Origin of the sequence: Pseudoalteromonas porphyrae (assembly GCF_001298125.1) — a bacterium.
Lineage (GTDB): Bacteria > Pseudomonadota > Gammaproteobacteria > Enterobacterales > Alteromonadaceae > Pseudoalteromonas > Pseudoalteromonas neustonica.
Genome location: NZ_LHPH01000021.1, coordinates 1 through 57,671, shown reverse-complemented (window position 1 = coordinate 57,671; position 57,671 = coordinate 1). Strand labels below are relative to the sequence as shown.

47 protein-coding genes, 20 tRNA genes and 1 pseudogene (1 of these 68 running past the window's edge) are annotated in these 57,671 nt (G+C 39.6%); 36 read left to right on the top strand and 32 right to left on the bottom strand.

What is annotated here, in order from left to right; genetic code table 11:
- The 12 genes from ADS77_RS16175 to lolB form a co-directional block, all read right to left on the bottom strand.
- Positions 1 to 30, bottom strand: a tRNA-Gln gene (locus tag ADS77_RS16175); it reaches 45 nt to the left of the window's first position.
- A gap of 40 nt (positions 31 to 70) precedes the next feature.
- Positions 71 to 155 (bottom strand) — tRNA-Leu (locus ADS77_RS16170).
- Between the two features lie 87 nt (positions 156 to 242).
- Positions 243 to 319 (bottom strand) — tRNA-Met (locus ADS77_RS16165).
- A gap of 5 nt (positions 320 to 324) precedes the next feature.
- A tRNA-Gln gene (locus ADS77_RS16160) sits at positions 325 to 399 on the bottom strand.
- Positions 400 to 437: 38 nt separating this feature from the next.
- Positions 438 to 522: transfer RNA gene (locus tag ADS77_RS16155), tRNA-Leu, on the bottom strand.
- Positions 523 to 586: 64 nt separating this feature from the next.
- Positions 587 to 663: transfer RNA gene (locus ADS77_RS16150), tRNA-Met, on the bottom strand.
- Positions 664 to 1,062: 399 nt separating this feature from the next.
- Positions 1,063 to 2,154: a redox-regulated ATPase YchF gene (ychF, locus tag ADS77_RS16145; protein WP_054206467.1), complete on the bottom strand. Its 1,092-nt coding sequence runs from the start codon at positions 2,152 to 2,154 to the stop codon at positions 1,063 to 1,065.
- Between the two features lie 54 nt (positions 2,155 to 2,208).
- The gene (pth, locus tag ADS77_RS16140; RefSeq protein ID WP_054206466.1) at positions 2,209 to 2,793 is read right to left on the bottom strand and encodes an aminoacyl-tRNA hydrolase; all 585 of its coding nucleotides are present in this window, start codon (positions 2,791 to 2,793) and stop codon (positions 2,209 to 2,211) included.
- Positions 2,794 to 2,809: 16 nt separating this feature from the next.
- Positions 2,810 to 3,415 carry a 50S ribosomal protein L25/general stress protein Ctc gene (locus ADS77_RS16135; protein WP_054206465.1) on the bottom strand — a complete coding sequence of 202 codons (606 nt, stop codon included), beginning with the start codon at positions 3,413 to 3,415 and terminating at the stop codon, positions 2,810 to 2,812.
- A 160-nt stretch (positions 3,416 to 3,575) separates the two neighbouring features.
- Positions 3,576 to 4,523 carry a ribose-phosphate pyrophosphokinase gene (locus tag ADS77_RS16130; protein ID WP_054206464.1) on the bottom strand — a complete coding sequence of 316 codons (948 nt, stop codon included), beginning with the start codon at positions 4,521 to 4,523 and terminating at the stop codon, positions 3,576 to 3,578.
- A gap of 99 nt (positions 4,524 to 4,622) precedes the next feature.
- Complete coding sequence (ispE, locus tag ADS77_RS16125; protein ID WP_235575798.1) at positions 4,623 to 5,480, bottom strand: 4-(cytidine 5'-diphospho)-2-C-methyl-D-erythritol kinase; 858 nt, start codon at positions 5,478 to 5,480, stop codon at positions 4,623 to 4,625.
- 1 nt (position 5,481) lies between these two features.
- Entirely contained in the window at positions 5,482 to 6,069 is a 588-nt protein-coding gene (lolB, locus tag ADS77_RS16120) for a lipoprotein insertase outer membrane protein LolB (protein WP_054455333.1), read from the bottom strand.
- Between the two features lie 83 nt (positions 6,070 to 6,152).
- On the opposite strand from lolB, the gene hemA reads away from it, so the two are divergent.
- The 13 genes from hemA (at position 6,153) to ADS77_RS16055 (ending at position 18,334) form a co-directional block, all read left to right on the top strand.
- Positions 6,153 to 7,409: a glutamyl-tRNA reductase gene (hemA, locus tag ADS77_RS16115; protein ID WP_054206462.1), complete on the top strand. Its 1,257-nt coding sequence runs from the start codon at positions 6,153 to 6,155 to the stop codon at positions 7,407 to 7,409.
- A gap of 7 nt (positions 7,410 to 7,416) precedes the next feature.
- Positions 7,417 to 8,502, top strand: a complete 1,086-nt coding sequence (gene prfA, locus ADS77_RS16110) for a peptide chain release factor 1 (protein WP_054206461.1) — start codon at positions 7,417 to 7,419, stop codon at positions 8,500 to 8,502.
- Between the two features lie 2 nt (positions 8,503 to 8,504).
- Positions 8,505 to 9,347: a peptide chain release factor N(5)-glutamine methyltransferase gene (gene prmC, locus ADS77_RS16105; RefSeq protein ID WP_054206460.1), complete on the top strand. Its 843-nt coding sequence runs from the start codon at positions 8,505 to 8,507 to the stop codon at positions 9,345 to 9,347.
- A 53-nt stretch (positions 9,348 to 9,400) separates the two neighbouring features.
- Entirely contained in the window at positions 9,401 to 10,939 is a 1,539-nt protein-coding gene (locus tag ADS77_RS16100) for a response regulator (protein ID WP_054206459.1), read from the top strand.
- Positions 10,940 to 10,981: 42 nt separating this feature from the next.
- Positions 10,982 to 11,356 (top strand): SirB2 family protein, encoded by a 375-nt coding sequence (locus tag ADS77_RS16095; RefSeq protein ID WP_054206458.1) that lies wholly within the window; start codon positions 10,982 to 10,984, stop codon positions 11,354 to 11,356.
- A gap of 176 nt (positions 11,357 to 11,532) precedes the next feature.
- Positions 11,533 to 12,360: a tetratricopeptide repeat protein gene (locus ADS77_RS16090; RefSeq protein ID WP_054206457.1), complete on the top strand. Its 828-nt coding sequence runs from the start codon at positions 11,533 to 11,535 to the stop codon at positions 12,358 to 12,360.
- 15 nt (positions 12,361 to 12,375) lie between these two features.
- Positions 12,376 to 13,629 carry a DUF819 domain-containing protein gene (locus tag ADS77_RS16085; RefSeq protein WP_054455329.1) on the top strand — a complete coding sequence of 418 codons (1,254 nt, stop codon included), beginning with the start codon at positions 12,376 to 12,378 and terminating at the stop codon, positions 13,627 to 13,629.
- A 9-nt stretch (positions 13,630 to 13,638) separates the two neighbouring features.
- Complete coding sequence (kdsA, locus tag ADS77_RS16080; protein WP_054206455.1) at positions 13,639 to 14,493, top strand: 3-deoxy-8-phosphooctulonate synthase; 855 nt, start codon at positions 13,639 to 13,641, stop codon at positions 14,491 to 14,493.
- A 121-nt stretch (positions 14,494 to 14,614) separates the two neighbouring features.
- On the top strand, positions 14,615 to 15,511 hold the full coding sequence (locus ADS77_RS16075; RefSeq protein WP_054206454.1) for a transcriptional regulator GcvA: 897 nt from the start codon (positions 14,615 to 14,617) through the stop codon (positions 15,509 to 15,511).
- 1 nt (position 15,512) lies between these two features.
- The gene (locus tag ADS77_RS16070) at positions 15,513 to 16,148 is read left to right on the top strand and encodes an alpha/beta family hydrolase (RefSeq protein WP_054206453.1); all 636 of its coding nucleotides are present in this window, start codon (positions 15,513 to 15,515) and stop codon (positions 16,146 to 16,148) included.
- A 33-nt stretch (positions 16,149 to 16,181) separates the two neighbouring features.
- A complete protein-coding gene (locus tag ADS77_RS16065; protein WP_054206452.1) occupies positions 16,182 to 16,550 on the top strand; it encodes a DUF423 domain-containing protein in 369 nt (122 codons plus the stop codon).
- Between the two features lie 64 nt (positions 16,551 to 16,614).
- Positions 16,615 to 17,700, top strand: coding sequence for a 23S rRNA (cytidine(2498)-2'-O)-methyltransferase RlmM (rlmM, locus tag ADS77_RS16060; RefSeq protein WP_054206451.1), 1,086 nt, complete (start codon positions 16,615 to 16,617; stop codon positions 17,698 to 17,700).
- 280 nt (positions 17,701 to 17,980) lie between these two features.
- Positions 17,981 to 18,334 (top strand): YkgJ family cysteine cluster protein, encoded by a 354-nt coding sequence (locus ADS77_RS16055; protein WP_054206450.1) that lies wholly within the window; start codon positions 17,981 to 17,983, stop codon positions 18,332 to 18,334.
- A 44-nt stretch (positions 18,335 to 18,378) separates the two neighbouring features.
- On the opposite strand, the gene cysZ is transcribed toward ADS77_RS16055, so the two are convergent.
- Positions 18,379 to 19,086: a sulfate transporter CysZ gene (gene cysZ, locus ADS77_RS16050; RefSeq protein WP_211842031.1), complete on the bottom strand. Its 708-nt coding sequence runs from the start codon at positions 19,084 to 19,086 to the stop codon at positions 18,379 to 18,381.
- A 244-nt stretch (positions 19,087 to 19,330) separates the two neighbouring features.
- Between cysZ and ADS77_RS16045 the strand changes: the two genes are divergently transcribed.
- Together ADS77_RS16045 and ADS77_RS16040 are read left to right on the top strand one after the other, a co-directional pair.
- The gene (locus ADS77_RS16045; RefSeq protein ID WP_152960633.1) at positions 19,331 to 19,564 is read left to right on the top strand and encodes a hypothetical protein; all 234 of its coding nucleotides are present in this window, start codon (positions 19,331 to 19,333) and stop codon (positions 19,562 to 19,564) included.
- Between the two features lie 75 nt (positions 19,565 to 19,639).
- Positions 19,640 to 20,269 carry a sulfotransferase gene (locus ADS77_RS16040; RefSeq protein ID WP_082355706.1) on the top strand — a complete coding sequence of 210 codons (630 nt, stop codon included), beginning with the start codon at positions 19,640 to 19,642 and terminating at the stop codon, positions 20,267 to 20,269.
- Between the two features lie 6 nt (positions 20,270 to 20,275).
- On the opposite strand, the gene ADS77_RS16035 is transcribed toward ADS77_RS16040, so the two are convergent.
- On the bottom strand, positions 20,276 to 21,676 hold the full coding sequence (locus ADS77_RS16035) for a hypothetical protein (RefSeq protein ID WP_054455324.1): 1,401 nt from the start codon (positions 21,674 to 21,676) through the stop codon (positions 20,276 to 20,278).
- A 253-nt stretch (positions 21,677 to 21,929) separates the two neighbouring features.
- Here ADS77_RS16035 and ADS77_RS16030 point away from each other — a divergent pair, with 253 nt between their 5' ends.
- The 4 genes from ADS77_RS16030 (at position 21,930) to ADS77_RS16015 (ending at position 26,388) form a co-directional block, all read left to right on the top strand.
- Complete coding sequence (locus ADS77_RS16030; RefSeq protein WP_054206446.1) at positions 21,930 to 22,397, top strand: GNAT family N-acetyltransferase; 468 nt, start codon at positions 21,930 to 21,932, stop codon at positions 22,395 to 22,397.
- Between the two features lie 624 nt (positions 22,398 to 23,021).
- On the top strand, positions 23,022 to 24,938 hold the full coding sequence (speA, locus tag ADS77_RS16025; RefSeq protein WP_054206445.1) for a biosynthetic arginine decarboxylase: 1,917 nt from the start codon (positions 23,022 to 23,024) through the stop codon (positions 24,936 to 24,938).
- A gap of 1 nt (position 24,939) precedes the next feature.
- Positions 24,940 to 25,863: an agmatinase gene (speB, locus tag ADS77_RS16020; protein WP_054455323.1), complete on the top strand. Its 924-nt coding sequence runs from the start codon at positions 24,940 to 24,942 to the stop codon at positions 25,861 to 25,863.
- A 153-nt stretch (positions 25,864 to 26,016) separates the two neighbouring features.
- Complete coding sequence (locus ADS77_RS16015) at positions 26,017 to 26,388, top strand: hypothetical protein (protein ID WP_054206443.1); 372 nt, start codon at positions 26,017 to 26,019, stop codon at positions 26,386 to 26,388.
- Between the two features lie 104 nt (positions 26,389 to 26,492).
- On the opposite strand, the gene ADS77_RS16010 is transcribed toward ADS77_RS16015, so the two are convergent.
- The 3 genes from ADS77_RS16010 to ADS77_RS16000 are packed head-to-tail and all read right to left on the bottom strand — an operon-like array spanning position 26,493 to position 28,908.
- The gene (locus ADS77_RS16010; RefSeq protein ID WP_054206442.1) at positions 26,493 to 26,786 is read right to left on the bottom strand and encodes a hypothetical protein; all 294 of its coding nucleotides are present in this window, start codon (positions 26,784 to 26,786) and stop codon (positions 26,493 to 26,495) included.
- On the bottom strand, positions 26,783 to 27,820 hold the full coding sequence (locus ADS77_RS16005) for a M48 family metallopeptidase (RefSeq protein WP_054206441.1): 1,038 nt from the start codon (positions 27,818 to 27,820) through the stop codon (positions 26,783 to 26,785). Before ADS77_RS16005 ends, ADS77_RS16010 begins: the two co-directional genes overlap by 4 nt.
- Positions 27,820 to 28,908, bottom strand: a complete 1,089-nt coding sequence (locus tag ADS77_RS16000) for a YjgN family protein (RefSeq protein WP_054206440.1) — start codon at positions 28,906 to 28,908, stop codon at positions 27,820 to 27,822. Before ADS77_RS16000 ends, ADS77_RS16005 begins: the two co-directional genes overlap by 1 nt.
- 199 nt (positions 28,909 to 29,107) lie before the next feature.
- On the opposite strand from ADS77_RS16000, the gene ADS77_RS15995 reads away from it, so the two are divergent.
- The 8 genes from ADS77_RS15995 to msrB all read left to right on the top strand — a co-directional run bounded on the left by ADS77_RS15995 (position 29,108) and on the right by msrB (position 38,312).
- A complete protein-coding gene (locus ADS77_RS15995; RefSeq protein WP_054206439.1) occupies positions 29,108 to 29,839 on the top strand; it encodes a TrmH family RNA methyltransferase in 732 nt (243 codons plus the stop codon).
- A gap of 80 nt (positions 29,840 to 29,919) precedes the next feature.
- Positions 29,920 to 33,315, top strand: a complete 3,396-nt coding sequence (locus tag ADS77_RS15990; protein ID WP_054455321.1) for a chromosome segregation SMC family protein — start codon at positions 29,920 to 29,922, stop codon at positions 33,313 to 33,315.
- 39 nt (positions 33,316 to 33,354) lie between these two features.
- Positions 33,355 to 34,110, top strand: coding sequence for a cell division protein ZipA (gene zipA / locus ADS77_RS15985; protein ID WP_054206437.1), 756 nt, complete (start codon positions 33,355 to 33,357; stop codon positions 34,108 to 34,110).
- Positions 34,111 to 34,201: 91 nt separating this feature from the next.
- Positions 34,202 to 36,223 carry an NAD-dependent DNA ligase LigA gene (gene ligA, locus ADS77_RS15980; RefSeq protein WP_054455367.1) on the top strand — a complete coding sequence of 674 codons (2,022 nt, stop codon included), beginning with the start codon at positions 34,202 to 34,204 and terminating at the stop codon, positions 36,221 to 36,223.
- A 96-nt stretch (positions 36,224 to 36,319) separates the two neighbouring features.
- Positions 36,320 to 36,817: a DUF2919 domain-containing protein gene (locus tag ADS77_RS15975; protein WP_054455365.1), complete on the top strand. Its 498-nt coding sequence runs from the start codon at positions 36,320 to 36,322 to the stop codon at positions 36,815 to 36,817.
- A 28-nt stretch (positions 36,818 to 36,845) separates the two neighbouring features.
- Positions 36,846 to 37,286, top strand: a complete 441-nt coding sequence (locus ADS77_RS15970; RefSeq protein WP_054455319.1) for a hypothetical protein — start codon at positions 36,846 to 36,848, stop codon at positions 37,284 to 37,286.
- A gap of 66 nt (positions 37,287 to 37,352) precedes the next feature.
- On the top strand, positions 37,353 to 37,859 hold the full coding sequence (locus ADS77_RS15965) for a peptide-methionine (S)-S-oxide reductase (RefSeq protein ID WP_054455316.1): 507 nt from the start codon (positions 37,353 to 37,355) through the stop codon (positions 37,857 to 37,859).
- Between the two features lie 12 nt (positions 37,860 to 37,871).
- Positions 37,872 to 38,312: a peptide-methionine (R)-S-oxide reductase MsrB gene (gene msrB / locus ADS77_RS15960; RefSeq protein ID WP_054206433.1), complete on the top strand. Its 441-nt coding sequence runs from the start codon at positions 37,872 to 37,874 to the stop codon at positions 38,310 to 38,312.
- Between the two features lie 92 nt (positions 38,313 to 38,404).
- On the opposite strand, the gene ADS77_RS15955 is transcribed toward msrB, so the two are convergent.
- The 10 genes from ADS77_RS15955 to ADS77_RS15910 form a co-directional block, all read right to left on the bottom strand.
- Positions 38,405 to 40,360, bottom strand: a complete 1,956-nt coding sequence (locus ADS77_RS15955) for an ATP-binding protein (RefSeq protein ID WP_054206432.1) — start codon at positions 40,358 to 40,360, stop codon at positions 38,405 to 38,407.
- Positions 40,361 to 40,363: 3 nt separating this feature from the next.
- Positions 40,364 to 41,731 carry an extracellular solute-binding protein gene (locus ADS77_RS15950; protein WP_054206431.1) on the bottom strand — a complete coding sequence of 456 codons (1,368 nt, stop codon included), beginning with the start codon at positions 41,729 to 41,731 and terminating at the stop codon, positions 40,364 to 40,366.
- Between the two features lie 67 nt (positions 41,732 to 41,798).
- Positions 41,799 to 43,436 carry a response regulator gene (locus tag ADS77_RS15945; protein WP_054206430.1) on the bottom strand — a complete coding sequence of 546 codons (1,638 nt, stop codon included), beginning with the start codon at positions 43,434 to 43,436 and terminating at the stop codon, positions 41,799 to 41,801.
- Positions 43,437 to 43,732: 296 nt separating this feature from the next.
- Positions 43,733 to 43,808, bottom strand: a tRNA-Val gene (locus ADS77_RS15940).
- A 20-nt stretch (positions 43,809 to 43,828) separates the two neighbouring features.
- A tRNA-Val gene (locus ADS77_RS15935) sits at positions 43,829 to 43,904 on the bottom strand.
- 43 nt (positions 43,905 to 43,947) lie between these two features.
- A tRNA-Val gene (locus ADS77_RS15930) sits at positions 43,948 to 44,023 on the bottom strand.
- 19 nt (positions 44,024 to 44,042) lie between these two features.
- Positions 44,043 to 44,118 (bottom strand) — tRNA-Val (locus tag ADS77_RS15925).
- Between the two features lie 35 nt (positions 44,119 to 44,153).
- Positions 44,154 to 44,229, bottom strand: a tRNA-Val gene (locus ADS77_RS15920).
- 50 nt (positions 44,230 to 44,279) lie between these two features.
- Positions 44,280 to 44,355: transfer RNA gene (locus ADS77_RS15915), tRNA-Val, on the bottom strand.
- A 132-nt stretch (positions 44,356 to 44,487) separates the two neighbouring features.
- Positions 44,488 to 44,563 (bottom strand) — tRNA-Val (locus ADS77_RS15910).
- 1,103 nt (positions 44,564 to 45,666) lie between these two features.
- Here ADS77_RS15910 and ADS77_RS15905 point away from each other — a divergent pair.
- The 8 genes from ADS77_RS15905 to ADS77_RS15870 all read left to right on the top strand — a co-directional run bounded on the left by ADS77_RS15905 (position 45,667) and on the right by ADS77_RS15870 (position 50,542).
- Positions 45,667 to 45,742 (top strand) — tRNA-Ala (locus ADS77_RS15905).
- A 39-nt stretch (positions 45,743 to 45,781) separates the two neighbouring features.
- Positions 45,782 to 45,857 (top strand) — tRNA-Glu (locus ADS77_RS15900).
- A gap of 144 nt (positions 45,858 to 46,001) precedes the next feature.
- A tRNA-Glu gene (locus tag ADS77_RS15895) sits at positions 46,002 to 46,077 on the top strand.
- Between the two features lie 92 nt (positions 46,078 to 46,169).
- Positions 46,170 to 46,245 (top strand) — tRNA-Glu (locus tag ADS77_RS15890).
- A gap of 92 nt (positions 46,246 to 46,337) precedes the next feature.
- Positions 46,338 to 46,413 (top strand) — tRNA-Glu (locus ADS77_RS15885).
- A 92-nt stretch (positions 46,414 to 46,505) separates the two neighbouring features.
- Positions 46,506 to 46,581: transfer RNA gene (locus tag ADS77_RS15880), tRNA-Glu, on the top strand.
- A 182-nt stretch (positions 46,582 to 46,763) separates the two neighbouring features.
- Positions 46,764 to 46,839 (top strand) — tRNA-Glu (locus ADS77_RS15875).
- Positions 46,840 to 47,674: 835 nt separating this feature from the next.
- A complete protein-coding gene (locus ADS77_RS15870) occupies positions 47,675 to 50,542 on the top strand; it encodes a M16 family metallopeptidase (protein WP_054455314.1) in 2,868 nt (955 codons plus the stop codon).
- Between the two features lie 251 nt (positions 50,543 to 50,793).
- Here the strand turns inward: ADS77_RS15870 and ADS77_RS15865 are convergent, their stop codons facing one another.
- The 5 genes and pseudogenes from ADS77_RS15865 to ADS77_RS22965 all read right to left on the bottom strand — a co-directional run.
- On the bottom strand, positions 50,794 to 52,008 hold the full coding sequence (locus ADS77_RS15865) for a DUF642 domain-containing protein (RefSeq protein ID WP_054455312.1): 1,215 nt from the start codon (positions 52,006 to 52,008) through the stop codon (positions 50,794 to 50,796).
- 440 nt (positions 52,009 to 52,448) lie between these two features.
- Complete coding sequence (gloA, locus tag ADS77_RS15860) at positions 52,449 to 52,847, bottom strand: lactoylglutathione lyase (RefSeq protein WP_054206918.1); 399 nt, start codon at positions 52,845 to 52,847, stop codon at positions 52,449 to 52,451.
- Positions 52,848 to 52,900: 53 nt separating this feature from the next.
- A complete protein-coding gene (locus tag ADS77_RS15855) occupies positions 52,901 to 53,950 on the bottom strand; it encodes a serine hydrolase domain-containing protein (RefSeq protein WP_054455310.1) in 1,050 nt (349 codons plus the stop codon).
- 156 nt (positions 53,951 to 54,106) lie between these two features.
- Complete coding sequence (locus tag ADS77_RS15850; protein WP_054455308.1) at positions 54,107 to 56,017, bottom strand: aminotransferase class V-fold PLP-dependent enzyme; 1,911 nt, start codon at positions 56,015 to 56,017, stop codon at positions 54,107 to 54,109.
- Positions 56,018 to 56,187: 170 nt separating this feature from the next.
- A pseudogene (locus tag ADS77_RS22965) lies at positions 56,188 to 56,303 on the bottom strand (endonuclease III); the annotation flags it as partial.
- A gap of 347 nt (positions 56,304 to 56,650) precedes the next feature.
- On the opposite strand from ADS77_RS22965, the gene ADS77_RS15845 reads away from it, so the two are divergent.
- On the top strand, positions 56,651 to 57,043 hold the full coding sequence (locus ADS77_RS15845) for a hypothetical protein (RefSeq protein ID WP_054455306.1): 393 nt from the start codon (positions 56,651 to 56,653) through the stop codon (positions 57,041 to 57,043).
- Positions 57,044 to 57,671 lie beyond the last annotated feature (628 nt).

Genomic DNA, 57,671 nt, shown 5'->3' with positions numbered 1-57,671 from the left:
CCTGGTGCCTTACCGCTTGGCGATATCCCAACAAAGAATTATTTGATAATTTTAGTTCCTATCAAGAACATGGTGCGGAAGGAGAGACTTGAACTCTCACAACCTAAGTTACTGGAACCTAAATCCAGCGCGTCTACCAATTCCGCCACTCCCGCATACTTTGTGTTATAAAACACTTGGTAGTTATTTTAAACTCTTTATTGAGCCGCAATTTAACTCTTGCAGAGCCATTTCAAAAGAAATGGTGGCTAAGACGGGATTTGAACCTGTGACCCCATCATTATGAGTGATGTGCTCTAACCAGCTGAGCTACTTAGCCATTGTTGGCTGGGATACCAGGATTTGAACCTGGGAATGCCAGGATCAAAACCTGGTGCCTTACCGCTTGGCGATATCCCAACAATAAACAAGTGATAATTTTAGTTCTTATCAGAACATGGTGCGGAAGGAGAGACTTGAACTCTCACAACCTAAGTTACTGGAACCTAAATCCAGCGCGTCTACCAATTCCGCCACTCCCGCATACTTTGTGTAATTAAACACTTGGTAGTTATTTTAAACTCTTCATTGAGCAACAAAAAGTAAATGGTGGCTAAGACGGGATTTGAACCTGTGACCCCATCATTATGAGTGATGTGCTCTAACCAGCTGAGCTACTTAGCCATATTTTTTGTTTGCACTTCATCGTTGAGTGCGGGGCGTATTATGCTGATATGACCCAAATTCGTCAACACCTTTTTTGCAAAAAAACACGTATCTTTGTTTGTTTGCAGGAAAAATAAGCTAAGCGGCTAAAATTTAATAAAAATGATGGTTTTTTGACTGCTGTATTAAGTTCATTTTGCATTTTTTAGGAACTAGGTTGAGAAAAGAATATCTTTTAGTTGGATCTTATATAGAAGAGTTTGCTGTGTTGGTGAATAAAATAGACGTTTGGGCTTGTTTAATCGACCAAGAGTGTAATGATGTAATCGATATTGAAAGTATTAAATAGAATTTTGGGGCTAAAAATAAAAAAGGCTCGTAAATGAGCCTTTTAAATACTAATAAAAGAAGAGATTATTAAACGTTGAACAAGAAGTTCATTACGTCGCCATCTTTAACTATGTATTCTTTACCTTCTTGACGCATTTTACCTGCTTCTTTTGCACCACTTTCACCCTTGAAGGCAACAAAGTCATCAAAAGCGATAGTTTGTGCACGGATAAAGCCACGTTCAAAGTCAGTATGAATTTTACCTGCGGCTTGTGGTGCTGTTGCGCCTACAGGGATTGTCCATGCACGTACTTCTTTTACACCTGCAGTAAAGTAGGTTTGTAAATGCAGTAGTTCATAGCCACCACGGATCACTAAATTCAAACCAGGCTCATCAAGACCTAGATCGGCCATAAACTCAAGCTTGTCTTCGTCATCAAGTTCAGAAAGCTCAGATTCGATTGCGGCACATACAGGAACCACGACAGCATCTTCTGCTGCGGCAATTTCACGAACGCGATCAAGATATGGATTATTTTCAAACCCATCTTCAGCAACGTTTGCAATATACATCGTTGGTTTGATGGTTAAGAAGTTAATTGAGGCAATAGCTGCTTTTTCTTCTTTAGTTAATGCTAAAGAACGTAAAGTTAGGCCTTCATCAAGGTGTACTTTTACTTTTTCAAGTACGGCATTTTGTTCTTTAGCGTCTTTATCGCCACCTTTGGCTTTTTTCGCATTACGGAAAAGTGCTTTATCAGCGCTATCCATATCAGCAAGTACTAACTCGGTGTTGATCACATCAATATCATCTGCAGGATCAATAGTACCTGCAACGTGAATAATGTTTTCATCTTCAAAGCAGCGAACTACGTGGCCAATAGCATCGGTTTCACGAATGTTAGCTAAAAATTGGTTACCTAAACCTTCACCTTTTGAAGCGCCTTTTACAAGACCTGCAATATCCACAAATTCCATACTTGTTGTAAGGATGCGCTGTGGATTTACAATTTTTGCAAGTTCGTCTAGGCGAGGATCTGGCACCGGTACCACACCCGTATTAGGCTCAATGGTACAAAAAGGAAAGTTAGCGGCTTCAATACCCGCTTTGGTTAATGCATTGAAAAGTGTTGATTTACCAACATTAGGCAAACCGACGATGCCACATTTGAAACCCATAGTAAGATACCTTGTTTAGATTCGTTTAAACGGTTTTACTTAATACCTAAGCTACTAGGGTTTAAACGAATGTAGTCTGTTTTGTGCTTTTAACACACCGTCTTTTGCAAGTATTTCCATACAGCGAACTGCTTCATCAACTGCGGCATCCATTTTTTCTTGGTCTGCTTTGGCTGCTTTTCCAAGCACCCAACCAGTCACCATTTCACGATGTCCAGGATGACCTACACCTATTCGTAAACGCATGAAATCTTTTTGATTTGCCATCTTTGCAATAATGTCTTTTAACCCATTATGGCCACCGTGTCCGCCACCTTTTTTTAATTTGGCAACACCGGGATCGAGATCCAATTCATCGTGAGCAACTAAAATGCTCTCAACGGGGATTTTGAAAAAGTTGGCTAAACTACCGACTGCTTTACCACTTAAATTCATATAAGTAGTGGGGATCAGTAATTTGAATTCTTGACCTTGGATGATCACTTTACCTGTAAGGCCGTGATACTTAGGATCGTGTTTTAGCGTGCAGTTATAGCGTGCAGCGAGTTGCTCAATGAACCAAGCACCTGCATTGTGGCGTGTGTTTGCGTATTCGGGGCCTGGATTAGCCAGGCCCACAAGCATTTGAATAGAATTCAAGGTGCAAACCTAGAAATTATTCTGCAGCTTCGTCTTCAACTGGCGCAGCTTTGTTAGCTTTGATAGTTACGATAGACTGGTCGTGATCAGCACCTTTCGCTAAATCAACAGATGAAACACCTGCAGGAAGTTTAACGTCAGAGATGTGGATTGAATCACCGGCTACTAAAGCAGCAACGTTAACTTCAACGAACTCAGGAAGTGCTTTTGGAAGACACGTGATTTCGATTTCAGTTAATTGGTGAACAACCGTGTTACCAGCTTTAGTTACTACGTCTTCACCGATAAAGTGAACAGGCACTTTAGTGTGAAGTTTGTGAGCAGCATCTACACGTTGGAAATCAAGGTGAGTGATCTTAGGCTTGAACGGGTGACGTTGAATATCTTTAAGGATAGCTTCAACTTTTTCACCAGCGATATCAAGAGTAAGAATGTGAGTGTAGAAACCTTCACTTTCTTGTGCTTTGATCATATCTTTATGTTCAAAAGTAAGAGTCGTAGCTTCTTTATCTGCACCGTAAAGGATAGCAGGAACTTTGTCTTCGCGACGTAGGCGGCGGCTCGCACCTGTACCAGTTTCTGTGCGTAGTTCTGCATTAAATGTATATGTTTCGTTAGACATGATGTCTCCAATAATTAAAAGAGTTAGGGCCTTTGCGACCAAGGTCCCTAGCCAAAAGGCGCACTATCATAACACCACCCCTAACTAAAATAAACAACGGGTATAAAAAAAGCACCTTAAAGGTGCTTTATTATAATCAGTGTGTCTGTAACTAATAAGTTTAGTGTTCAAACATTGCTGAAATAGATTCTTCGTTGCTGATACGGCGAATTGTTTCAGCTAGCATGTCTGCAAGAGTTAACACTTTGATTTTATCAATTGCTTGTAATTCAGCAGACAGTGGAATTGAGTCAGTAACAATGACTTCATCAATGACAGAATTGCGGATGTTTTCTACCGCTTGTCCTGATAATACAGGATGGGTTGCATAAGCAAACACGCGTTTTGCGCCATGTTCTTTAAGTGCTTCTGCAGCTTTGCACAATGTACCACCGGTGTCGATCATGTCATCAACAATAATACAGTCACGGCCTTCAACATCACCAATGATATGCATTACTTGAGAAACGTTCGCTTGTGGGCGACGTTTATCGATGATAGCTAAATCTGTGTCGTTTAATAATTTTGCAATTGCGCGAGCACGTACTACACCACCAATATCAGGTGATACTACAACAACATCATCAAACTTACGTTCTTTCATGTCTTCTAGTAATACAGGGCTACCGAATACGTTATCTACTGGCACATCAAAGAAACCTTGAATTTGCTCAGCATGTAAGTCAACCGTAAGAACGCGGTCAACACCAACACTTGATAAGAAGTCTGCAACAACTTTAGCTGTGATTGGAACACGGGCAGAACGTACACGACGGTCTTGACGCGCATAACCAAAATAAGGAATGACGGCTGTAATACGACCTGCTGATGCACGACGTAATGCATCAACCATAACAATAAGCTCCATTAAGTTATCGTTAGTAGGGGCGCAGGTTGATTGCACAATAAAAACATCCGAGCCACGAACATTTTCATTAATTTGAACACTGATCTCACCGTCGCTAAAACGGCCAACAACAGCATCGCCAACTTCAATATATAAACGTTTTGCAACTTTTTGAGCTAAGTCAGGTGTTGCGTTACCAGCGAAGAGCTTCATGTCAGGCACGGTAGGGTTCCTCAGGCACTGAATTTTTGGACTAACAAGCGATGCAAACGCGTCGCATGTTAACTTTAATTTTATTTACTTGTACGTTACTTCATTGCTTCAATGTATAGCGTTCAGCTGCGTATGGGCAGGAGAGATATTAACGCTACTGGCAATAAAACCACTCCATGTATTGGGGAGGTTTTCAAGAACAAGTTGCGCTTCTTTTTGCGTTGCAAATTCAGCAAAACAACATGAACCTGTGCCAGTCATCTTCGACGGAGCGTATTTTAGCAACCACTGGAGGGTCTTTTCAACCTCAGGACAAAGCTTTTTAACTAATGACTCACAATCGTTGCGTAAAGTCTGTTGCTGCCAATCGCCTTTGAGCTTAGGAGTATCACGTTTTAAATTGGGGTGAGTAAATATTTTAGCCGTACTTATATGTTCGTTTGGATGAACGACGCAAAACCACTTTTTTTCTAGCTCAACATCGACTAACTTCTCACCAATGCCTTGTGCTAAGGCGCTTCTACCATTTATGAACACGGGCACATCGGCTCCAAGTTTTATTCCTAATTGGGCTAATTCATCCAGTGATAAGTGACATTTCCATAATTTATTAAGTGCTAAAAGCGTGCTTGCAGCATCGGATGAACCGCCACCGACTCCGCCCCCCATAGGCAATATTTTAATTAAATTTATTTTTACACCAAACGATATTTGACAGTGGTTTTGTAACAAAATGGCTGCTTTATAGATCAAATTATCATTTAAGGGGATTCCTTGGGTGTCACCTGTGACTTCAATGCTTGCTGTATTTGTTAAAGTGAAGGTGAGTTCGTCGCCATAATTTAAAAAAGTAAATAGGGTTTCCAGTTCATGGTAGCCATCTTCACGGCGACCATTAATGTGTAAAAATAAGTTAAGTTTGGCTGGTGCCAATAATGAAAAAGAAGTCATAGTTTGCTTAGTCATATTAATTAAAGTGCCACTCGTAGAGTTGAATTTTTATTTTAATGTCTCGATGTTTTAATGTTAATTTTTTTGGTAACCAAAACCCAGCATGTTGTTGATAATCGCCGTAGCTAATATCCCATCGGCTGCCATCGGTATCTTGCCAGGTAATACTTTTCGCTCGACCTAACTCATCTACTTGCAGTGACTCATCTGTAGCCGTTCCTTTTAGCCAGTGCTCAGCATTTTCAAGAGGAATAGTAAAGCCAGTTAATCGATGCAATAACGCTGAGGCGTTTTGATCATAAAAAACCTGGTCGTCATACTCAAGCTCAGCCCCTTCAGCCGATTGTTTTAACGCTAATACTCGTGTTCCAATAAACGTTGTGAGAATAAGTTGATTTAACTCTTCCTTTTGCTGCCAGTTTAAATTAGCAGATTGACGTTCTTGTGAGCTGATAAATGCCATCTTACCTTCAACTTGCCAGTTACTTTGTTGCGATAATTGGTCCTTCCAATTGGCATAAAGGGCTGTTTGTTGATCAATTCGGTGAGCGCAACCGCTTAAAAATAAAAAAAATGTGAGTAAAATCAAATATAGTCGAATCAAATGTCGTTCCTTACTTTCCATATTCAGCTGATTTTTGGTAAAATTATTGCCTTTCGAGCATGGCTTAGCAATATTTGGCAAATATGACCATAGTAGCACTTGGTATTAATCACAAAACCGCATCCGTAGAATTACGAGAAAAGGTCGCCTTTTCGCCTGAGCAATTATCAGAGGCGTTACAGCAACTAAGTGATCATGAACAGTTTAATGAAGCCGTTATAGTATCAACCTGTAACCGCACCGAAATCTATTGTAGCCTTGCTCAGCAAAATTCCCAAACACTGTTACAGTGGCTTGCAAGTTTCCATGGTTTAGATGAACAAGAGCTGAGTGACAATATATATTGTCATGAAGACCAAGACGCTATCAATCATTTAATGCGCGTATCGTGTGGGCTCGATTCACTGGTGTTGGGGGAGCCGCAAATTTTAGGGCAAATTAAGCAGGCTTATAACAGCGCTAAAAACCATAATTCGGTTAACTTGATTTTTGATCGTTTATTTCAAAAAACATTTTCAGTGGCAAAGCAAGTCAGAACAGAGACCGAGATAGGCGCAAGCGCTGTTTCAGTTGCATACGCTGCAGTTAATTTAGCAAAGCATATTTATGGAAAGTTAGATAAAACAAATGTGCTATTAATAGGTGCAGGGGAAACAATAGAGCTAGTCGCTAAACATTTATACCAAAATGAGCCACAGCAAATTACAGTCGCAAACCGTACTATTGAACGCGCTAAATTATTAGCACAAGACGTTAATGCGGATGTTATTGCATTAGCACAGTTACCTGAGCGGTTACATCAAGCAGATATCGTTATTAGTTCGACTGCGAGTACACTCCCTATTATTGGTAAAGGTGTGGTTGAACAAGCACTAAAACAACGTCGTAATAAGCCAATGTTATTTATTGATATTGCTGTGCCGCGTGATATTGAAAGTCAAGTTGGTGAATTAGATGCCGCCTATTTGTATTCGGTTGATGACTTACAGGCAATAGTAAGCGAAAATATCGCCTCAAGAGAACAAGCCGCTGACGAGGCGCAAGTTATTATTACTCAGCGCTGTGCTGAATTTGTAATGTGGATGCGTTCACTCGACTCAGTCGATTTGATTCGTACATATCGTCAAGATGTACATGATATAAAGTCTGAATTGGTTGATAAGGCAATTAGCCAATTAAATACTGGTAAAGACGCAGAAAAAATTATTTTAGAGCTGGCCAACAAATTAACCAACCGTTTGATGCACGCGCCTACCCGTGCAATTCAAGATGCGGCTAAAAAAGGTGAAGTTGCTCAGTTAAGCCAATTAAAGAAAATGTTAGGTATTGATCAGGAATAACAGTTACATGAAAGAGTCCGTTTATCATAAATTAGAAACCTTAGTTGAGCGTTATGAAGAAGTCCAAGCGTTACTAAGTGACCCGTCGGTTATTAGCGATCAAAACCGCTTTCGTGCTCTTTCTAAAGAATATTCTGAGCTGGAAGAAATCGTTAAAGCATTTTTAGGCTATCAAGAAACACAAAATGATGTTGTTGCTGCAGAAGAAATGCTGAAAGATTCAGACCCAGATATGCGTGAAATGGCGCAAGAAGAATATAAAGAAGCAAAAGCACAAATTCTGGTAATTGAAGATCAAATACAAGTATTAATGTTGCCAAAAGACCCGCGAGATAATAACAACGTGTTTGTTGAAGTACGCGCTGGGACGGGCGGTGATGAAGCGGCTATTTTTGCAGGTGACTTATTCCGTATGTACAGCCGTTACGCAGAAACTAAAAAATGGAAAGTAGAAGTTGTGAGCACCAATGAAGGTGAGCACGGTGGTTACAAAGAAGTGATTGCGAATATCAGTGGTGAAGGTGTTTACGGGCAATTAAAGTTTGAATCAGGTGTACATCGCGTACAACGTGTGCCAGAAACTGAGTCTCAGGGGCGCGTGCATACGTCAGCGTGTACTGTAGCGGTGATGGCGGAAGTACCAGAGGCCGAAGCGATACAAATTAACACCGCGGATTTAAAAGTTGATACCTTTCGTGCATCAGGTGCCGGTGGTCAGCACGTTAATAAAACAGATTCAGCTATTCGACTTACGCATATACCTACTGGCGTTGTGGTTGAGTGTCAGGATCAACGTTCACAGCATAAAAACCGCGCTAAAGCGATGTCAGTACTTGCAGCTAGATTACAGCAAGCCGAAGATGAGAAACGCCATGCAGCAGAAGCATCAGAGCGTCGTAACTTAGTGGGAAGCGGTGATCGTTCAGAGCGAATTCGTACTTACAACTACCCGCAAGGACGTATTACAGATCATCGTATCAATCTCACTTTATATCGCTTAAATGAAGTAGTAGCAGGTGATTTAGGCTGTGTAGTTGAGCCGCTTATGCAAGAATATCAAGCAGATTTATTAGCCGCAATGGGTGATGAATAATCGTGACAGACACGGTTGACTCAGCAATTAAACGGGCTGCTTTGCTATTGCAAAGTAGCACCGACAGTGCAAAACTAGATGCACAAGTTTTATTACTTGATGTGCTCCAAAAACCACATAGCTATTTATTTAGTTGGCCTGAAAAGCAGCTTAGTGCAGCTCAACAGTTGCAATTTGATGAGTATTGTCAGCGACGTTTAAATGGTGAACCTGTTGCCCATATAACAGGTTTGCGAGAGTTTTGGAGTTTACCATTACAAGTTAATGCAAGCACTTTGATCCCACGCCCAGATACAGAAACATTGGTTGAACATGCCTTAGGTTTACAGTTACCGACAGTTGCTAATGTGCTTGATTTGGGCACGGGCACAGGTGCAATTGCACTTGCGCTTGCCAGCGAAATGCCACATTGGCAGATAACGGGTGTTGATAGAGTGAGCGAGGCTGTCGCACTTGCTAATACGAATAAGCAGCGCTTAGGGTTTACGAATGTAGGCTTTGTGCAAAGTGATTGGTTTAGTGAAGTAGCAATGCAACAGTTTGATTTAATTGTTAGTAATCCGCCTTATATTGAACAAGATGATATCCACTTAAATCAAGGTGATGTTCGTTTTGAACCGCTGTCAGCATTAGTAGCTGACGATGACGGTATGGCCGATATCAAGTACATTATTACTCAAGCGCGTGATTATTTAACGACAAATGGCTATCTTCTGATAGAGCATGGTTATCAACAAAGTACTAAAGTGCATAGTTTTTTTGCACAAATGGCGTATACAAATATACTTACAGTTAAAGATTTAGCAAATAACGATCGTGTAACGCTTGCACAGTGGCCTGGATAATTATAAAAATTGCAGTGCGAGCGCAACGAAAACCGCCTTTGAGGACTAAGTGAATGGATGATTTTTTATTTTCGGATGAACCGCAAGAAGAAGAAGTAGAAGTAATTAAGGGGACCTGGAAAGTCATCATTGTTGATGATGAATCTGAAGTTCATGCAGTAACTAAATTAGCGTTGAGTGATTTTGAATTTCAAAATAAGCGCTTAGAGTTTATTAGTGCTTATTCAGGTGCGGAAGCAAAAAAAGTAATAGACAATAATCCAGATGCCGCAATTGTACTTCTAGATGTAGTGATGGAAACGGATGACGCCGGGCTTAAAGTTGCACAGTATATTCGTGAAGTCGCTAAAAATAATCATATCCGTATTATTCTGCGTACAGGTCAACCAGGGCAAGCACCAGAGCGTCAAGTTATCGTTAATTATGATATCAACGATTATAAATCGAAGACTGAACTGACGGCACAAAAGCTATTCACCGTTGTGATGTCTAGCTTACGTTCTTATCGCGATATATTATCGATTGAGCAATCTCGCCAAGGTCTTGAAAAAATAATTAAAGCATCGCGAGATATTTTTTCAGCTCACTCAATTGAGAGTTTTATTGAGGGCGTTATGCAACAATTAACTTCTTTGATAGGCACCGTAGATCAAGCAATGTATGCAACCAGTTTAGTTGCAGGTAACCCACAAGATAACCAAAAAAAGCTGGTTGTTTTTTCTGGTCGCGGCGATTTTGAACGCAGTGAGGGTAAAGCGATTGAAGAAGTATTAAGTACTGATCAATTACTCGCATGCAAAGAAGCATTACAAGGTAAAACAATTATTTATAAAGATAATTATTTATTTGCGTATTGTTGTAGTGAGTATAACCATAATTCAATGTTGTTCATTTCAGGTATTCCGCAACATTTGACGGATACACAACGTCATCTAATTAAGATTTTTTCACAAAACGTGCAACTAGCGTATGAAAATGTGCAATTACAATCAGAAATAGAAGCGACACAACAAGAATTGATGCTTCGTTTAAGTGAAGCGCTTGAACAACGCTCAACAGAAACGGGAAACCATGTAAAACGGGTTTCTCATATTTGTCATATTTTAGCGCTGGGTTATGGTTTATCAAAACGTGAAGCAGAACTTATTCGTTTAGCATCGCCTTTACATGATGTAGGTAAAGTCGGTATTCCAGATGCGATACTTAATAAGCCATCTAAACTGACAGATGCTGAATGGGAAGTCATGAAAACGCATACTCAAAAAGGGCATGCAATTTTAAAAGATTCAACACGTGAAATTGTGAATGCAGGTGCATTAATTGCCCGTGATCATCATGAAAAATGGGATGGCTCTGGGTATCCTCTGGGGCTAAAAGAAAAAAACATCCACATTTTTGGCAGAATAGTCGCACTTGCTGACGTTTATGATGCACTACGACACAAGCGTTGTTATAAAGAGGCGTGGACATGTGAGAAAGTAGTCGAAGAAATTAATCAACAAAAAGGTAAACACTTTGAGCCTAAATTAGTTGATATATTTAATGACAATCTTGATGAATTAGAGCAAGTATTAGCGCGTTATCCTGACTAGGGGCGCGGTTTAATTTTATAAAACAAAGTAGTACAGGGGCATATGGAATATTTAGCAGTAAAACACACTCACATGGCAATCGCCGTTTTAAGCATCGTTTTATTTTATGTACGTTCATTTTCACGAATGGGAAGTGGCACAATCGCAAAGAATAAGGTGGTATTTATTGGTAGCCACGCTACAGATACATTCTTACTTATTTCAGCGTTTGCGTTAATGGCCATTGCAAAAATGAACCCATTGGAGCAGATGTGGCTACTTGAAAAAATTATTTTAGTTGTGGCTTATATTGTACTGGGCGTTATTGCAAGTAAGCAGCAAAAAACCAGCATTAAAGTAGTCCTATTGGTTGTTACAACAGCTGTAATCGCATTAATAGGTAAATTAGCAGTTACTAAGACAGCTTTGTTTCTTTAACTCTCTGAATGTGCAAAGACATATTGAGTCCTTGCACTAAATATCCGCGTGCTCTCAAAACATTGAATCAAGTGATTTGAGAATACGCGGGTATAAACTAACGCGCGGCGTTGGTATCTCGCCTAAAAACTAGGTAAACTAGTGATTCGTTTTCTAAAAAAGATGTTGCAGTATTAATGACCACCCCTTGGTTTGAAGATCAAAATGAGTCCTATCAAGATGAGGCTTTTGACACATTCGTTCCCCAAGCGTTGTATCGTTGTATCAGCGCTGAAGCAAAGTGGGACCCTCAAGCAGATCTAAGCGATAGCTTTGCTACATTGAGCGATTTTGAAAGTCAGGTAACTGAGCTATGCCAGCAACATATTGATACTCACGAGCGCTTTGACGCATTAGTTGATATGTTTTTCACGCAGTGGCTATTTAGTGTCTCAAGTCTAAAAGTACCAGAATACACTCTGAATAGTTTTAGCTATATGCTCAGTATGCGCAGTGGTTCAGAAACGACGTTGGCAATATTATTATGTCATTTACTCAATCATGCTGATTTTGATGCTAATGTGACTATTAACAATAGTGAAGTAAACGTACATATTGCAATCAGTGATGAGGAAGGGTATTTACTCGAACCCAGTACTGGTCAGCAAAGCTGGTATATCATTCCTGAAAACGCCAGTGAAGAAAATGGTGACGAACAAGAACCGTTAGAGCTTATTTTTGATGAAGATGTTTATAAACTTTATTTAGCGCAACAAAAATGGGCATTTATCAGCGGTAATAAATTTGGTCATGCTTTGAACTGCGTCGAAATGCTCATGGAACTCATTGGTGATGATCCATATGAAAGACGTGATCGAGGTTATTTATTAAACCAGCTAGATTGCCCGCAAATGGCGCGTGACGACTTACAATTTTTTATTGATGAATGTCCAGATGATCCAGCAATAGAAATAATTCAGCACCAATTAGAAGAACTCGAAGATAATAATAAAACGCACCATTAATTTTAAGGAATTCCAATGGTTGATACTAATACCGCATTAATTACCAACGATGCCGTTGTATTTGGTTTGTTGGCTGTAATATTAGGTTTTATTTTTAAAACATCTCATAGTGAGCACAGTGCACTAAAAAAGTTTTACAAATATGTCCCCGCATTACTCCTTTGCTATTTTTTACCGTCACTGCTTAATACATTTGGTATTGTCGATGGCAGCGCCTCTAATGTTTATTATGTGGCGTCGCGCTATTTACTACCATCGTGTTTAATTTTACTGACAATCAGCATTGATTTACGTGCCATTATTAATCTTGGCCCCAAAGCACTCATTATGTTTTTGACGGGGACAGTGGGTATTGTAATTGGTGGCCCTTTAGCTATTTTGATCATGAGTGCGGTGTATCCAGAAGCTGTCGGCGGTCATGGCCCTGATGCCGTATGGCGCGGAATGACAACAATCGCAGGTAGTTGGATTGGCGGTGGTGCAAATCAGGCGTCTATGAAAGAAATGTTTGAAGTCGGCGGTGATATTTTCTCTGCAATGGTAACCGTTGATGTGATTGTCGCTAATTTGTGGATGGCTGTGTTGTTATTAATGGCCGCCAATCATAAAGCGATTGATGCAAAAACGGGCGCAGATACCAGTGCAATCGAAGACTTAAAAAATCGTGTTGAAAAATACCAAGCTGAGCATGCGCGCACACCCACGTTAAACGATTATATGATGATAATCGCAATCGCCTTTGGTATTACAGGCCTTGCGCATTTTTGCGCTGACTTTTTAGGGCCTTTCTTTGGGGCTAATTTCCCATGGGCGCAAGAGTACAGCTTAAACAGCAAGTTTTTTTGGTTAATCGTTATTTCTACCACGATCGGCATTAGCCTGTCATTTACCAAAGTGCGACATATTGAAGCGTTTGGCGCGTCGAAGGTTGCGTCAAGTTTCTTGTATATCTTAGTGGCATCGATTGGCTTACATATGAATATAACGGCTATTTTTGAGTCGCCTATGTATTTTGTAATTGGTTTAATCTGGATGTTAACGCACGCTAGTTTAATGCTAATTGTGGCTAAAATTATAAAAGCGCCGCTATTTTATATGGCCGTTGGTTCTCAGGCTAACGTCGGCGGCGCCGCATCTGCCCCTGTTGTGGCATCTGCTTTTCACCCATCGCTTGCGCCCGTTGGTGTGCTATTGGCGGTTATGGGCTACGGAGTAGGTACGTACATGGCGTATATTTGTGGATTAATGATGCAAGCAGTTGCACCTTGAGGAATAATAATGAATAACCATTTGATTAAAATTAGTAATATTGAACTGGCCAATGATAAACCGTTTGTGTTGTTCGGTGGCATGAATGTACTTGAGTCTCGCGATCTGGCGATGCGAATTGCTGAGCATTACGTGGAAGTGACCAGCAAGCTTAATATTCCTTATGTATTTAAAGCGTCATTTGATAAAGCAAACCGATCATCAATAAATTCATACCGTGGACCAGGTATGGAAGAAGGGTTGAGAATTTTTGAAGAGATCAAAAAAACGTTTAATGTTCCGCTTATCACAGACGTTCATGAACCTCATCAAGCTGCGCCTGTGGCTGAAGTCGTTGATGTTATCCAACTACCTGCATTTTTAGCACGTCAAACGGATCTCGTTGTAGCAATGGCTAAGACGGGCGCTGTTATTAATGTTAAAAAACCACAGTTTTTAGCTCCACACGAAATGCGCCATATCATTACTAAATTTAATGAAGCGGGTAATAACAACATAGCGTTGTGTGAGCGTGGTTCTAGTTTTGGTTATAATAATCTTGTTGTCGATATGCTAGGTATGGATGACATGAAGCCAATGGCTCCTGTTATTTTTGATGCAACCCATGCATTACAACGCCCTGGTGGACGTGCAGACTCTGCTGATGGACGCCGTGCTCAAGCGGCTGAACTTGCTCGCAGTGGAATGGCGCTCGGACTTGCTGGACTATTTATTGAAGCTCACCCTAATCCAAACGAAGCCAGATGTGACGGCCCATGTGCGTTAGCATTGAGTAAACTTGAAGGCTACTTGAGCCAAATGAAAGCGGTTGATGATTTAATTAAAAGCTTTGCACCACTGGATACCAGTGCAAGCGATTTATAATTAGCGACGTCTATATTTAAAAAGCGACTAAGGTCGCTTTTTTTACGCCTTAAATATACTCTTTCTTAGCATAGGTATATAATTCACCGCATAAGAAAAACTAATTCTAAGCTTGGTTATCATGTCAAGACGGGTACCTCCATTAAACGCACTAAAAGCTTTTGAAGCGGCTGCGCGTCATTTAAGTTTTACAAAAGCAGCAGAAGAGCTTTATGTAACGCAAGCGGCTGTCAGTCATCAAATAAAAACACTTGAAGAACACTTAGGGTTGAAGTTGTTTTTACGTAAAAATCGCTCGTTATTGTTAACCGAAGAAGGGCAAGGTTACTTCCTCGATATTAAAGAAATTTTTACACAGCTTATTGATGCAACCGAAAAGCTATTAGCCCGAGGTGCTAAGGGCTCATTAACGGTAAGTTTAACCCCAAGTTTTGCAATTCAATGGCTTGTGCCACGATTAAGTTTGTTTAATGAGTTACACCCTGAAATCGATGTGCGAATAAAAGCCCAAGATCAAGATGAAAACTCGCTTACCGATGACGTTGATGTTGCTATTTATTATGGTCGTGGTCATTGGAGTGGTGTGCAAACACATAAGCTTCATACTGAATACTTAGTGCCGTTATGCAGCCCCATGTTACTTACGGGTTTAAAACCACTTAACCAGCCGAGTGATTTAGCCAATCACACGTTATTGCATGATACAACGCGAAAAAATTGGAAAACATGGATGAAAACAGCTGGCGTGCGTAATATACAGGTAAACCAAGGTCCTATTTTTAGTCACTCATCGATGGTCTTACAAGCGGCAGTACATGGGCAGGGCGTGGCAATAGGTAACAGCGTATTGGCAAAGCCAGATATTGATGCGGGGCGATTAGTTATCCCTTTTAACCACAGCCTAGAGAGTAAAAATGCTTATTATTTAGTAAGCCGAGAGTCACAATCAGAACTGGGTAAAATTGTCTCCTTTAAACAGTGGATGCTTAGCTTAGTAGAACAAGAGCAAGAATACTAATATGACAATACAATGGTTTAAAAGTACGCAGCAGCCTGCACAGGCACAATTTATATTTGCGCATGGAGCGGGTGCTGGCAGTGACTCCGAGTTTATGCAGCATATGGCGGTATTACTTGGTAAAAAAGGGATTGATGTTGGGTTATTTGATTTTGAATACATGCAAATAGCGAAGCAAACGAATAAGCGCAGGCCACCTGATCGCGCCCCTAAATTACTCGATTATTATGCACATATACTGACCCTAGCGCAGCCAAACTTACCTTTATTTATCGGTGGCAAGTCAATGGGTGGACGGATGGCTTCAATGCTTGCATGCCAAAGCAAAGAGCCAATTCTCGGTGTAGTTGCATTTGGTTACCCATTTCATCCCCCAGGTAAACCTGAAAAGTTACGCATAGATCATTTTGGGGATATTGCATGCCCATTTATAGTACTGCAAGGTGAGCGAGACACCTTTGGCACACGTGAAGAGCTCGCAACACTTGAGCTTGCAAAGCGCCCAGAATTTGTGTGGTTAAATGATGGAGATCATTCTTTAAAGCCGCGTAAGCGTAGCGGTTTCACTGTTGAACAAAACTTAAGTGAAGCGGCAGAAAACGCTGCAAACTTTATGATCAAACTCGCTGTACAGTAAATTTTGGTGTAGTCGTTTTTCTAAGGGGAATACATGATTAAATTATTTTTAATGGCTGGCAGTTTATTTTGTATGTTGTCGGTTGTACTGGGGGCTTTTGCAGCACATGGTTTAAAAAGCCGATTATCAGAGTATGCGCTTGGGGTGTTTAAAACAGCTGCTGATTATCAAATGATGCATGGCTTAGCACTGATAGCCACGGCCATTTTAATTAAATGGGGTCTAAATTTAACCGTTGCTGGTTGGTTTTTTATCGCAGGTACGGTGTTATTCAGTGGTAGTTTGTATTTATTAGCAATAACAGGCTTTAAGTGGCTTGGACCAATTACACCTATTGGTGGCGTGTGTTTTATCATCGCGTGGGCTATTGTTTTAGTGCAAGTTGCACGATTTAAATTTTAATAATGAATAAGCTTAGCTTTGCGTTCTTCAGTTTGGATGAAAAGTAAGCTATTAAAGGGTTTTTATGTCAAGTGTAGTAATTTACTGTCGTAGTGGTTTTGAAAATGATGCCGCTGCTGAAATAACTTTCCATGCCGCAGAGCAAGGTTTTGCAGGGTATGTAAAAGCAAAACCTAACACTGGCTATGTTATTTATGAATGCTTTGATGCATCACACAGTGACGAAATTATTAAAAAAGTCGATTTTAAAAATATGGTGTTTGCTCGCCAATGGTTTGCGGGTACTTTACTTGAAAATATGCCCGTTGAAGATCGCGTCGGTGAGATAGTTAAAGCCGCTATCGATTTTCCTTTATGCTCAGAGCTACGAGTAGAAACGCCAGATACAAATGAAGGCAAAGAGCTTTTAACCTTTTGCAAAAAAATATCAACGCCGCTTAAAAAAGCACTTGAAAAGCAAAATACGGTTTTACGTGAGCCAAAAGCAAATCGCCCAGTAATGCATATCATGTTTTTAACCAACAATACGGCTTATGTTGGTCACTCGTATAGCTATAATAATTCGCCATTTTTTATGGGTATTTTACGTTTACGTATGCCAAGCGATGCGCCGAGTCGTTCAACACTTAAACTTGATGAAGCATTTAATGTGTTTATCCCAGAAAAAGAGCGCGAAAGCCGTGTTCAAGCTGGAATGCGCAGCGTTGATCTTGGCGCGTGTCCAGGTGGTTGGACGTATCAATTAGTTCGCCGCGGTATGTTTGTAAGCGCGATTGATAATGGCCCAATGAACGATGACTTAATGGAAACGGGGCAAGTTAAGCACTTTAGAGCTGATGGTTTTAAATACCGCCCAGAAAAGCGCAATATTCAATGGTTAGTCTGTGACATGGTTGAAAAACCAACTAAAGTTACTAGCCTAATGATTGATTGGGCGGTTAATGCTTATGCAACTGAGCTGATCTTCAACCTAAAGTTACCGATGAAAAAACGCTTTGACAGTGTGTATGAGTGTTTAACCATGATCAGAGAAGAGCTTGCAAAGTATGGTATTAGTTATGAGCTTCAAGCAAAGCACTTATACCACGATCGTGAAGAAGTGACGGTGCACTTAAACGTGACTAAAGTGCCGCAAAACTTATATAGCTAAAAGTTTGTAAATTACAGTGATTAAAAAGCACAGTATTTACTGTGCTTTTTGCTAAGTATCAAAGTGTAATTAATTTATATAGCTAGAGCGGTGATACTTAATATAATTAATTACTTTTATTTATTATTTAACTAATTTTACGCTTTACTTTTAGCTACTATGGCGTAAGTAAGCACTAATGTAACCTTGCAGATTGCTGCGTATAACACGTAATATACGGTTAATAGGGAATGAGTGAAGTTGCTGTATAAGCGCACTGAAAAATAAAGAGTAGATATAGATGTATAAAAATCAAAAAGTCATATTGCGATTGCGGGCTAATATTCCATCATTTAAATGTGTTGAAGGTTGCCATGATTGCTGCGGCCCGGTGACAACATCATCTGAAGAAATGTCGCGGTTACCGGTAAAAACAGATGCAGAACATGAAGCGGCGTTAAATGAATTTAATTGTGTGCATCTTGGTCCAAAGGGCTGCACTGTGTATGACGAGCGCCCATTGATTTGCCGCCTTTTTGGTACTACTCCGCGAATGCCTTGTCCGAACGATCGTGCGCCAGAAGAACCTGTAGATCCTAAGATTGAGCGTGAAGTACATCATTTTATTGCCAATACACGCCAGGTATTAGTATAAAAAGGGGAGTTAATAACAGTGTGTATTGAGCTCCCCATTGAGTATTAGCGATAGTTAGGGCGGTAGTTATCTACCCATAAGCGGGTTGCCCCACAAACAGCAACTGGCATAACGATTAGATTTACCACTGGTATGGCCGTCAGTAACATTACCGCAAAACCAAACCCATACGACAGACCTTGTTTTTGCTTCAGATCTTGCCTCATTTGTTTAAAACAAATTTTATGATTATCAAAAGCATAATCTTTATATTGCACTGCGTACATCCAACAGGTGAACATCACCCAGATTAGCTGCCCAATCACTGGGAGTACCCACAAAAGAATAAAAAAGCCAATTGCGCGGGGTAAAAAGTAACACAGTTTAATCCATTCACGAGAGAGCATACGAGGAACATCTTTTAGTGTATCCATTAAGCCATCATCATTGACTGTTTGGCCAGTAAGGTACAGTTCCACTTTCTCACTGAGTAAACCATTAAAGGGCGCTGCAATAAAATTAGTTATTACTGTAAAGAGCATGCTGTAACTAAATAAAATGACTAATACTGCTATCGGCCACATTAGCCACTCGAGCCAACTTAACCATGTAGGTAATAGGTTATTTAAATATGCAAACCCATCAGTCAGCCAGCCGTATAAAAAAAACAATGAACTACCAAAAAGCACTATATTGATTAACAAAGGAATAAATACAAAGCGCTTTAAGCCTTTTTGCGTGATCAATTTAAAACCCGAAAAAAAATATTCCATACCTTGCGTAAACTGCACGTTAAAACCTCAGATCCTAGCTATATTGGTTTTAGTATAAATTGCTCAGGTATTTTGAACAGCATTTTTAGGTAACAAAGTGTTTAATAGTGAGTGCAGTTGAAAATAGCGCTGATCAACTAATTAAATTAAAAATGACTCCGCTCTGCTTTTACTCGACTTGGATTCAGGTATTAAGTAAAAGAGTTATGAGATCGTTTATAGCGCTTAGCAAATGAGAGGTCGATTGGATAAATTTAATATTACGCGTATTGATACGACAATGGGCGTTTTTCGCCTGTCAGGTTTATGGGATTCATTAAAGGCAGAGGTGTTTAGCGTAACGTCAATTGAAATTATGGGTACAGATGGTTGGGTAAAGTTAGATAAAACAAATGATACTGTTATTATGTTAGTAGCTGAACTAGTGCCGATCCTGCAATTGCACTTATCAAATAAGGTAAATGAAAATGATCTTTAAAGCTGAGCGTTAATGTCTGTAATTTAGGACGGTTGGGTATATACTAGCGGCCATTTTTATAATGAGTCACTTTTAATGTCTAAGCTATTTATTATTGGCCTACCAAGAACCGGCACGACCAGTATCAGTGTTGCGTTATTAGAAATGGGACTGTTAGTTGCTCATACTGCGTTTACCAAAAAAGCGTTTGAAGTTGCTGATGCGATATCTGATGCGCCTTGTTTTAGTGACTATATGCACTTAGATAAGTTATTCCCCAACTCTAAATTTGTTTATTTAAGTCGAGATTTAAATAAATGGGTGCCCTCAATATCCATGCTGCTTGAAAAAATGATGCCTCATTTAGAACTGAAAACAGGGCGATTTAGCCCAGTTTTAAAGCGCAGTTTTCATGATGTTTTTCCTATTAGCGTCCCACTGAGACAGCCATTAACACAGAGTGTATTAGTTGACTGTTACTTACAGCATCAGCAGGGCGTATTGTCATATTTTAAAGACCGAGATGACTTTTTATCGATAGACGTTAGCGAGCCGGGAAGTTTGCGTGAGTTAAAGGCATTTTTAGGTTTACCGATCGAAGGAGATGCCGACTTCCCTAAGTTAAATGTTGGCCGAAACGTTGCTAACTGGCGTGAGTATAAGCATCCGAATAAAGTGAATTCTAACTTAGCAGGTGTAGAGCATCGTAAATACTTTGATTATTAACCAGCATTAAGTAACCGCAGGCTCTTTAATATAACTCACATCATTTTTTGTTGATGAGTGGGCACTGTTACCACTACTAAAAAAGGTGAGTCTACCCAATAAATCAGGTACTAATCGTTCACTATTATAATCATAAATTTTATTTATTTGTTGTGTGTGAAAGTTCATTTGCATACTCGGTACATTCGTTGTAACCCACTTTTGTACGGAGTCAGAATGAATGAATTGATCAGGTGATTTTTCTTTATCGGCTAAAAGCTTTTCCCATATTTGGTTTTGTATTTGGGCAGGTGATTCTTTTATCTCGTCTAGGGTATCGTTTATCCAGCCCAAGCCTATGTCATTGTATGCTTCTAAAATATTATCATAGAGTATTCGGCGACTTGATGGATCACTAATATTGTCTTGTTGAGCAACATGTTTACCATTACCAAGTTGATAATACTGCTTATTTGCTTGGTAATTAGTTTGTTGTGAAAGGTAAGTAAATACATCATTTTGATTATCTTTGTCTACTTCACTCAACATAGCTAACATTTCATCGTTTTGATGTGTTTTTATAAGGCTCATCATATCGATAATACCGCTGCTTTGTTGCAGGTTTGTATCAGCTAAATGGGAATTTAATTGCGTTAGTTGTTCATCACTTTGGTTTTTATTCATCAATAAATTCGCGTAGCTTATTGCTAAATCAGTCTTTGTATTATTGGCTTTATAGCTTGATTTAAACCAATCGATATTTTCGTCGCTGCTTTGCATTACTAATGGCTCATTGCCATTGATGTCATCGCCAATGGGGGACGTTGGTTTTTTATAATCATCGCCTTGTTTAAGTATTGCCGCCATCGTGTTAACGGTACTGCTTAACGCCTCATCAGAGAGCTTACTTAATGATGAAATTAACTGCTCGCTAATATCTTTGTTTTGCATACCAAACCGTAGGCTTGATGTTGTGACTGCAAACTCGGCGAACAGGCTTAATTCTTCATCACTCATCTTTTGCGCTAAATCGAGTAGCTCTTGTGTGGGTTTTATATGTTGAAACATTCTTCGATGCTCGCCGTCGAGCCTGTCTAGTTGATCCAAAAAAGCATTAATATCGTCGGGATCAGTAAACTCGCCATAGCGATAGGTTCGCTCTGTAAATGGCTTATTCATTTCTATAGCACTACTGCTTAGCCCATAAAGGCCCATACCAAAGTAATGAGGGAGATCATCATGATTAAGCTTTCGACCTTTAAATGGGTCATCAACAGCAATAACAGGGGCATTTTCTATCGTGTTTAGTTCTTTGTTTACAGGTGAAGAGGTAAAGACCTCAATAGCGGCTTTAAATTTATCCCCAAGGTGGGGTTTTATCGGTTGCGTAAATAGACGCTGAGCTTGGGGTAGGCTTGGTATTTTCACTGTTGCTCCTTAACATTGCCAATGCACTTGTTTATATATCGACCTGTAATGACAGATCTTTAGGCTAAACAGAGCAAAGTGAGTGGTAGTACACAAATAAAGAGTGAATTTTAAAAATATTTTTACCTGTAAAATAGTGGCTGATACGCATATAAAAGTTTAAATACATTAAAAATAGGCTAAACGCGGTTGTTCATTTGTTACAATTCGGTATAGTTTGCCAACAAATTATTAATATAAATTGAGATGTTCTATGCAGTTAGTTGATTTAAAACCAAATGACCAGGATGTGATTAATGTTTTTGCTGATATCGACCGACTAATGAACACTTTGTACCCCATTGCAACTGCTCAGTCCCTTACGGTAAATGATTTAAATAAACCCAATGTTTATGCCATTGGATTAAAAAACGAGGACGGGATAGTAGCGTGTGGTGCCATTGTAAAACAATTTGACGATAAGGTTTATGGTGAAATTAGACGCTTATATGTTAAACCAAGTTATCGTGGAAAGGGTTTATCTCGTCGTATTATGCAAATTTTATTGCATCATGCAGGAGAAGAAGAAATTCCATTGATCAGATTAGAAACAGGCCCTAAACAAGCTGAGTCAATCAGCTTGTATGAAAATCTAGGGTTTCAACGCTGTTTAAGCTTTGGTAAATATAAAGATAATCCACAAAGTTTATTTATGGAATTAGGGCTTAGTCAACCTTCCTAAAATATGAAATTGTTATTAAGATAACTTAATAACAAAGACGATCTATCTACCCTATTATAGGTCGTCTCGACAAGATGCAGTGAAAACGTTTCATAAGTCTGACATTGATTTTATCTGTAAAACTACAAAAATATACCCAAGCCACCTCAAAATGCAGGATTCAGCGTTCCACAGGGGCTTAATATCAAGGCGTTACTTCGCAATAATGGCGGTCCCTTTTAAGAAGTAACAACGCAGAGAGTAAGTGCCTGTGAAACGCCCAACGGGTTGGTTTAAAAGCGATTTATACTGCGTTATTGATTTGAACAATAGAACCACTATTACCTGCAATCCATGCCTTGCCTAAATCGCTTTTAATTCCAACTGAAACTCGTATCTTGAGGTGGTTTGGGTACTTCCTGCAAATACCGAATATCACCACGCTACCGATGAGTAAAACACCGCATTATTAATGATTTTTAGCTCATAATTATCGTCTTGTATGCCATGTTGCTCGACCTAAAATTATTGATATTAAAATTTATTCGTTACGAGTAAAAATACTTGTTGGACTTAGGGGCTTATTTTTCTTTTAATGCGCGCAATTAGCCGATACGGCACTCATTAAATAAAAGAGAAAGATAAATGAAAGAGACAACATCATCACTAGAACAAGCTCGTACGAGTTACAATGTTCGTCATTGGAGCCAAGGTTTTTTTGGTATTAATGATCAAGGTGATGTGTATGTTGCGCCAAAGGCTGATGCCCCAGAGCAAACCATCGCACTTATAGATATCGCTAAACAACTTGAAGATAAAGGCTTGAGCTTACCTGCTTTGGTACGTTTTCCGCAAATATTGCATCATCGCGTTCACAGTTTATGTGCTGCATTTAATACCGCAATAGAAAGCTATGGGTATCCAAAAGACTATTTATTAGTCTACCCAATTAAAGTAAATCAACAGCGTGAAGTTGTAGAAGAGATAGTTGCCAGTCAAGCGAATATAGAAAAGAAACAGCTTGGCTTAGAAGCTGGTAGTAAACCTGAGTTATTGACCGTATTAGCATTAGCTGAAAAAACCAGTGCAGTGATTGTCTGTAATGGCTATAAAGATAAAGAATATGTGCGCTTAGCACTGATTGGCGAAAAGCTAGGTCATAAAGTGTATATCGTGCTTGAGAAACTCTCTGAGCTGGATATGGTACTTAGCCAAGCTAAAGAGCTAAACGTAAAACCGCGTATTGGTATACGTGTGCGTTTAGCATCACAAGGTAAAGGTAAATGGCAAGCGAGTGGCGGCGAAAAGTCAAAATTTGGTTTATCAGCGTCACAAGTATTACATGTAGTAAATCGTTTAAAAGAAACCGATCAACTTGACTTAATTGAGTTGGTGCATTTTCACTTAGGCTCGCAAATGGCTAATATTCGCGATGTCCGTCTAGGTGTAAGCGAAGCTGCGCGCTTTTACTGTGAGTTACGTAAATTAGGTGCACAAATTGATTGTCTTGACGTAGGCGGCGGTTTAGCGGTTGATTATGATGGCACACGCAGCCAATCACATAACTCAATGAATTACAGCTTGGCAGAATACGCAAATAATATTGTTTACACCATAGGTGATATTTGTAAGCAATACGAGCAGCCATTCCCGACGATTATTTCAGAGTCAGGGCGTGCGTTAACTGCGCATCATGCAGTGCTTATTTCAAATGTTATTGGTACAGAAAGCTACGTGCCTGAAGATATTCAAGCACCGGCAGAAGATGCCCCAATCCTTTTGAAAAATATGTGGATGTCGTGGCAGCAACTTCATGTATTAACGGATGACCGTGCATTAATTGAAATTTATCATGACAGCCAAGGTGACTTAGCTGAAGCGCATAACCAGTTTGCAATGGGCCTAGTCGATTTAACGCAACGCGCATGGGCTGAGCAAATAAATTTACGTGTATGTTATGAACTTAATAAACATATGGATAACAAAAACCGTTTTCATCGCCCGATTATTGATGAACTAAATGCTCGTTTAGCGGATAAATTTTTTGTTAATTTCTCTTTGTTTCAGTCATTGCCTGATGCATGGGGTATTGATCAAGTGTTTCCGGTATTGCCATTAAGCGGCTTAACAGAGGCACCTAAAAAGCGTGCTGTATTGTTAGATATTACGTGTGATTCAGACGGCGCGCTTGATCATTATGTTGATGGCCAAGGTATTGAAAGTACGTTACCAGTGCCTGAATTTAGCGCTGACACACCTTATTTGATGGGCTTTTTCTTAGTGGGTGCGTACCAAGAAATTTTAGGTGACATGCATAACCTGTTTGGCGACACTCACAGCGCTATGGTGCACATGGACGAGCAAGGTGAGGCAAGTATTGTAGAAATAAACCAAGGTGACACGGTAGCCGACATGATGCGTTATGTTCATCTTGATGTAGAAGGTTTTCAATCTTCATATGCACAGCTGGTGGCTGCAAAATTACCACAGGCTGAGCAACAAAGCGTGCTTGATGAATTACAAGCGGGTTTAGACGGTTATACTTATTTAGAAGAGCTTTAATATGACCACTTTGTTTGATCACCCTGATCACTCATTGTATTCCAATGGCATGACGTTTTTACGTCAGCCAATGGTACAAAATATCACAGACATTAATGCTGATGTTGTCGTACTGGGATTGCCATTTGATATGGCAACCTCAGGGCGCCCGGGCGCTCGTTTAGGCCCAGATGCTATTCGCAGAGCATCAGTGCATTTAGCATGGGAAGAGACTAAATACCCATGGACGTTCAAGTTGTTTGAACGTTTAAAGTTAGCGGATGCTGGTGATTTTACGTACCCAGTCGGCGATGCTGAATACTTTACTGCAAAGCTTGAACAGGCAGCTGCGGGCATTTTAAACCAAGGTAAAGCTATTTTAGGTCTAGGTGGCGATCATTTTGTCACCTTACCGTTATTACGAGCGCACGCTAAACGCTTTGGTAAAATGGCGCTAGTACATTTTGATGCTCATACAGACACTTATAGTAATGGTTCACGCTATGACCACGGTACCATGTTTTATCATGCACCGATGGAAGGACTGATTGATGTTGATCATAGTATTCAAATTGGTATACGTACTGATTTTGATCAAAGTAAACATGAGTTTGCCGTGATTGATGCCATGGCGGCTAATGATTTATCAGCGCAAAGCATTGCTGAGCAAATTTTAGCGCGCGTGGGTGATTTACCTGTGTATATCACCTTTGATATAGATTGTTTAGATCCCGCGTTTGCACCAGGTACAGGTACGCCTGTGTGTGGCGGTTTAACCAGCGACAAAGTGCTTAAAATATTACGTGCGCTTAAGGGCATTAATATAATTGGTATGGACGTGGTTGAAGTATCTCCCTCGTACGATCAAAGTGAATTAACAGCAATCGCTGCAGCAACCATTGCCAGTGAATTATTGCACTTATGGACGTTAAAGCATAAGTACTGATATTTTCATGGAAAATAAAAAGCGCCATCTAGGCGCTTTTTTGTCATTTATTTTTTTGTCTTCTTTTTAGTTATTTTTGTTTATTTTTTGTTGTTAAATGTTAATTTATTGTTTGCTCTATTGGTGAGCAATAATGATAATTAAGGAAGATATATGAAAACGATACTTAGAATATTATTACTTTCTGGCGCTGCACTAACTACAAATTCAGTTTTTGCAACTGACTTAGTGTGTGATGTTTACCCTAAAGGTAGTAATGGGTATAGTAGTAATGGAACAGCACGATGTGATGCATTCGACTTTAGTTTTGGAAATAGTACAACAGGTAAGTTTTACCTACAGAATATCTCAAAACCGATCAATCAAGTAATTTGGCAAGGTGACGCATCTTGTTCAGGTGGAACATCATGTACTGTTAATGTAAGAGCTTATCGATCAACTAGCGCTTCAGCTCTGATTTTATATAAAGATGGTACATATGAGACTACAAATATTGCACGTATGAGTTATGAAACAGGCCATTAATAGTATTAAGTGATGCTCAGATAAGAAGCACCAATTATCATTGGTGCTTCTATATGTTTAAATTCATTTATATATTCGTAGTAGTGTTTATTTATGAAATGGTGTTATGAAAATTTCATATTATGCTTTTTCGCATAAACTAAGCATACGGGGATCTCAATAACTACATAGGTTAAAAAGGTAAACCAAAACCAGTTAACCTTGAATGCTAACCAACTAAATTCAATACCAGAATTATAATAAAGACTGCCGGCAATCATTAAGGTTATGCCCGTTGCAATTAAGTCTTGCATTGATACTTTTTTAAAGTCATTCCCAGCAAAGCGTGGATAAATAAAACCATATCCTAGGCTGATGACCGTGACAGCTAAGATCAGTAAAGTGAGCTCAGGGGTCATGGTTTATATTGCCTTGCATGCTCAATTCGTTCTTGGCTGCTTGGGTGGGTTGATAAATACTTCAACCAATTATCTTCAAGTTCAGCATGTTGTTCTTCTAAGCTTTGTTGTAATGCTTCAATAGCATCTGCAAAATCGTGATTGGAATAGCCCAATTTAACCAGCTTTTCAATTGCATAATTATCGGCTTCTCTTTCCATATCGCGTGAAAATGCTTGTTGCAAAAATGAAGAACCAGAGCCAAGTACTACTTCTGTAATACCTTCCAAGTCACCAAAAATTACAGCCAAGACAACGGTACTTGCAACAGCTTGCGCAGATAGGCGCACACCATGATGATGCTCAACATGGCCAATTTCATGTAATAAAATAGCGCGTAGTGCATCGGGTTTATCTGCCAGTAACGTAACGAGCTCATCAGTAACAACTACTCGGCCATGTGGTAGGGCAAATGCATTCGCTGCAAGATAATCAGATTGATAAAATGACAGCCTGAACTTTGTGTTGTCCAATTCGAGTGCTGTGAGCATTTGGGCCCATTTACTTTGTAAATCAGCTTGTTGATCTATTGAAAGTTGAGTTGGCTCTAGCGCTATTTTTTCAATCACAGCAAGGCTTTGCTCGCCCATACTTTCAACCACCGCAGGAGATGCTACATTAACGCTGTATACGGCAATTGCAGGGATCCCTCTATAGAGAATAAGCCAAAGCAATAAAGGTGCGACAACAACGCTGAGCAAAATAAGGAGTTTATTTTTCTCTAAACGCTCACTGATTGAATATACTTTATTGCCAAACGGCCAACGAAAATCCACATCATCAGGAATAAAGCGCCCGCCATTACAAAAACTAAGTTGTGCGGCTACCCCCGGGATCGGGCTTTCTAATATGCAATCTATGGTTGATGCGCTATGGATTAAGTCATTATTTTGATTAAGCAGTTGCACTTGCTCATTATTGACTTGAGCCGTGCAATATTGATGCTGGCTGCTATTGGGGAAGTAATAGCAGCCTGTTACATGAAGTGCTTTCATCAAGTGAGTGAAATATCGATGTCAAACACATTTGCGGCTTCTTCAGCAAATGATGATTGCTGTTCTTGTACAGTATCCATAAGCGTAAGCGCGCCTGTATAAATAGTGACCTCTGTGGCAGCGGCAAGTAAATGTGCTTTACGTATTTTTGTCCACGGGTAAGCAAGACCTAAAGTGAAAATAATTGCCACTGCATTAGTAAATAAAAGGAAACCGTAAGCTGCGGGTTTAAGGTCTGACTTGAAACTGGCTATGTCTTCAAACTCGCTACTATTCAAAATATGGTTACGAATAATAGATTGATAAATTCCGCTAACTAACGTGAGCATCCCAATATACATTACAGCCATTAGCACAGGGAAAAGTAAAGTGGAAAAATTCAAGCTGTTGGTATCTAAACCATTAAAACTCATCGCTACACCTGCAATCCCAGCGAAAATAGCAAAGCCAATTAAACCAGCAAAGGTAACACCGATGGTAATCAATGCAGCCATATAATAAGTTTCGCCTTTAAGATTTACAGATAATGGTTTGCCACCATAGCTGATATTCTCATGTATGTATTGATCAATGCGCTTTAATGCATAAGGCATTAATAAGTACAGTGTGAATACACTTGCAATAGGGAGTAATACAAAGTTAATTAAGGCATCGCCGTAGTTACCAGAAAACGCAAAGCGTACATTACGATGGCGCGTCATACGCATATTAAAGCGCAGGCCTTGATTGATTATCCATGGCATTAAAAACAAAAAACCGAGTGCAAATAATAACCCGATGACAGGCAAAAATTGTACGACTAAGCTATAAATAATAAAAACTATTACTGCTAAAATACGGCCTTTGAGTATTTGCATAGGTGTTGCTAAATAATCAAAGCTATGGTTATCGACATGTGTGTTGCCATAAAAGTAACGATAAGTACGTACTTTTGCCCAAGCAGAGTAAATACCAAGGGTTAAAATACTTAACATAATATTAACGATCCAAATGCCAAAAAACTCTCCGGCTTTACCGTTAAATTGTATTTTTCCTTTGAAAAGAATGTTATCAGTTGATGGTGGTGTAGTCTGTATTGTGGGTTCCATATGAAATTCCATTTTCCTAAATTAGACTGGAATTTACTAAATTCCGCCATATTAAGCAATAAAAAACACGACACAGTCATCCCATGTTCATATTAAATATAGATGTTTATAAAGGTGTTTTAATGTTTTTCTGTTTTTTTCAAGTTCAGGATTTAGGATTAAATCTGCTATACTCTGGCCATCATTTTATGGGGCAGCTATGATTTCAAAAAACCAACTCAAGTTAATTCGTGCATTAGGTCAAAAAAAATACCGAAAGCAACATAATCAATACCTTGTACAGGGTGAAAAAAACGTACTTGAGTTATTGGCAAGTGGTTTAACAATGGTAGAGCTGTTTGCTACCCCCGCTTTTATTGAGCAGTATCAACAGCAAATTGGCTACGTAAAAGTAACGCCAGCCGATGAAGAAAGCCTCACTAAAGCCAGTACGCTAGTTTCAAATAATGCCGCAATTGCGATTGTTGAAATGCCACAGGTAAATGCCCCCAAAGCTGAGGGATTAATTTTAGCGTTGGACGGTGTGTCAGACCCCGGTAATTTAGGCACAATTATCCGCGTTGCTGACTGGTACGGTATTAAACATATAGTAACCAGTCTTGATAGCGCCGATCCTTACAATCCAAAAACCATTAGCGCGACAATGGGTTCATTTGTACGTGTTGCTGTCAGCCAAGTTGATTTAGCTGATTATTTAGTTGCGCTTAACCTACCTATTTATGGTGCTTTTTTAGAAGGTGAAAATTTGCACCATACTAAATTAGCCCAATCAGGCGTGTTATTGATGGGCAGTGAATCTCATGGTATTCGCACTCAATGTGCAGCGTTGGTCACTAATAAAATAACTATTCCGGCATTTGGCGAGGCTGAATCGTTAAATGTAGCCATGGCAACGGGTATTATTTTAGATAACTTTAAACGCCAAGCGTAACCTTTGTACTTACTTTTGCCGCCCATAACGGTTAAATTAAATACTGAAGCTATAACAATAAGAGTCGGTAAACCAACTAGATGCGTTTGAGCACCATAAAATTAGCGGGCTTTAAATCCTTTGTAGAGCCGACTAAAATTCCATTTCCTGATCAAATGACCTGTGTCGTTGGCCCGAACGGTTGCGGTAAATCCAATGTGATTGATGCCGTGCGTTGGGTGCTTGGCGAAAGCTCGGCCAAAAATCTGCGTGGCGATGCCATGACGGATGTTATTTTTAATGGCTCAACTAATCGTAAACCTATTTCGCAAGCATCAGTTGAACTGATTTTTGATAACACTCAAGGCCATTTACCTAATACCTTTGCTGATCGTAACCAAGTGGCAATTAAACGCTTAGTAACACGCGACGGGCAATCGTTGTATTTTCTCAATGGCAGTAAATGCCGTAAACGTGATATCACTGATATATTTTTAGGCACAGGCCTTGGCCCGCGCAGTTACGCAATTATAGAGCAGGGCATGATCTCACGTTTAATCGAGAGTAAACCGGCTGATTTGCGCGTGTTTTTAGAAGAAGCTGCCGGCGTGTCTAAATACAAAGAGCGTCGGCGTGAAACGCAAACTCGTATTAAAAGTACCCGTGAAAACTTAGAACGTTTACTTGATGTACGAAAAGAGCTGCAAGCACAGGTTGATAAGCTGGCAGTGCAATCAGTTGAAGCCAAAAAATATCGCGAGTTAAAAACGCAAGAACGCACATTAAAAGGTCAACTTGCTGTTTTGAAATGGCAAAAATTGCATCAGCAACAAGTGACTAAAGCCGATAAAATGGCTAAATTGAATGAGCAAATTAGTTTTTTTAAAACGGCTCACTCAGGTCATGATGATGTATTGGCAACCCTTGAAAGCCAAGTCCAACTGCGTATTGAGCGCCTCAACGAAGCCCAACAAAAGCAGCATCAAATTCATACAACACTTACACGTGTTGAGCAGCAACAAATAGGGTTAAAACAGCAACAGCAGGCTTTAAGCCAAAACCTGATCAAACAACAACAAATACAACTGCAAAGTCAGGAATCACAGCGATATCAAAGCAATCATGCGCAAGAGCTGGAAAACGTACTGCAAAGCGCGATTGAACACACGTTACTATGCACCGAGCAGGTGAGCGAAGTGGCGTCGCAAGTTGCGCTGTTAGATAAGAGTAAAGCGCAAAGTAGCAGTGCGTGGCAAAGTATTTATGAGCAATTTCAATCGATAAACACCGATCACAATAATCAGCAAAATGTACTCACTCAACATATTCAAAGCCAGCAATATATAAAAAAGCAGCAAGATACCCTTAAAATCGAGTTGGTCGAGTTGAGCACCAACCCAGTTGAGCAACAAGTGGCGCAGCAACAGCAATTAATGCAGTCCCTTACGCAAGAGCTTGCCTCAAAACAAACGACGTTAAATAAAGTACACGTTAGTTTGCAGCAGGCTAAAGCCAGTTTAGCCGACAGCCAACAAAGACATGACGACATTACTCAGCAATTAAATGAGAATAAAGCCAAAGTAGTTGGCTTAAACTCAATGCTAGTTGGTGACGATGCGCAAAGTAAGCATAATATGCTTGCTCAGCTGTGTGTCAAAACGGGTTATGAGCATTTGATTGAGCATGCTTTGCAGGGGCTTGAACATTTAAATGTGACGAAGGATGCTCAAAGCAATGCCGTTTGGCCTATTTCGTTAGTCGCGCGCAAAGGCTCATTAGCTGCATTAATCGAAAGTGGTGTTTACCCTGAATTATTACACCGTATTGCTTATAAAAATAGTTTTACAGTAGATGATTTAATCGATGACTTTTGGTTAGCTGTTATAGATGCGCAAGGTAATATGTATGGCCGTAACTGGCACCAAAATACGAATAAGAATGCTGATAATTCATTACTGATTAAACATAAGCAACTTGCTGACGCTCAGTTATTAGAATCAAAATTAACGGCTGATTTAATTAGTCACAGCGATGTATTAAACACGCAGCAACAAACATGCGATCAACTTTGCGCTCAAATGGAAGAGCTTAAAGGCGCAGTGCATCAGTTGGCACAGCAAATAGCTGCGGCGAGTACGCGTAGAGATATGCTAAAAGAACAACAATTGCATTTTAAAAATCAACAGCATAAGTTACAAGGAAAGTTGCAATTATTGGATGATGAATTTAGTTTTGTGGCAGGTAAAGTTACGTTACAAGAACAGCTTATAATTGATTTAACGAAGCAAAAGGCACTAATAAGTACAAGGCTTGAACAGGCAAAAATAGTTCAGCAGCAAAGTGATGAGCAATTTAAACACATTAACGCTGAACTTGAACGCTACAAAACTATTTCAAATCAAGCGACTTTGGCTGAGCAAAAAGCGCGCGGTGATTGTCAGCTCAGTGTTGCTAAATTACAGCATGCCATTACAGCCTGTGACACTGCGAGTGAAGCTGTAACTGAATTAACAATACAATTAGAAGATTTGGTCATGCCATTAGAAGAGGCCGCAGAACAAATAGTATTGTTATTAAAGCAAAATCAGCAAGGTGAAATTGAACTTAAAAACTTGCAAATAGCATTAGGTGAGGCTAAAACAGCTTTAGCAGATAAACAAGTGATGCTCAAAGGTTCGCAAGAAGAACTTGTTATTTTACAAGATCAGTTGCAACAACATGCTCTGGAAGAGCAAAGCTTGTTAGTTAAAGCACAGCTGGCGTTAGAGCCGCTAGATGAGTTGCAGCAAAACCTGAAAGATATTTTGGCGCAATTACCAGAGCAGGCCAATGCAACAACGTATCAGGGACATTTAAATAAAGTTACACAAAGTTTAAGTGAATTAGGAGCCGTAAATTTAGCTGCGATTGATGAATTTGAACAAGCTCAGCAACGCAGTCAGTATTTAGAGCAGCAACTGGAAGATTTAACTAAAGCGTTATCAACCCTAGAGGGTGCCATTGCAAAAATCGACCGAGAAACAAAAAATCGCTTTAAAACGACATTTGATCAGGTAAACCATGATTTTGGTGAGTTATTCCCTAAAGTATTTGGTGGAGGCAGTGCATATCTTGAATTAACCAGTGATGACTTACTAGAAAGTGGTGTTAGTATAATGGCACGACCACCAGGTAAGAAAAATTCAACAATTCACCTTTTAAGTGGTGGAGAAAAAGCGCTGACCGCATTATCATTAGTGTTTTCAATATTCAGGCTCAATCCAGCTCCTTTCTGTATGCTGGATGAAGTAGATGCACCACTTGATGATGCGAATGTTGGCAGGTTTTGCCGATTAGTGGAAGAAATGTCACAATCGGTGCAATTTATTTATATCAGTCATAACAAGATTGCCATGGAAATGGCGGGAAGGTTAACGGGTGTTACAATGGCAGAGCCAGGCGTATCGCGTATGGTTGCTGTTGATATCGAACAAGCAGTGCAAATGGCACATGCATAATTATTAATAGTTAAGTAGATAAATAATAAAGGTGAGGGGATGGCCGAAGAATTAAGATGGGTTTTAATCATTATCAGTGTAGTTGTCATTGGTGGATTATTAATACATGGCCTGTGGTCAGTTCGTAAAAAAGATGCACCTATTGCAACAAATGAGCGGGTTGAACCTACTGAGCAGCCCCCAGTGCAACGCCAACCAATATCAGAACCAATAGCAACACATACCTCGCAGCGTGATGAGCCGCAGTTTGGTGATCTTAGTTTTAGTGCATCAGATGAGCAGCCTAAACTAGATGAGGTAGTTGAAGATACGGTTACTGAGCAAACAAAAGCGCAGGAAGACACTAATAGCGAAGAATGTAAAAAAACAGATGAAGCGCCAGCAGCAGAAGACTTTATTATTGTGCATATCCAAATGCCTGAAGGCTTAACAATGGAAGGTAGTAAATTACTACCCGCTGTAAATACGCTTGGTTTTAAATATTCTGAAGAAGGCTTTTTTAATCGCCACTTAGACCCTGCTGGCCATGGTCCAGTGCTGTTTAGGTTAGTGAATATGTACAATCCTGGAACGTTCGATGTTGATAACATGGAACAATTTAGTACTGCAGGGATTAGTTTATTTATGACCTTACCCTGTGATGGCGATGGGCTTGCCGCATTTAATATGCTCCATAGTGCAGCGAAGAAACTGGCGGATGAATTTGGCGCCGCTATATTAGACTCACAGCGCGAAGAGATGACGGTTGATAGCGTACGTGATTACGTTGAAAAAGTGAGACGTTTTTCAGTTTAATTACCTGCTATGTAAAATTAATTAGTTAAGATTTTTATAAGCCACTTGGCGATGATTCGTTTAAGTGGCTTTTTATATTTTTGAGGTCAGTATGTCCACTTTAGTGCTTGCGCAAATAACGCAGCTACGTCAGCAATTAGAAGATCATAATCACAACTATTATGTACTCGATAACCCTAGTATCCCTGATGCGGAATATGACCGTTTATTACAACAGCTAAGTGCTTTAGAGAGCGAAAACCCGCAGTATGCAAGCGCGGATTCACCAACACAAAAGGTAGGCGGGGCTGCGCTTGCTAAATTTGAGCAAGTAGCTCACCAAGTGCCGATGCTGTCGTTAGATAATGCTTTTAGCGAAGATGAATTTACCGCATTTAACCGCCGTGTTAAAGAACGTTTAATGGACACCAACGAACTGACCTTTTGCTGCGAACCAAAGCTTGATGGCTTAGCTGTGTCTATTTTATATCGTAATGGTGTATTAGTGCAGGCTGCTACTCGCGGTGACGGGCATACTGGCGAAAATATCACAGAGAATGTAAAAACAATTCGTAATGTGCCATTAAAGTTACGTGGTGATGATTACCCCGGCGAAATTGAAATTCGCGGTGAAGTTTTTATGGATAGCGCAGGATTTGACAAGCTTAATGTTGAAGCCGAAAAGCGTGGCGAAAAAGTATTTGTAAACCCGCGTAATGCCGCTGCCGGCAGCTTACGCCAGCTCGATTCTAAAATAACAGCTAAGCGCCCATTGATGTTTTATGCATACAGCACAGGCATGGTTGCGGACGGCGAGCTTCCTAGCGATCATTATCAACAGCTTGCTAAATTAACAGATTGGGGCTTGCCGCTGTGTCCAGAAACTAAGTTAGTTGAAGGCCAGCAAGCCGCGCTTGAATATTATCACGATATTTTACAGCGGCGCAGCAACTTAAAATATGAAATAGATGGCGTTGTAATAAAAATAAATAATAAAGCCATGCAAGAACGTTTAGGCTTTGTTGCACGAGCACCGCGATGGGCAATTGCTTATAAGTTTCCTGCTCAAGAAGAAATAACCCAATTACTCGACGTTGAATTTCAAGTAGGGCGTACTGGTGCAATTACACCTGTTGCACGTTTAGAGCCTGTATTTGTTGGTGGCGTAACAGTATCAAATGCAACACTGCATAATCGCGATGAAATAGAGCGCTTAGGCGTAAAAGTAGGCGATACAGTCATTATTCGCCGTGCAGGTGATGTCATCCCACAAATTACTCAAGTGGTGCTAGATCGCCGTCCAGCTGATGCAAAGGATATTGAGTTTCCAGCGACTTGCCCAATCTGTGACTCGCATGTAGAGCGTATTGAAGGCGAGGCTGTAGCGCGTTGTACAGGAGGCTTAGTATGCCAAGCACAACGTAAAGAAGCGATTAAACATTTTGCCTCTCGCAAAGCATTTGATATTGATGGGCTTGGCGATAAAATTGTAGAGCAGCTGGTGGACAGAGAGCTTATTAAAACGCCTGCAGATTTGTTTATTTTAAAACAAGGGCATTTTGAGTCATTAGAGCGCATGGGACCTAAGTCAGCTAAAAACCTTGTTGCAGCGCTTGATGATGCAAAGCAAACAACGCTTGCTAAGTTTTTATATTCGCTCGGTATTCGCGAAGTTGGCGAAGCAACGGCGCAAAATTTAGCGAACCATTTTTTAACACTTGAAATGGTGACAACAGCAACGGCAGAAGCCTTAGTTGAGGTAAGTGATGTTGGTGAGATCGTTGCAAAACATGTGCGAGGTTTTTTTGCAGAGCAGCACAATTTAGACGTAGTAGAAGCATTAATTGCACAAGGAATACATTGGCCTGAACTAATACCACCGAGTGAAGAATCGCAGCCATTGGCAGGTTTAACCTATGTACTAACAGGTACTTTAAGTGTACTTAATCGTAATGATGCGAAAGCACGGCTACAGCAATTAGGCGCGAAAGTGTCAGGTAGTGTATCAGCTAAAACAGATGCGTTGATTGCGGGCGAAAAAGCAGGTTCTAAGCTCACTAAAGCGCAAGATTTAGGCATTGAGATACTAACCGAAGATGATTTAATTGCACTTTTGGCGCAGCATAATGGGTAACTTAACTGCCAATGCAGTTAAAGCTCAACAGCAGTCCATTATTGATCACTATAAGTGCCGCTGTACTTATAGTGAGTTTAATAAAGATAGGAAGTGCTGATGCGTTACGGACCGGAGTATTGGGATAAATACGGCACATACCGTACGCCAATCGCATTTCATTTGAGTTTACTTGTATTATTACGTGCTTATTTTATTTGGATTATTGCAGCGCTTAGCCGTCGTCCTGAGCTGGATATAATGTCGTTGGTTTTTAGATCAAAAAATGATTTTTTTAGTGCTTTGGCCATCGGCGCAATTGCAATTATTCCAGCGGTTATATTTTGTTTACGCAGGCCACAAAAAAGCACTGCTGGTGCTGCGAAATTAGCACGAATTTGGCGCTTCATGCGCTGGCCATTACTTGTTTGCGCAGCCGCTGATTTAGCTTGGTTAGTCATTCAAGCAGCACATAGTTATTATCAATTTTCGATGTTTTTAGCGCTACAAATGGTAACAGTGTTATGGGTGCTTCTGTATTTAGCCAAAAGCCGTTATTTAACGGTATTTTTTAATGACTGGCCCGATCCTGAAACGGATGACAAGAAGCACTAACATCAATCTTGGTTAGTAAGGACTATCAATGCAAAAAATTAATCAACGACTGGCGCTGATCGTCGCTTGTTTTGGCATCGTACTATTATTGTTGAGCTTATTTACTGGGCTATTACAGCAGCCTTGGTTTGTATTTTTAATAGCTTTATGGGTGTTCGTATTTAGCTCGTGCTGCTATCGGTTAACGTCATTTTTTAAAACACGTAATAGCCTTGATAAATTCATCCAACGCGATCAAGAAAACTTATTATTATTTACACTGACAGGCTTTTTTGATCGCACACACGGACCGCAATGGCTGGTTATAAATACGATTGAAAAAATACAATGCCATGATGATTTATTGTCTGTTTACTCTAGTAAAGAGCGACAATTATCTGTCAGCTTGCCGGCAACGAAAGCTGAGATTTTAGCGTATTTAGATTCACTTTTTACAGCCCGTGAAAAGCAATCTATTTTGATACAATGAAATAAAACCTTTAAAACAGCGGTATACTTAAACGCATCAAGTTAGTCGTTGCTTTTTGGAGGTATCATGAAACAACAGATCGGTTTAGGTGGAAGCTGCCATTGGTGCACCGAAGCTATTTTCAGTTCATTAAAAGGTGTTGAGAGTGTTGAGCAAGGTTGGTTTAAAAGCTCAGAGAACAGCAGCCAATTTAGTGAAGCGATTCGATTGCGCTTTGATCCTCATAAAATAAGCTTAACTGATTTAATTGCAATCCATATCGATACCCACAGTGCAACGAGTGAACATAGCATGCGTGAGAAATATCGTTCTGCAATTTATGCTTATACGAGCGCGCAATGTGAAGCTGCACAGCACGCGTTAGATTTAAAGCAAGCAGATTATAACAAGCCATTAATTACACACATTTTACTGGCAGGGGAGTTTAAACATTCACCGAGCCAGTATCAAAATTACTATTTTTCAAATCCTAACAAACCATTTTGTGAGGTACGGATAAATCCAAAACTCGCAATGTTATTAACGCACTACCATGATAATGTGGATAGCAGTAAATTAACCCATCTTGTATAAATGAGGTCAATTATGTTGAACTGGAATGATATTTTAAATTTTGCCAGTAAAGGTAACCCAGAGCCAAGCCGTAAAGTAGAGAAAACCATGCAACAATGGCAAGAGATGCTATCAGAAGAGGCATTTTATGTGACGCGTAATAAAGGCACTGAGCGCCCACATAGCTCAGATAGTTGCACGTTGTTTGAACCTGGAAAGTATGCCTGTATATGCTGTGATAACTTATTATTTGATGGCGACGAGAAATTTGATAGTGGCACCGGTTGGCCATCGTTCACGCAACCAGCAGAGATAAATTCCATCGCTTACAATGGTGACAAAACCCACGGTATGCAAAGAGTTGAAACGGTTTGTAATGTATGCGATGCGCACTTAGGTCACGTATTCCCTGATGGGCCAATGCCCAGTGGACTGCGTTATTGTATCAATGCGGTATCCCTGAAAAAGCTGTAAGCAGCTTTATGTAAAAAAACGAACGCCATAACCACTTTATAAAAGCTGACTTAAAGTGGTTACATAGGCATTAAGTATGGTTTATAGATACGCTAAATTGGGTCAATAAATTGTGCAATAGCAAAAATTAAATGCTCTCTGCAAATAGGCTTTGTTATGCAGTAATCAGTTAATTGTGTGAATTTCATTTTTTCATTTTGCAGGGCTGAGGCTGTTACCGCAATGATTGGAATATGTTTATATTTAGCGTCATTGCGTAGAAACTGAGTTGTTTCAAGGCCTCCCATAATTGGCATCTTCATATCCATTATGATTAAATCTGGGATTTTTTGACTGACACTTTTTATTGCTGTTTGACCATTTTCAGCCGTTTCAATGTCAAAAGACCAACGAGATAAAAATGAAATTAAAAAATCTCGGTTATAAGCAATGTCATCAACAATTAATATTCGAGCAGGATTAAATTGGTAACTATTAATAGGGGGATAATAGGCTTTTTTAGTCCTTCTGATTGAATGAGTTAATTTAATGTCGGGGATACGAACAATAAATTCACTGCCTTGACCTTCACAACTATTTACTTGTAATGTGCCACCCATTAACTTAATGAATTTTAGTGAGATAGCCAAACCTAATCCAGTACCGCCAAACTCAGAACTTTTTTGTCCTTCCACTTGCTCAAACGCATTAAAAATACATTTTTGTTGATCATCTGGGATCCCTTTGCCGGAGTCTTGGACACTGATCACTAAATTAATATGTTGATTTGTTGAGCCTTGCTCACAATCAAACAATGCACACACGTGACCTTGCTCAGTAAACTTTATGGCATTACTAATTAGGTTGATCATTACTTGTCGTAATTTATTACCATCAAGGTGTAGGGCGGTGTGAATGAGCTCAGAGCATCGAATTGTCAGTGCTAGATCTTTTTGCGCACATTGCTGCATAAACATCATCGATAATTCATTACACATTAAATTTAAATCAGCGTCTTCGAGCTCAAGCTGCATTTTTCCCGCATCAATTTTCGATAGGTCTAAAATACCATTCAAAATACCTAATAAAGAGTTACCTGAAACGGAAATAGCCTCCAGATATCGAAGCTTTGTTTTGTCATACTCGCTGTCTTGCAGCAATTGACTAAAACCAAGCACTGCATTAAGCGGTGTTCTTAGTTCATGGGACATATTAGCTAAGAAAACACTTTTAGCTTGATTTGAATGTTCAGCCTGATCTTTGGCCGCTAAATATTCTTGTGTGCGTGTTGCGACCATTTCTTCTAAAATAGACTGTTGCTGATGCATGTTGTTTATTTGTTGTCGCACTGCTGCTCGCATCATTTTAAAACCACTTGCAAGTGTACCAATTTCATCTTGACTAGCAATATTAATGGGGCAATCAAGATCGCCTGTGGTGATCGAGTGTGAAAATTCAACGAGTTGCTCAATAGGTTGCAGGATTATTTTACGAATAACGATATAAGCAATCACGAGTGCAGCTAATAAATATAATGCAAATAATGAGACGGCATTGGTGATAATAGAGGCAATTTTTTCAGCGAGTCCATCATCAGAAAAACTAACAACAACAAAGCCTAGATTGTCATTTTGATGTCCTTTAACGGGAATAACAACGTGATAAATATTATCATCATTGATAATAATACTTTGTTGTTGATCGAGGGCTTGTAACAATGTTTGATTAATAACATCGCTTAATACTTGTTCAATATCGTGATGCGCCACTATATGTGCTTCGTTATCTATAAAAAAAACATTAGTGAGGTCATTAAAGCTATTTTGCTCTAGTAGCTGGTCAATCGCGATGGTTTGAATTTGCATCACCCAGTTACCAACATTACCATCTTTGCTTAATTTTTTTATTTCACCTAGCATCGGTGAGACGATCGCGGATGCTTTCTCACTCATATTTAATAAAGTTTGATTTTTTAGTTCAATAACATGCAAAGCTGTACTAACACCTAATACTAAGCTGATAGTAAAGCCGATAATTAATAGTATTTTATGAGCAATGCTTATATACATAGGCTACTTCTGCTTTAAATTATTAGTCTCAAGTACAACGGTAATTTTATCGTTGCTATTATTTAACGTTTGGTGAATATCTGCACCATAAAAAATTTGGCTATAGGCATGAGATATAATTTCACCAATGGCTGGGAATTGCGCGATCCCAGATTGAATGTGAGCAGGTGTTGCGTGTTCAAAAACCCACAGCATTGTCGCGTTAAATCCGGGCTTATTTACCAGCGTAAAAAGCTGTTCTTGCCATATTTGTTGCCGTGGTGGTGAGCCTCCGGTACTTAATAAACTCGCTGTTTGGGCACTTGTTGCCCATTGAATAAAAAGCCAAGCCGCAGATTTTTTAGATGATTTTGAATTAATAGCAAATGCCCACGCCCAAGGAGAGGTCTCACGTGCTTGTGGACCCTTAGGTAAGGGGGCTGCCTCCCATTTATCCCATATGTCTGACTCTTTAGGTGTATCTATTTCATTATAAAAATGAGATGCGATAAAAGCTGATGCCAATTTACCTTCTTTAAATAGCTTTCTAATATCATAAAAATGTAATGTACGGCTATTTGATGGATTACCATAGCCAACAACTAGATCTCGATAGGCTTTAATACCTTTTTGAGCCTCACGCGAGTTACTAAGCGCTTCTCCTTCTTGTGTTAATATTTGCGCGCCATATGCGCGCATCACAGGTAAAACAGTCCAAGTATTTAATCCAGCGCCTGGTAATGTACGAGATGCGAATGCACTCATTCCTGCTAACTCAGGGTTTAAATCAATTGCTTTTTGAAGTGCAATTTTGGTTTGTATAAGTTCTTCATAAGTATTGGGCACTTGTAATTCAAACTTATCGAAGAGGTCTTTACGGTAAAAAAATATTGGTGCCGAAAAGTCAAAGGGCAGTGATAATAATGTACCGTTTATCTGACACAACGCTAAGCTGTTAGGGCTAATGTCATCAATTTTATACCAATGTTTATCGGTTAAGGCGGGATTATTTAAGTAAGGGGCAATGGGGTCGATATAATTTTTTTCATATGCTTGACCTAAAAATGTAACACCCATGGGTAATACATCATATAAGCCTAATCCTTTCTCTAAGTCTTTACTTCGTCTGCGGCGCATTTTTGACTGTTCTAATGCATGAAAGCCAACATTAATACCTGTTAATTCTTTAAAAACAGGCAAGTACGGTTTTAAAGCCATGAATGCAGGCTGTTGATCTGCCAAAACATTAATATGCGTACCCTCAAAGGCACGCCAATCAATATCAGCTTCTTGCCAGTTTGAGAGCTTAGTTTTAGCTGCTAAAGCACACGTAAAGCTCAATGATAGGCTAGCCATTAACAAATATATTAAGTGAGAGGCAATATGTTGCAATTGGACTTCCTTATTGATGGTTTATACGAGTATAGAATGCGCTAGCGCGTAAATAGGGAAATTATTTTTATTTAGTTAAAATTAACCCCATGGCATTCGCTTGCTGTGATATTTTTTCAAACCGCTGTTGCTGCTCATCATCTAATTGTGTAGAAGACAGAAGTGCAAAGCATTTTTTAGCGATTGTTAGATTCATTGTTTGGCTACTTTCTTTGCTGTTATCAAACTGACACTGTAATAAATTTAAAGCAATGCTAGCATTGCGAGGCATGATCCTAAATGCCTGTGTGAAAGCTTCCAGGGCCGTATTGAGTTGTCCACGGTTAAATTGTGTAACAGCATGATTATTTAGTTCTTTAGGCCCCATTTTAATATCTCGGCGTTCTCTTTGCTGCTGTTGGATATATTGCAGATAAATAGGATCACTGATGTTTGGGTGACGTTCGCAATGTGTAATAATTTGGGAGAATAATGATTGTGCCTTGTGATGAAACCCGAGTTCATGAAATGCTTTCGCTTTGTCGAGTGCACCGTCGACGGAGCGAATTTGAGTGTCATCGACATCAAGCTGTTCTATAAGTTTTTTAGCTTTTTGGTGCTCATCTTTAAGGTAATGTAAACGAGCATTTAATACATCAATTTGTGCTTGGTTATGGCTATTTGGAAATTGACTTTTTAAGTCGTTTAAATATTTATTTGTTTGTCTCGAAATACGTTGAACCTGATCGCTTTGATCTGTAGTCAGGGCGAAATCAATACCAGCTCGCGCTGCATTTAAATATATATCGGGATGATCGTGTATGGAGTGCTTTGCAAAGTTTGCAATATCTTTTTGTGTTGCGTAGTTTTTTTCATAATCGTGATTTAACTGTGTGACATGACTTAATGATTTTTGACGATCGATATTTCGCGGTGCAATCTCTACTGCTTTACTTAAAAAATCTTGTGCTTGTTCAAATTTATTTAGCTTTATTTCTAAGCGGCCAAGTAAATCTAATGCCACTAGCCTAGTTTCATGTCGTTCTAGCATTGTTTTAAGCATACGTTGAGCCAAAATATGCTCATTGTTAGCAATAAGCGCTTCTACTAAACCTACTTTAGCCCATGTAAACTTTTGAATATTTAAAACCGATTTAAAGTAGCTTTTTGCTTCTTCATTTCTTTTTAATCGAATTAAAAGATCACCTTTTAACCTTAGTAAAATTGCGCTATTAGCGCTGCCTTTTTCATTTAAAGCAGCATTAATGAACTTGAGCGCCTTAGAATCGTTATTATCATCTATTAGGCTATAAATTTTTTGTAGTTTATGCTTTCTCAATAAAATCCGTTCTATTCGTGTTTTTAGTTCGTGAATAGTGAAAGGTTTCACAAGAAAGTCATCAGGCTGTAGTTCAAGCATACTATGAACTAAAGATCCTGTTGTTTCAGCTGAAATGAATATAAAACCAGTAGAGTGCTTAATTAATCTTTTTACACGCAGTTCTTCATATAGCTGGTAGCCATCTTGGTTTTTACTTAAATTAAAAGAACATACTATAAGGTCAAATGATTCTGAGAGGCACTGTTCTTTAGCCGAGCTGGCATGCTCAGCAAAGCTAAGTTGCTCAAAGCCAAGTTTTTCGAGAGATTGCTTCATATAGCTTTGGGCAAGTGGTTGCTCTTCAACTATGAGTATTTTGGCTTTAGAAAAAATCTTTGTTGGCATTAAACTTGCGACCAATTAAACGTATCAGTGACTATAATAAACAGTCTAGTCGCTGACAAGGGAATTTAAAATTTAATCATTGTAAGTAGTGGGTTTATTTCGGATATATAAGAAAATACGAGCAATAAGTAATCGTTACGTATTATATAAACTGTTTAGTAGTTAGTTTGTCTTAGATATCATAAAGATAAAACTCTTAACGTGTATGAATAAGTAATTAAAATTTTTAACCTATTTATATGTTTGTATGGAGTTGGTGATACTTTGAATTGAATTGAATTGAATTGAATTATATGTGGTGGGTGATACTGGACTTGAACCAGTGACCCTCGCCTTGTAAGGGCGATGCTCTCCCAACTGAGCTAATCACCCACATATAATTTTTGATTAAATGGTGGGTCGTACTGGACTTGAACCAGTGACCCTCGCCTTGTAAGGGCGATGCTCTCCCAACTGAGCTAACGACCCCAAATAATCAATTAACTAAACTTTACGATAACCATTTTATAAATGGTGGGTCGTACTGGACTTGAACCAGTGACCCTCGCCTTGTAAGGGCGATGCTCTCCCAACTGAGCTAACGACCCGTAAAGTTTTATATCTAAATGGTGGGTGATACTGGACTTGAACCAGTGACCCTCGCCTTGTAAGGGCGATGCTCTCCCAACTGAGCTAATCACCCATTTAGATATCTTGTAATATGCACCATTTAAAAAATGGTGGGTCGTACTGGACTTGAACCAGTGACCCTCGCCTTGTAAGGGCGATGCTCTCCCAACTGAGCTAACGACCCATATTACAATTTTAAAACGCGACTATTAATAAAATAATAGGTTTTATATGTGGTGGGTGATACTGGACTTGAACCAGTGACCCTCGCCTTGTAAGGGCGATGCTCTCCCAACTGAGCTAATCACCCACATATAAATTAAAACGCTACTATCAAAATAAATAGTACTGGACTTTAACCAGTGAACTTCGCCGTTATTTCTAAATAGCGGTGATGCTCTCTTTTTTCTAATTGAGCTAACAACTCATATAGAATTAGATGTGGTGGGTGATACTGGACTTGAACCAGTGACCCTCGCCTTGTAAGGGCGATGCTCTCCCAACTGAGCTAATCACCCACATCTAATACAACACATTGCTGCGTTGTTGTGGGGCGCTATTATAGATAGAGTTCTAAATGTGTCAACACTTGAATGTGAAAAATGTTTTAGATGCGGGTTTTATAAGCAAACAATCGTTTTTGAGGCTAATTAATAAACATTTCTCTGCATTTGAAGCCGCGCTTACGTAAAGTTACTCGCATAACTCATTAGTGCATAAGCTAAATGATTAGGGCGTGTTGACCTTTGTGGATTGAAATTTGTTCAATCTAGGGGCGATTTAATCGCGGCGCGAGGTTTGTAACCTAGCGGGCTAAGTAAAAACCGAGCAACAAAGAGTCAATCGTCCCTAGGAAGAACCCTTTGGGCAGCGCATGTTTGGCATTTATACTGCGTTATCGCCTATTTATGGGGAACAACCACACGACATAGGCTCTGCCTTGCCTAAATACCAAACATACTGCTGCAAAATCAATCACGAAAGGTCAACACGCCCTAGTTTATTAACTAGGTAAACGCCAATAAATTACCTTTTACCTTTAATGAGCTGAAAGAAGATTAGCTAATTATTAAATGATGGGCAGGCAGGGAAGCTATTTTATTGTAATTATAAACAGCAGGTATGCGTGATCTAATAATTATTCAACACACCGTGGTGTAATTACACTTTTTTACGTTGCAGAACAGCCATTTTTAGAATGGTTATTTCATTGCGATACGAAAGTGAGGGGGCCTTGAAGTTTAGTGAGCTCTAATAACGTGTGCTTGGTTTATTTATTCAATATAAAAAATATCATCAGGGCCTTAATTGCAGGAGTGACTTTTTCATAATTTGATTTGCATATAGATGTATACCTTATAAATTAGATTCATTATGATTATTTAACGGCAATCCTTTCTATTTAGCGCTCGTTTATTTATGATTTAAACGCGTTTTAAGGGGAAATGTACTGTATATTTGAATCTGTTGTTTATTCAGTATCCAGTTTGTTGAAATTTAAATCATTTAAATAAAGTTACATAAAAAACTGTTGACTTTATTTGGGGTGCTGCATAGAATGCGCCCCGCACTAAGCAATACACCACACGGTTTACCGAGTAAGTGTTTAGCAGAATAAATTGGGGCTATAGCTCAGCTGGGAGAGCGCTTCGCTGGCAGTGAAGAGGTCTGCGGTTCGATCCCGCATAGCTCCACCAATTTATTTTAGTGTATGTCCTAGGGTAGCAGTTTTCTGTGTCCCCATCGTCTAGAGGCCTAGGACACCGCCCTTTCACGGCGGTAACAGGGGTTCGAATCCCCTTGGGGACGCCACTTAGCTTTTATTAGTTAAAGGCGGTTTTACCGAGAGAATAGCGAACAGATTAAGCTCGAGTCTTAATTTGTATATATCGCAATACCTTAAACAGCTCAGGATGTGAGTTTAACTAATCAACTGTCCTAGTGACACATTTATGTGTCCCCATCGTCTAGAGGCCTAGGACACCGCCCTTTCACGGCGGTAACAGGGGTTCGAATCCCCTTGGGGACGCCACTTACTTATTTTAATAGGGAAGTGCAGTGTTATTAAGAAAGCTCGCCTGAAACGAGTCTAACCATTCAGTCGTCCTAGTGACACATTCATGTGTCCCCATCGTCTAGAGGCCTAGGACACCGCCCTTTCACGGCGGTAACAGGGGTTCGAATCCCCTTGGGGACGCCACTTACTTATTTTAATAGGGAAGTGCAGTGTTATTAAGAAAGCTCGCCTGAAACGAGTTTAACTATTCAGTTGTCCTAGTGACACATTTATGTGTCCCCATCGTCTAGAGGCCTAGGACACCGCCCTTTCACGGCGGTAACAGGGGTTCGAATCCCCTTGGGGACGCCACTTACTTATTTTAATAGGGAAGTGCAGTGTTATTAAGAAAGCTCGCCTGAAACGAGTTTAACCATTCAGTTGTCCTAGTGACACATTTATGTGTCCCCATCGTCTAGAGGCCTAGGACACCGCCCTTTCACGGCGGTAACAGGGGTTCGAATCCCCTTGGGGACGCCACTTACTTATTTTAAGTAATGTATAAGGCAGTGTGACACCGCACTCTCTATGCACGACGTTAACAAGAGTGCTAATCTCTTGCGGACGCCAATATATTATTTTAATAGGCAAGTGCAGTGTTATTAAGAAAGCTCGCCTGAAACGAGTTTAACTATTCAGTTGTCCTAGTGACACATTTATGTGTCCCCATCGTCTAGAGGCCTAGGACACCGCCCTTTCACGGCGGTAACAGGGGTTCGAATCCCCTTGGGGACGCCACATTACTTATTTTAAGTAATGTATAAGGCAGTGTGACACCGCACTCTCTATGCACGACGTTAACAAGAGTACTAATCTCTTGCGGACGCCACTTGCTTTATATATTTTTATATAAATGAATGAACAGCAAGTCAAGTTTTATTAAGAACAACACCAATTAGCTATATATCCTATCTATATAATATTTTTAAACCAATACGCTTTAAAACCATTCTATTTAATTAAAAAATAAAATAAATTTAATCTCCTGAAAAATAATAAATAAACACCGATAAATAATACTAATTTAGATTTTACTTATCTATCAAACCCCTTATTGATGTATTAATTTAAATTTATTTTGTGTACTAGGGCGTGTTGACCTTTCGTGATTGATTTTGCAGCAGTATGCTTGGTATTTAGGCAAGGCAGCGCCTATGCAGTGTGGTTGTTCCCCATAAATAGGCGATAACGCAGTATAAATGCCAAACATGCGCTGCCCAAAGGGTTCTTCCAAGGGGCGATTAACTCTTTGTTGCCTACATGGAAGTAGGTAAGGGGCGTGAGCAGGACGCACAAGCTTTGCTCGGTTTTTACTTATTCTCACATGGATGTGAGCCAGTAGAATAACGCAGGAGCAGTTATCGAGCCCACTCGATTACAAACCTCGCGCCGCGATTAAATCGCCCCTAGGTTGAACAAATTTCAATCCACAAAGGTCAACACGCCCTAGAGCAATCATGTTTTATTACAGTCACACTTAGTTACAAACTACGGTAGTTGTTCGTTTTCATTCACTTGTACCCAGCTTAATTAAATCATAAACTCCATGAGTTAATTAAAAATGGATAAAAAAATGAAACTCACAAAAATTGCTCTAGCCGTTTTACTCACCACAGGCCTGGCTGCTTGTAATAGCACAGATACAACAGATAAAAATACACAAGCCGCAGCAAGTCTACTCCCAGGTATTACACTTATAGAATCAGTTACAGCAAATGCAGCTGAGATTAATATCCCATATAAAAAATACCAACTAGCCAACGGCCTGACGGTGATTGTTCATGAAGATCATTCAGACCCTTTAGTCCATGTGGATGTGACGTATCATGTTGGTTCAGCCCGTGAAGAGCTTGGTAAATCAGGTTTTGCCCATTTTTTTGAGCATATGATGTTTCAAGGCTCTGAAAATGTAGCGGATGAAGAGCATTTTAAAATTATCACTGAAGCCGGTGGTACGCTAAATGGTACGACTAACTCAGATCGCACTAACTATTTTGAAACAGTACCGGTAAATCAGTTAGAAAAAATGTTGTGGTTAGAAGCTGACCGTATGGGTTTTTTACTTGATGCTGTAACGCAAGAAAAGTTTGAAGTACAACGAGAAACAGTTAAAAATGAACGTGGCCAACGTGTAGATAATCGCCCGTATGGTCGTTTAAATGAACGCGTGTCACAAGCTCTTTACCCAGACGGTCACCCATATTCTTGGCCGGTAATTGGTTTTATGGACGATTTAAATCGCGTCAATGTTAACGATCTCAAAGCATTCTTTTTACGTTGGTATGGTCCAAATAATGCAACTATTACAATTGGTGGTAATATCAGCGCGGAAGAAGTATTACCGTTAGTTAGCAAATATTTTGCACCGATCCCGCGTGGACCTGAGGTTGATAATGCAGAAAAACGAGCGGTAACCCTTGATGCTGATCGTTATATTTCAATGGAAGATAAGGTTCACTTACCATTGTTGAGTATTAATTATCCAACAGCCTATGCACGTCACGAAGATGAAGCACCACTTGATATACTCGCTGAGATTATTGGTGGCGGTAATAATTCAATCTTATATAAAAACTTAGTAAAAACCCAACTTGCAGTACAGGCGGGCGTTAGCCACCCATGTCGTGAGCTTGCATGTTCATTAAGTATCTATGCTTTACCAAATCCAGCATCAGGAAAAACACTGGCTGATATGGAAAAAATTGTTCGTGATTCATTTACTGAGTTTGAACAACGCGGTGTAACGCAAGATGACTTAGATAAAGTGAAAGCAAAAATAGAATCGGGTGCAATTTTTGGATTGCAAAGCGTCTCAGGTAAAGTCTCTCAGCTTGCAGCATTTGAAACCTTCACGGGTAACCCTAATTACATTAAAGATGACATCGCTCGCTATAATAGCGTTACAAAAGCGGATGTAATGCGTGTATTTAATGAATATGTTAAAGACAAATTTGCAGTGATCATGAGTGTAGTGCCTGAAGGGCAACCTCAGTTAATTGCAGCTAAAGATAATTTCACTCCAATTTCTCATGATTTCGGTGGTCCATCATCAACAAGTGCAGACGACTTAGTTGCTCGTAAGGCAGTTGATACATTTGATAGAAGTAAACAACCAACGGCAGGTAAAAACCCAGCTGTGGATGTGCCTACATTATGGCAAACCACGACCAACAATGGGATTGCGGTATTAGGAACTCAAAGTACTGAAACGCCAACGACTTCTTTACTTATTAAAGTGCCTGGTGGCCAATATAACGAGCAAGCTAAAAAAGTGGGTCTTGCTTCTGTGACCGCCGCATTGTTAAGTGAATCAACACAAAATTATACAACAGAGGAAATGAGTAACGCGCTTGAAAAACTTGGAAGCAGCATTCGTATCTCTGCAAATAGCACGCACACAAATATATTTGTTTCAAGCTTAACAAAAAACCTTGATGCGACTTTAGCTTTGGTTGAAGAGAAGTTATTTAATCCAGCTTTTAGTGAAGATGATTTTAATCGTAACAAACAACAAAGCATCCAGAACATTCAGCATGCAATGAAAGATGCAGGTTATTTAGCAAGTAACGCGTACAGTAAATTGCTTTATGGCAATAGCATTGCAGCATTGCCAAATGGTGGCACGTTAGAAAGTTTAGCCGCTATTAACCTTGATGATGTAAAAGGGTTTTATCAATCAAACTTTAAACCTCAGGGCAGTGAAGTAATCGTAGTATCTGATTTAGATCAATCTGCATTACAAGGCAAAATCAAAAATACGCTAGATAATTGGCAAGGCAAAGCGCCTGTATCTACAGCTAAGTTTGAAGAGCCAAAAATTGCAGGAAATGTAATCTACTTAGTAGATAAACCAGATGCACCTCAGTCTGAAATTCGCATTGGTAAGCGCGGTATGATTGAAGACATTACTGGTGAGTTCTTTAAATCTAACCTAATGAACTTTGCAATTGGTGGCAATTTTAATAGTCGTATAAACTTAAATTTACGCGAAGATAAAGGTTACACCTACGGTGCACGTACGCGTTTTTGGGGCGATGCAACATCAGGTGGTTTTACAGCATCTGCTGCAGTACGTGCAGACTCTACAGCAGCCTCTATTGTTGAATTTACTAATGAGCTAAATAATTATGCTCAAAATGGTATTACAGATGATGAGTTGAGCTTTATGCGTCAAGCGATCAATCAAAAAGATGCGCTTAAATATGAAACACCTAATGCTAAGCTAGGTTTCCTTGCTCAGATATTGGAACATGATTTACAGCCAAGCTTTGTTAAAGACCGTAATGAGATCGTAAGCACAATAAGCAAAGACGAAATTAACGCGTTGGCTGCAAAGCATTTAAATACCAAAGAGATGGTTTACTTAGTAGTAGGCGATGCTAAGACACTTAAACCTCAGCTAGAAAAACTGGGTATGAAAGTAGTTGATTATACTTTTTAAACTAAGTAGTCATTCGTATGCCTAAACCACCTCAATATGCGAATTCTGCATCTTGAGGTGACTTGGGTACAGTAATAAAAAGGCAGCCTTTCGCTGCTTTTTTATTACCTAAACTTAAGTGACAAAAACTTATCCTAATCGTATTAAGATTAGAGGGATTACTACCGTATAAGGAGATTCGCTCGAAAGCGATTTATAGTAAGCACAAAAAAGCCAGTCATAGACTGGCTTAGTGATGAACAGGGCGTGTATTAGTTACAATAGTTACCATCAACAAATGTTAAGTCATTAACGTGTGAAGGGCCAGCCATTACAAAAGTTGCTACCGCTGTATTTTGGTCTAGTTTGAAGATGTTTGCATTTTCACCTTTTACACGACCAGATACATAGATAGTTCCGTCAGTGGCAATAGCAATACCGGATGCTTGTGCAACGCCATGCTCACCCACTAATGCAAGTTCCATGGCGCCTTCATCAAGGGTATACAACGCTTTACCCGTTAATACATACAATACGTTGTTATCAGCAGAGTAAGCGATATCACCATCAGCGAACGAATCACCAGGGAATGTTAATTTACCCAAAACTGTTTTATCACCCGTTTCGATATTAAAGTCATACATGTACGTTTTGCTCGTTGCACGTAAGTTCATGCCATCAGTGCTCATTGCAGAGCGGTAGATAGGGTATGACGTAGCAGATGCAACAAGTGCTTGTTCGTTAGTGGCAAGGTCAAGTGACAGGATTTGTGACGCTTTAGTCGACTTATCTAACTGCTCCATGAAGTACAACACGCCATCGTGTGATGCAATGTTTGATGCTGTATTAGATAAACCGGCAACAGTAGAGTACGTGTTATCTTGTGTATCGAAATGGTAAACAAACCCGTCTTCGTTAGAGCCAAAGTTATTAATACCGTATAAGCCTGATGCGCATGTTGCAGTTACTTTTACATCATCAATAAATGCACCCAGCTTATCAGAATCACCCGCACCTACAAATTTCAGCTCAGTTGCTGTTGAACTTGCTTTTACAGTGTACGTGAATTTTTTCCAGCCTTTCGTTGTTGCATTTAGAGTGTCAAGTAACTGGCCATCCCAATAAACTTCAGCTTCATTTGTTGTTTCGTTACCGTTTATACGTGCTGAGTAATAAAAGCTTACTTCATAGCTGTGGTTTTCTTCAGTAACAAGTGTTTGAAATGCACTGTAGTTAGCCGTTGAGTCAAGCTCGATGTATTTAGTACCATGTTGGGCTGCAACAATGTTAAGTGCATTTGTTTGGATTTCAAATTTAGCGTTAGCTGAACGTTGCCATCCAGAAAGATCATCTAACAAGCTCCAAGAGCCAGAGAAGTCTGCAGTGTCTTCGAAAGAACCGTTTGCAACTAGATTAGGGCCGGCCATTGTCAATGTTGACGCAAGTAATAAAGGTAGAGCTGCAAACTTAAAGATTGGTTTTTTCATGGTATTTCTCCTGCCAGACTAATAAATCTGATTTTGTTAACAATTTAATTACTTAATATAGTACTATTGTGCTGCATCTTTGAGTGTTGGTCAAATGTTAAACATGGTTGTTTTCGCAATAATAAGGGTTTATTTTATTTTTTGACTAAACACTCTATCTGAAACAGTAGGTTAGAGAGGGCAAAAAATATAAAAAGAATAGTGTGTTTTTATAGGCAATTAAACAAGGGAGAATAACGAGTGAGCCATTAGGATGGGCTGTTTAATATACACTGGTTATTAGTAACTAAAGAATGTTGAACTTTGCTTAACCTGTTGCGGGTAGGGTAGGTGTGAGAGTTGCTTGAGTTTGATGTTTTGTGCAATGCTTATATACGTTGTTAGTATAATTATACTAAGGCGAACAGGTAAAGGTACGTAAATACCTTTACCAGATTGAATCAAAGGGTCGTGTTATCTTTTGTTTGGATCAGCTCAATGGCGTAGCCATCAGGATCTTTTACAAAAGCAATTTCAGTCGTGCCACCTTTTACAGGGCCAGGCTCTCGGCTAACATTACCACCAGCGGCTTTTATATCTGCGCAGGCTTTATAAATGTCGTCAAACTCAATCGCGATATGACCATATGCATTGCCTAAGTCGTAGTTGTTTGTATCCCAGTTGTAGGTTAGCTCTAACACAGTGTTATCTTTTTCATCGCCATAGCCTACAAAGGCAAGCGTGTAACGGTATTCTTGGTTATCAGCACGACGTAATTCTTTCATGCCCAATACTTGAGTGTAAAACGCAATGGATTTGTCTAAATCAGCGACCCGTAACATGGTATGTAATAAACGCATTTAAGCATCCTTATTTTGTATTTAAATTATTTTAATAACACCAAATCCATAACTTATAGTTCAGAGCTCTGACTTCTTCGTGTTCTTAAAATATCAATAATTCGATTATAAATAATACCTGAGAGCATGACAGTATCATTACCATTAGTATTTATAAATTGCACAACAACAGTGTCGATATCTTTATGATAACGCGCAATGCTTGAATACCCCAAAACCCAGCCTGTATGCTCATATTCGTAAAGCGAAGCATATAATACTTGCTCTTCAAAGGTGAAAAGTGTGCCGTTATTTAATGCAAGTATAAAGCGACCTACATCGCTAGCAGTAGCAACATAGCCTTGATCAAGTATTTTAAAATCATTCTTATAGCCAACATAATAGCCACTCATTAGCTGATCTATATTTACGTCATTAATAGAAGCAAACGTATTCGTTAAGCCATTAGGAGCTAATATTTCAGCTTTAATAAATAGATTGTGATCATAACCCAGCACATTAGACATGATCCTACGCAGTAGTAGGTAATTGGTATTTGAATAACCGTAATCAGTATCGGGGCTAAAATCAGCAGGAGTGTCTAGTATCAAGGCTAAGGGATCAGGGTATGAAACTGACCAATCATAGTTAGGTGTATCTGTGTAATTAGCTATACCACTGCGATGTTGTGCCATCATGCGCAGTGTGATTTTATCTGCGTTTTCTATTCGGCCATTTAACGAGGGTAGATAGTCAGCCAGGGTTTTATCCACATCAATAAGCCCAGCACCAGCCAATTTAGTTAATGCCGATGCGTCATACAGCTTACGAATGCTGCCAATTTTAAACAATGCGTGAGCGTAGGCAGCTATTTTTTTATCTCGATCATGCCAGCCTTGCACAAAATATTCAGGTTGTTGCCCTGATTTTTGAACATAGACAATAATGCCATCCATCCCTTGCTCAATAGCATCGATTGTTTGATCTTGAACGGTCGTGGGCAAAGGGGATAAATAATATAAAGCAAACTTCCAAGGGGCAAAAAAGTATATGCTAGTGAGGGTAACAATCAGAGCAGTAATACGCATAAGTGTGAGCGTTTTTTTGTTCTTTAATTGCATCATTGTATTCCCGCTTCATTTATTATTTTAGTGTGTGGGTGACGTTACTTAATGTACTAGGCATAGCTTTAGCAGCTATTGATGGCACGAACTTAGTAGCAGCAATGCCTAACGACACTGCTGCACAGCGATAAGAGTTGTGATTGTTAAAGGGTACCTTTACTTCTTAACCTTGCCCTTAAGAACATAGATCTCGCCCTCAAAACTCCCCTGAATTGTCAACCCTTGTCCCGCCAGCTCCTTCAGATATTCTATATGATCTTCAGTGATATGCTGACCCGGAACCAACAGTGGAATGCCCGGTGGATAGGGCGTAACTAAGCCGGCACAAATACGGTTGTTGCTTTTGCTGATAGGCACAGATTCGCGCTCACCATAGAAAGCATCGCTTGGAATACACGCCAAATCTATGGCGGGTAAACTCTCTGGTAAACGAGAGCGTCTCGTCGACGTTGACAGTTTTACCTTACCGCTGTCGAGCTTCTTTAACGCATTGTACAGACGAATGATCTTTGAACGCGTGCCGCCAAGCGTGAGTAAAACCAAGATGGTGCTGTGAGTGTACTTCTCTATTTCTAGGCCAATTTCATCTAACAGAAATTTATGAATATCTTTTAATGAATAAGGTAATTCGCTAATGTCGATGAGAATTTTTAGTGGGTCGTGACCCATGTTATCACCACTAAAGTGCGGAAATATTTCCATAAAGTCTTGCTTACCTAGCACTTTAATGTGGTTGAGCGAGGCCATCTGTTGTTTAAATTCTTCCACGTGGTTCAACAAGGCATTAAGCAATTTATAGCCTTCCATCTCCAATTGCTTTTGGCACACGTCAAGCGACGCTATCAGCTGATACTTTGGCGATGTGCTGGCGTAAATACTGTAAATTTCTCGAAAGAAATCGGCATCGAAATCAGGATCGTTTACATGAATATAAGACGCCTGAGAAAACGCCGATACCACTTTATGCGCTGAATGGGTGATATAGTCCGCCCCAGCATGGATAGCAGAATAATAACGTAAGCTAGGGTGAAAAAGAGAGTAAGCGAACCACGCTTCATCTATAAACACTTTAATACCATGTTGATGGGCAAACTCTACCACTTGTTTTAAATCGCTCAGTAGGCCATCGTAGGTGCAACCAGTGAGAACCAATAATTTAGCATCGGTGTTCTGTTCTATCGCTTGTTTAATGTCGGCCAACGACGGCGGCGCGAAGATGCCATATTTAGGGTTTAAAATGCTCGACAAATAAATAGGGAAACTGGCTGATTGCAAGATGCCATAATGCACAGATTTATGACAATTACGGTCGATAATCACTTTATCGCCCTTGCGCAGCAGTGTCTGCAAAATGATTTTATTTGAGGTTGACGACCCGTTCGTCACGAAATAAGTATGCTTAACCTCAAATGTTGCCGCTGCTGATTCTTGAGCCCGACCAATGGTGTTTGTGCTATCTGACAATGAACCTAACGAATCTACTGATACGGATAGGTCGCCAACGAATACATTGCGGCCATAAAACTGATAAAAATCTTTGATATAAGGGGAGTTTCTAAAACTAGAACCGCCACTATGTCCAGGTGTATGCCATGAGTCGTTAGATTCACCGACATAACGGCGATACGCCGACCAGAATGGGGTCTCTGCTCGGTCATCAAAGTCGTTGATCATATAACCTAAAATCGCTTCTGGATCAGAAATCACCTCATCCTTAAAGAAAAATGATTCGATCTCCCCCGATTCGTTGACTATCTCCAGTCCTTTCGTATCGTCGCCAATAACATAAACCGGCAATTCAAGGCGGATCCCTTTTAACTGCTCGATAAAGCGGCTATACGTTCGTTCGCCAACTTTGTTGTGTACATCCCAACTGAGAACAACGGCCTGAATATCACCATCTTCCTCAACACACTCCAATGCTTGCTTAAGTTCAAGGCGTTCAATTATATCAATATGAACATCACTTCGTTCAAAATTAGGGATCGTTTTCGACAAATTCGTAGAAAGCTCTTGCAAGGTGGCAGGGTCTTGCTCAATTAACAAGATACGAAGTAAAGGTAACATAGGCGTTTTCGCAATAAAATTTCATAATGCTCAACAGCATAACTAAAGGACTGAGACTTGTGAAATTAATACTTTGAAAATGTTTCATTAATTATGCTATTTCACTAACACGCCACGCAGGTGTAATGCCCATGGAGTATAAGCCAGTGGTGCACATTGGCTTTAAATTATTTATGTACAACTTTTTCAAGTTTCATTGAATCACAACAACACCTTTATCCATAGTAAGTTTGGTAAGGTTAAATAGACGGAAAATATGCGTATTTACGGCTTTAGTTAGCCAGCCACAGAATGATTAAGGTAGATATAAAATATCTCTAATTGCACAAGGCTGGTTTGTGTCAGTAGCGGACCTTCAAGCGTAACTCGTTTCTGCCCCAAGATGAGTTAACGTAAATGCTCTATGGGCAATTTAGAGCTGGAGAGCAGCTATTGACTTAATCGTTAATGTTTCTCTTTAATTCTCCAAAGCAGACATTTTACCTTATAACCAAGTGTGTTTAATCTAATTTTATTTCAACTAGTCCCTAGCTAGTTTTTTGAAAATGACTAAAGTATGTATATTCAGAAACACGAGCGTTCTTGTGTCATAGAAGAGCGCGGTTAAGCAATAAATCGCACAATGGAGAGCCTATGAATCAGCCAACAATAGTAAGCACTAAAGAAGAGTTAAAGGAAGCTTTAAAGAGGAGAGATGATGAAATCTTAATTACTAATAAGGATTTAGTGAAAAATATAAAAATAGTTAGAAATGCATCTAAGGGCGCTCTAGGTGCTGCAGTTGCAGGCACCGTAGTAGTAGCAACTAATTTTTGGAATCCTGTCGGATTGGGTGTGGCTGGCATAACCGCAATATCTAGTGGAACTCTAACATGGGCATTACTAGCTATAGGTGTTGGAACATTAATATGGGTTTTGGTTAATGACTATGACCTAAATTTAGATGTTGGTGGTGAATATAAAAAACCAGATGGTCAGACATACAAATATTACGCAAAGGCATCAGCAAAAAAGCATAAAAAGTAATTTTTAATTCAAACAATTTTGCGCTGACGGCGCAAAATGCTTACAAGTCTGGGTTTGCTACTACGCTGTCGTTTATCTGCACTTTGACGATGTTCGACTCCAACTCACTTTACCCCAAAATGAGTAAACGTAAATACTCTAAGGTTCTGTTTTGAGAGATAACCAGACATTGAGGTTGGCTTAAAATAAGAGTTAATTGATTTCCAAACTGTGTAGTTCGCATATATTCAAGAAAATGAGCGTCGATCGCATTTTCTTTTTTCTGAATTTCTTTAGCACCAATAAAAAATTTACAGTTGGCAATGCAATACGTTATTTGTCAAAAGTAGATTTATTAGATACATGAGCGTGATATCGACAGAAAGATGCTCGACGCGCGTACTATAAAATTGTTGAACTAAGCCGCTACGCGGAGATCCTATTCTTATCATTTGAGCCACACTTACCTTGGGGTTATCCCATATTTGGAGGTAAGTAATGAATACACTCATTGAACAAGTCAAAACTGAAATAGCCTATCTTGGTTATTCACAAAGTACCTGTAAAAGTTACTGCGAGCATTTACTTAAACTCAGCCATTATTTTAATAAACCACTCGATTTAATTACTGATGATGAGCTGAATATCT

What these genes read in the sequence shown, in the direction of transcription:
- ychF (WP_054206467.1), bottom strand. Translation starts at nt 2,154, where the DNA reads ATGGGTTTCAAATGTGGCATCGTCGGTTTGCCTAATGTTGGTAAATCA.
- ADS77_RS16135 (WP_054206465.1), bottom strand. Translation starts at nt 3,415, where the DNA reads ATGTCTAACGAAACATATACATTTAATGCAGAACTACGCACAGAAACT.
- ispE (WP_235575798.1), bottom strand. Translation starts at nt 5,480, where the DNA reads ATGACTAAGCAAACTATGACTTCTTTTTCATTATTGGCACCAGCCAAA.
- hemA (WP_054206462.1), top strand. Translation starts at nt 6,153, where the DNA reads ATGACCATAGTAGCACTTGGTATTAATCACAAAACCGCATCCGTAGAA.
- prfA (WP_054206461.1), top strand. Translation starts at nt 7,417, where the DNA reads ATGAAAGAGTCCGTTTATCATAAATTAGAAACCTTAGTTGAGCGTTAT.
- ADS77_RS16100 (WP_054206459.1), top strand. Translation starts at nt 9,401, where the DNA reads ATGGATGATTTTTTATTTTCGGATGAACCGCAAGAAGAAGAAGTAGAA.
- ADS77_RS16095 (WP_054206458.1), top strand. Translation starts at nt 10,982, where the DNA reads ATGGAATATTTAGCAGTAAAACACACTCACATGGCAATCGCCGTTTTA.
- ADS77_RS16090 (WP_054206457.1), top strand. Translation starts at nt 11,533, where the DNA reads ATGACCACCCCTTGGTTTGAAGATCAAAATGAGTCCTATCAAGATGAG.
- ADS77_RS16085 (WP_054455329.1), top strand. Translation starts at nt 12,376, where the DNA reads ATGGTTGATACTAATACCGCATTAATTACCAACGATGCCGTTGTATTT.
- kdsA (WP_054206455.1), top strand. Translation starts at nt 13,639, where the DNA reads ATGAATAACCATTTGATTAAAATTAGTAATATTGAACTGGCCAATGAT.
- ADS77_RS16075 (WP_054206454.1), top strand. Translation starts at nt 14,615, where the DNA reads ATGTCAAGACGGGTACCTCCATTAAACGCACTAAAAGCTTTTGAAGCG.
- ADS77_RS16070 (WP_054206453.1), top strand. Translation starts at nt 15,513, where the DNA reads ATGACAATACAATGGTTTAAAAGTACGCAGCAGCCTGCACAGGCACAA.
- ADS77_RS16065 (WP_054206452.1), top strand. Translation starts at nt 16,182, where the DNA reads ATGATTAAATTATTTTTAATGGCTGGCAGTTTATTTTGTATGTTGTCG.
- rlmM (WP_054206451.1), top strand. Translation starts at nt 16,615, where the DNA reads ATGTCAAGTGTAGTAATTTACTGTCGTAGTGGTTTTGAAAATGATGCC.
- ADS77_RS16055 (WP_054206450.1), top strand. Translation starts at nt 17,981, where the DNA reads ATGTATAAAAATCAAAAAGTCATATTGCGATTGCGGGCTAATATTCCA.
- cysZ (WP_211842031.1), bottom strand. Translation starts at nt 19,086, where the DNA reads ATGGAATATTTTTTTTCGGGTTTTAAATTGATCACGCAAAAAGGCTTA.
- ADS77_RS16040 (WP_082355706.1), top strand. Translation starts at nt 19,640, where the DNA reads ATGTCTAAGCTATTTATTATTGGCCTACCAAGAACCGGCACGACCAGT.
- ADS77_RS16030 (WP_054206446.1), top strand. Translation starts at nt 21,930, where the DNA reads ATGCAGTTAGTTGATTTAAAACCAAATGACCAGGATGTGATTAATGTT.
- speA (WP_054206445.1), top strand. Translation starts at nt 23,022, where the DNA reads ATGAAAGAGACAACATCATCACTAGAACAAGCTCGTACGAGTTACAAT.
- speB (WP_054455323.1), top strand. Translation starts at nt 24,940, where the DNA reads ATGACCACTTTGTTTGATCACCCTGATCACTCATTGTATTCCAATGGC.
- ADS77_RS16015 (WP_054206443.1), top strand. Translation starts at nt 26,017, where the DNA reads ATGAAAACGATACTTAGAATATTATTACTTTCTGGCGCTGCACTAACT.
- ADS77_RS16010 (WP_054206442.1), bottom strand. Translation starts at nt 26,786, where the DNA reads ATGACCCCTGAGCTCACTTTACTGATCTTAGCTGTCACGGTCATCAGC.
- ADS77_RS16005 (WP_054206441.1), bottom strand. Translation starts at nt 27,820, where the DNA reads ATGAAAGCACTTCATGTAACAGGCTGCTATTACTTCCCCAATAGCAGC.
- ADS77_RS16000 (WP_054206440.1), bottom strand. Translation starts at nt 28,908, where the DNA reads ATGGAACCCACAATACAGACTACACCACCATCAACTGATAACATTCTT.
- ADS77_RS15995 (WP_054206439.1), top strand. Translation starts at nt 29,108, where the DNA reads ATGATTTCAAAAAACCAACTCAAGTTAATTCGTGCATTAGGTCAAAAA.
- ADS77_RS15990 (WP_054455321.1), top strand. Translation starts at nt 29,920, where the DNA reads ATGCGTTTGAGCACCATAAAATTAGCGGGCTTTAAATCCTTTGTAGAG.
- zipA (WP_054206437.1), top strand. Translation starts at nt 33,355, where the DNA reads ATGGCCGAAGAATTAAGATGGGTTTTAATCATTATCAGTGTAGTTGTC.
- ligA (WP_054455367.1), top strand. Translation starts at nt 34,202, where the DNA reads ATGTCCACTTTAGTGCTTGCGCAAATAACGCAGCTACGTCAGCAATTA.
- ADS77_RS15970 (WP_054455319.1), top strand. Translation starts at nt 36,846, where the DNA reads ATGCAAAAAATTAATCAACGACTGGCGCTGATCGTCGCTTGTTTTGGC.
- ADS77_RS15965 (WP_054455316.1), top strand. Translation starts at nt 37,353, where the DNA reads ATGAAACAACAGATCGGTTTAGGTGGAAGCTGCCATTGGTGCACCGAA.
- msrB (WP_054206433.1), top strand. Translation starts at nt 37,872, where the DNA reads ATGTTGAACTGGAATGATATTTTAAATTTTGCCAGTAAAGGTAACCCA.
- ADS77_RS15955 (WP_054206432.1), bottom strand. Translation starts at nt 40,360, where the DNA reads ATGTATATAAGCATTGCTCATAAAATACTATTAATTATCGGCTTTACT.
- ADS77_RS15945 (WP_054206430.1), bottom strand. Translation starts at nt 43,436, where the DNA reads ATGCCAACAAAGATTTTTTCTAAAGCCAAAATACTCATAGTTGAAGAG.
- ADS77_RS15870 (WP_054455314.1), top strand. Translation starts at nt 47,675, where the DNA reads ATGAAACTCACAAAAATTGCTCTAGCCGTTTTACTCACCACAGGCCTG.
- ADS77_RS15865 (WP_054455312.1), bottom strand. Translation starts at nt 52,008, where the DNA reads ATGAAAAAACCAATCTTTAAGTTTGCAGCTCTACCTTTATTACTTGCG.
- gloA (WP_054206918.1), bottom strand. Translation starts at nt 52,847, where the DNA reads ATGCGTTTATTACATACCATGTTACGGGTCGCTGATTTAGACAAATCC.
- ADS77_RS15855 (WP_054455310.1), bottom strand. Translation starts at nt 53,950, where the DNA reads ATGATGCAATTAAAGAACAAAAAAACGCTCACACTTATGCGTATTACT.
- ADS77_RS15850 (WP_054455308.1), bottom strand. Translation starts at nt 56,017, where the DNA reads ATGTTACCTTTACTTCGTATCTTGTTAATTGAGCAAGACCCTGCCACC.
- ADS77_RS15845 (WP_054455306.1), top strand. Translation starts at nt 56,651, where the DNA reads ATGAATCAGCCAACAATAGTAAGCACTAAAGAAGAGTTAAAGGAAGCT.